This is a genomic window from Herbaspirillum sp. RV1423 (assembly GCF_000577615.1).
Classification (GTDB): Bacteria; Pseudomonadota; Gammaproteobacteria; order Burkholderiales; family Burkholderiaceae_D; genus Herbaspirillum.
On record NZ_CBXX010000002.1, the window covers coordinates 230,685 to 288,355 of the forward strand.

General features: G+C 61.9%; 46 protein-coding genes (2 of these 46 cut by a window edge). 38 read left to right on the forward strand and 8 right to left on the reverse strand.

Annotation, left to right across the window (positions count from 1 at the left end):
* From RV1423_RS02885 to RV1423_RS02905, 5 genes are all read left to right on the forward strand, one after another.
* Positions 1 to 5, forward strand: partial view of an ethanolamine ammonia-lyase subunit EutB gene (locus RV1423_RS02885; RefSeq protein ID WP_034292894.1) — the final stretch only. 1,393 nt of this gene lie to the left of the window's left edge; 5 of the gene's 1,398 nt are visible here — the last part of the coding sequence; its start codon lies off the left edge, out of view; the stop codon is at positions 3 to 5.
* Positions 6 to 21: 16 nt separating this feature from the next.
* Positions 22 to 846, forward strand: coding sequence for an ethanolamine ammonia-lyase subunit EutC (eutC, locus tag RV1423_RS02890; protein WP_034292896.1), 825 nt, complete (start codon positions 22 to 24; stop codon positions 844 to 846).
* A 97-nt stretch (positions 847 to 943) separates the two neighbouring features.
* A complete protein-coding gene (locus RV1423_RS02895; protein WP_034292898.1) occupies positions 944 to 1,645 on the forward strand; it encodes a hypothetical protein in 702 nt (233 codons plus the stop codon).
* 170 nt (positions 1,646 to 1,815) lie between these two features.
* Positions 1,816 to 3,105 carry a type II toxin-antitoxin system HipA family toxin gene (locus RV1423_RS02900; protein WP_034292900.1) on the forward strand — a complete coding sequence of 430 codons (1,290 nt, stop codon included), beginning with the start codon at positions 1,816 to 1,818 and terminating at the stop codon, positions 3,103 to 3,105.
* Positions 3,105 to 3,395 carry a helix-turn-helix transcriptional regulator gene (locus RV1423_RS02905; protein ID WP_034292902.1) on the forward strand — a complete coding sequence of 97 codons (291 nt, stop codon included), beginning with the start codon at positions 3,105 to 3,107 and terminating at the stop codon, positions 3,393 to 3,395. The genes RV1423_RS02900 and RV1423_RS02905 overlap by 1 nt, the downstream gene beginning before the upstream one ends.
* 17 nt (positions 3,396 to 3,412) lie before the next feature.
* Here the strand turns inward: RV1423_RS02905 and RV1423_RS28900 are convergent, their stop codons facing one another.
* On the reverse strand, positions 3,413 to 5,161 hold the full coding sequence (locus tag RV1423_RS28900) for a DUF4157 domain-containing protein (protein WP_081768657.1): 1,749 nt from the start codon (positions 5,159 to 5,161) through the stop codon (positions 3,413 to 3,415).
* Between the two features lie 384 nt (positions 5,162 to 5,545).
* Here RV1423_RS28900 and RV1423_RS02915 point away from each other — a divergent pair, with 384 nt between their 5' ends.
* From RV1423_RS02915 to RV1423_RS03015, 22 genes are all read left to right on the forward strand, one after another.
* Positions 5,546 to 6,121, forward strand: coding sequence for a DUF4255 domain-containing protein (locus RV1423_RS02915; protein WP_034292904.1), 576 nt, complete (start codon positions 5,546 to 5,548; stop codon positions 6,119 to 6,121).
* A gap of 41 nt (positions 6,122 to 6,162) precedes the next feature.
* Positions 6,163 to 7,044 (forward strand): hypothetical protein, encoded by an 882-nt coding sequence (locus RV1423_RS02920; RefSeq protein ID WP_034292906.1) that lies wholly within the window; start codon positions 6,163 to 6,165, stop codon positions 7,042 to 7,044.
* A 21-nt stretch (positions 7,045 to 7,065) separates the two neighbouring features.
* The gene (locus RV1423_RS02925) at positions 7,066 to 8,634 is read left to right on the forward strand and encodes a phage tail sheath C-terminal domain-containing protein (RefSeq protein WP_034292908.1); all 1,569 of its coding nucleotides are present in this window, start codon (positions 7,066 to 7,068) and stop codon (positions 8,632 to 8,634) included.
* A 57-nt stretch (positions 8,635 to 8,691) separates the two neighbouring features.
* The gene (locus RV1423_RS02930) at positions 8,692 to 9,150 is read left to right on the forward strand and encodes a phage tail protein (protein ID WP_034292910.1); all 459 of its coding nucleotides are present in this window, start codon (positions 8,692 to 8,694) and stop codon (positions 9,148 to 9,150) included.
* A 43-nt stretch (positions 9,151 to 9,193) separates the two neighbouring features.
* Positions 9,194 to 9,658: a phage tail protein gene (locus RV1423_RS02935; protein ID WP_034292911.1), complete on the forward strand. Its 465-nt coding sequence runs from the start codon at positions 9,194 to 9,196 to the stop codon at positions 9,656 to 9,658.
* A 5-nt stretch (positions 9,659 to 9,663) separates the two neighbouring features.
* Positions 9,664 to 9,885, forward strand: coding sequence for a DUF5908 family protein (locus RV1423_RS02940; RefSeq protein ID WP_034292913.1), 222 nt, complete (start codon positions 9,664 to 9,666; stop codon positions 9,883 to 9,885).
* Positions 9,886 to 10,575, forward strand: coding sequence for a hypothetical protein (locus tag RV1423_RS02945; RefSeq protein ID WP_034292915.1), 690 nt, complete (start codon positions 9,886 to 9,888; stop codon positions 10,573 to 10,575). It abuts the gene before it with no gap.
* A gap of 4 nt (positions 10,576 to 10,579) precedes the next feature.
* On the forward strand, positions 10,580 to 12,367 hold the full coding sequence (vgrG, locus tag RV1423_RS02950; RefSeq protein WP_034292917.1) for a type VI secretion system tip protein VgrG: 1,788 nt from the start codon (positions 10,580 to 10,582) through the stop codon (positions 12,365 to 12,367).
* 37 nt (positions 12,368 to 12,404) lie between these two features.
* Positions 12,405 to 12,707, forward strand: coding sequence for a PAAR domain-containing protein (locus RV1423_RS02955; RefSeq protein ID WP_034292919.1), 303 nt, complete (start codon positions 12,405 to 12,407; stop codon positions 12,705 to 12,707).
* A gap of 10 nt (positions 12,708 to 12,717) precedes the next feature.
* A complete protein-coding gene (locus tag RV1423_RS02960) occupies positions 12,718 to 13,143 on the forward strand; it encodes a GPW/gp25 family protein (RefSeq protein ID WP_034292921.1) in 426 nt (141 codons plus the stop codon).
* A gap of 54 nt (positions 13,144 to 13,197) precedes the next feature.
* Positions 13,198 to 16,983 (forward strand): baseplate J/gp47 family protein, encoded by a 3,786-nt coding sequence (locus RV1423_RS02965; RefSeq protein ID WP_051516437.1) that lies wholly within the window; start codon positions 13,198 to 13,200, stop codon positions 16,981 to 16,983.
* Entirely contained in the window at positions 16,955 to 17,752 is a 798-nt protein-coding gene (locus RV1423_RS02970; protein WP_155835006.1) for a hypothetical protein, read from the forward strand. The genes RV1423_RS02965 and RV1423_RS02970 overlap by 29 nt, the downstream gene beginning before the upstream one ends.
* On the forward strand, positions 17,749 to 18,111 hold the full coding sequence (locus RV1423_RS30320; protein ID WP_034292927.1) for a hypothetical protein: 363 nt from the start codon (positions 17,749 to 17,751) through the stop codon (positions 18,109 to 18,111). The genes RV1423_RS02970 and RV1423_RS30320 overlap by 4 nt, the downstream gene beginning before the upstream one ends.
* Positions 18,112 to 18,114: 3 nt before the next feature.
* Positions 18,115 to 20,682: a hypothetical protein gene (locus RV1423_RS02980; RefSeq protein WP_034292929.1), complete on the forward strand. Its 2,568-nt coding sequence runs from the start codon at positions 18,115 to 18,117 to the stop codon at positions 20,680 to 20,682.
* A gap of 4 nt (positions 20,683 to 20,686) precedes the next feature.
* Positions 20,687 to 25,930 carry a contractile injection system tape measure protein gene (locus tag RV1423_RS28430; protein ID WP_051516438.1) on the forward strand — a complete coding sequence of 1,748 codons (5,244 nt, stop codon included), beginning with the start codon at positions 20,687 to 20,689 and terminating at the stop codon, positions 25,928 to 25,930.
* Between the two features lie 32 nt (positions 25,931 to 25,962).
* Positions 25,963 to 27,309: an ATP-binding protein gene (locus RV1423_RS02990; protein WP_034293148.1), complete on the forward strand. Its 1,347-nt coding sequence runs from the start codon at positions 25,963 to 25,965 to the stop codon at positions 27,307 to 27,309.
* Position 27,310: 1 nt separating this feature from the next.
* Positions 27,311 to 30,571, forward strand: coding sequence for a hypothetical protein (locus tag RV1423_RS02995; RefSeq protein WP_034292932.1), 3,261 nt, complete (start codon positions 27,311 to 27,313; stop codon positions 30,569 to 30,571).
* Positions 30,568 to 32,196 carry a tetratricopeptide repeat protein gene (locus RV1423_RS03000; protein WP_034292934.1) on the forward strand — a complete coding sequence of 543 codons (1,629 nt, stop codon included), beginning with the start codon at positions 30,568 to 30,570 and terminating at the stop codon, positions 32,194 to 32,196. The genes RV1423_RS02995 and RV1423_RS03000 overlap by 4 nt, the downstream gene beginning before the upstream one ends.
* A gap of 54 nt (positions 32,197 to 32,250) precedes the next feature.
* Positions 32,251 to 33,873, forward strand: a complete 1,623-nt coding sequence (locus RV1423_RS03005) for a hypothetical protein (RefSeq protein ID WP_034292936.1) — start codon at positions 32,251 to 32,253, stop codon at positions 33,871 to 33,873.
* Between the two features lie 167 nt (positions 33,874 to 34,040).
* The gene (locus RV1423_RS29650; RefSeq protein WP_155835007.1) at positions 34,041 to 34,187 is read left to right on the forward strand and encodes a hypothetical protein; all 147 of its coding nucleotides are present in this window, start codon (positions 34,041 to 34,043) and stop codon (positions 34,185 to 34,187) included.
* A 185-nt stretch (positions 34,188 to 34,372) separates the two neighbouring features.
* Positions 34,373 to 35,557 carry an acetyl-CoA C-acetyltransferase gene (locus RV1423_RS03010; protein WP_034292942.1) on the forward strand — a complete coding sequence of 395 codons (1,185 nt, stop codon included), beginning with the start codon at positions 34,373 to 34,375 and terminating at the stop codon, positions 35,555 to 35,557.
* Positions 35,558 to 35,622: 65 nt separating this feature from the next.
* The gene (locus RV1423_RS03015) at positions 35,623 to 35,937 is read left to right on the forward strand and encodes a hypothetical protein (RefSeq protein WP_034293150.1); all 315 of its coding nucleotides are present in this window, start codon (positions 35,623 to 35,625) and stop codon (positions 35,935 to 35,937) included.
* Positions 35,938 to 36,068: 131 nt separating this feature from the next.
* On the opposite strand, the gene RV1423_RS03020 is transcribed toward RV1423_RS03015, so the two are convergent.
* The 6 genes from RV1423_RS03020 to RV1423_RS03045 all read right to left on the reverse strand — a co-directional run bounded on the left by RV1423_RS03020 (position 36,069) and on the right by RV1423_RS03045 (position 44,141).
* On the reverse strand, positions 36,069 to 36,473 hold the full coding sequence (locus tag RV1423_RS03020; RefSeq protein WP_034292943.1) for a hypothetical protein: 405 nt from the start codon (positions 36,471 to 36,473) through the stop codon (positions 36,069 to 36,071).
* A gap of 116 nt (positions 36,474 to 36,589) precedes the next feature.
* Complete coding sequence (locus RV1423_RS03025) at positions 36,590 to 37,375, reverse strand: peptidylprolyl isomerase (protein WP_081768658.1); 786 nt, start codon at positions 37,373 to 37,375, stop codon at positions 36,590 to 36,592.
* 26 nt (positions 37,376 to 37,401) lie between these two features.
* The gene (narI, locus tag RV1423_RS03030) at positions 37,402 to 38,088 is read right to left on the reverse strand and encodes a respiratory nitrate reductase subunit gamma (RefSeq protein WP_034292947.1); all 687 of its coding nucleotides are present in this window, start codon (positions 38,086 to 38,088) and stop codon (positions 37,402 to 37,404) included.
* Entirely contained in the window at positions 38,085 to 38,798 is a 714-nt protein-coding gene (narJ, locus tag RV1423_RS03035) for a nitrate reductase molybdenum cofactor assembly chaperone (protein WP_231502028.1), read from the reverse strand. The genes narI and narJ overlap by 4 nt, the downstream gene beginning before the upstream one ends.
* A complete protein-coding gene (gene narH, locus RV1423_RS03040) occupies positions 38,782 to 40,323 on the reverse strand; it encodes a nitrate reductase subunit beta (protein ID WP_034292950.1) in 1,542 nt (513 codons plus the stop codon). Before narH ends, narJ begins: the two co-directional genes overlap by 17 nt.
* On the reverse strand, positions 40,320 to 44,141 hold the full coding sequence (locus tag RV1423_RS03045; RefSeq protein ID WP_081768659.1) for a nitrate reductase subunit alpha: 3,822 nt from the start codon (positions 44,139 to 44,141) through the stop codon (positions 40,320 to 40,322). The genes narH and RV1423_RS03045 overlap by 4 nt, the downstream gene beginning before the upstream one ends.
* Positions 44,142 to 44,336: 195 nt before the next feature.
* On the opposite strand from RV1423_RS03045, the gene RV1423_RS03050 reads away from it, so the two are divergent.
* Positions 44,337 to 44,678, forward strand: a complete 342-nt coding sequence (locus tag RV1423_RS03050) for a hypothetical protein (protein WP_034292951.1) — start codon at positions 44,337 to 44,339, stop codon at positions 44,676 to 44,678.
* 36 nt (positions 44,679 to 44,714) lie between these two features.
* Here the strand turns inward: RV1423_RS03050 and RV1423_RS03055 are convergent, their stop codons facing one another.
* Positions 44,715 to 45,929: an NnrS family protein gene (locus tag RV1423_RS03055; RefSeq protein ID WP_081768660.1), complete on the reverse strand. Its 1,215-nt coding sequence runs from the start codon at positions 45,927 to 45,929 to the stop codon at positions 44,715 to 44,717.
* A 354-nt stretch (positions 45,930 to 46,283) separates the two neighbouring features.
* On the opposite strand from RV1423_RS03055, the gene RV1423_RS30545 reads away from it, so the two are divergent.
* From RV1423_RS30545 to RV1423_RS03110, 10 genes are all read left to right on the forward strand, one after another.
* The gene (locus RV1423_RS30545; protein ID WP_231502029.1) at positions 46,284 to 46,955 is read left to right on the forward strand and encodes a biopolymer transporter ExbD; all 672 of its coding nucleotides are present in this window, start codon (positions 46,284 to 46,286) and stop codon (positions 46,953 to 46,955) included.
* Between the two features lie 3 nt (positions 46,956 to 46,958).
* Positions 46,959 to 47,675, forward strand: coding sequence for a TonB family protein (locus RV1423_RS03070; RefSeq protein ID WP_034292956.1), 717 nt, complete (start codon positions 46,959 to 46,961; stop codon positions 47,673 to 47,675).
* 153 nt (positions 47,676 to 47,828) lie between these two features.
* Positions 47,829 to 50,318, forward strand: a complete 2,490-nt coding sequence (locus RV1423_RS03075; RefSeq protein WP_034292958.1) for a TonB-dependent receptor — start codon at positions 47,829 to 47,831, stop codon at positions 50,316 to 50,318.
* A gap of 74 nt (positions 50,319 to 50,392) precedes the next feature.
* A complete protein-coding gene (locus RV1423_RS03080) occupies positions 50,393 to 51,061 on the forward strand; it encodes a MotA/TolQ/ExbB proton channel family protein (protein ID WP_034292960.1) in 669 nt (222 codons plus the stop codon).
* A 137-nt stretch (positions 51,062 to 51,198) separates the two neighbouring features.
* Positions 51,199 to 51,948: a GntR family transcriptional regulator gene (locus tag RV1423_RS03085; protein ID WP_231502030.1), complete on the forward strand. Its 750-nt coding sequence runs from the start codon at positions 51,199 to 51,201 to the stop codon at positions 51,946 to 51,948.
* 60 nt (positions 51,949 to 52,008) lie between these two features.
* Positions 52,009 to 53,124, forward strand: a complete 1,116-nt coding sequence (locus RV1423_RS03090; RefSeq protein ID WP_034292961.1) for a BMP family protein — start codon at positions 52,009 to 52,011, stop codon at positions 53,122 to 53,124.
* Positions 53,121 to 54,743 (forward strand): ABC transporter ATP-binding protein, encoded by a 1,623-nt coding sequence (locus tag RV1423_RS03095; protein ID WP_034292962.1) that lies wholly within the window; start codon positions 53,121 to 53,123, stop codon positions 54,741 to 54,743. The genes RV1423_RS03090 and RV1423_RS03095 overlap by 4 nt, the downstream gene beginning before the upstream one ends.
* Entirely contained in the window at positions 54,740 to 55,963 is a 1,224-nt protein-coding gene (locus RV1423_RS03100; RefSeq protein ID WP_081768661.1) for an ABC transporter permease, read from the forward strand. Before RV1423_RS03095 ends, RV1423_RS03100 begins: the two co-directional genes overlap by 4 nt.
* On the forward strand, positions 55,953 to 56,924 hold the full coding sequence (locus tag RV1423_RS03105) for an ABC transporter permease (protein ID WP_034292964.1): 972 nt from the start codon (positions 55,953 to 55,955) through the stop codon (positions 56,922 to 56,924). Before RV1423_RS03100 ends, RV1423_RS03105 begins: the two co-directional genes overlap by 11 nt.
* Positions 56,921 to 57,671, forward strand: the 5' portion of a protein-coding gene (locus RV1423_RS03110) for an ADP-ribosylglycohydrolase family protein (protein WP_051516440.1). 344 nt of this gene lie beyond the right edge of the window; the window shows 751 of its 1,095 coding nt (coding positions 1–751); its start codon is at positions 56,921 to 56,923; its stop codon lies off the right edge, out of view. Before RV1423_RS03105 ends, RV1423_RS03110 begins: the two co-directional genes overlap by 4 nt.

The following is a 57,671-nucleotide window of genomic DNA, read 5'->3' on the forward strand; positions in this document are numbered from 1 at the left end:
CATAGAAGCATCGGGAACATCATGGCGAAACGCGACGCTCCGGTCATCGACAATCCCTGGCAGACGCTGCGCCGTTTCACCGCGGCCCGGATCGCCCTCGGCCGTGCCGGCGTCAGCCAGCCGACCGCGCCGCAACTGGCTTTCCAACTGGCGCATGCGCAGGCGCGCGACGCCGTGCATCTGGCGCTGGACGCCGAGCTGCTGCGGCGGCAACTGATCGACGCCGGCATTGCGGGCGCGGAAGACTGCCGCGTACTGGACAGCGCCGCGCCCGATCGGCTGATCTATCTGCAGCGGCCCGACCTCGGGCGCCGGTTGAGTGACCTTTCTCGCGCAGTCTTGACAGATTCGGCGCCTGCGGGCGAGCCGATTGCCGACCTGGCTTTCGTCATTGCCGACGGCCTGTCGTCGCTGGCCATCGCCAGACATGCCGCGCCTTTTCTCGCCGCCGTGCAACAGCGGATTGCGCAACGACGCTGGCGGCAGGCCGCACCGACCATTGTGCGGCAGGGGCGTGTGGCAATCGGCGATGAAGTCGGCAGCCTCCTGGGGGCGAGGATGGTCGTGGTATTGATCGGCGAGCGGCCGGGACTGAGTTCGCCGGACAGCATGGGGCTATACCTCAGTTGGATGCCGCGCGTCGGCATGACGGATGCGGAACGCAACTGCATTTCCAACGTCAGGCCGGAGGGCCTGCGCTACGACGAAGCCGCCGGCAAGCTGGACTATCTGCTGGGCGAGGCATTCAGGCGGCAACTGACCGGCGTGGCGCTGAAGGACGAGAGCGGCGCCGATGCGGCAGCGCTGACGCAGCCGGCAAGAAATTTTCTCCTCGGGGGTGGATGAACAGGAGTGCATCATTAGCTATACTGCGACCACCGCCGTAGCCCAGGCAAAACGGTACGCCCCATCGGCGACGGCACCACAAAAAACGGGAGGAAAGATGTTAAATGTAGCGAATGCGGAAACGTTGTCCACCTACGTCAACAGCATCGTCAAATCGCAACGCGCAGACGGCATGGGCATGCCGTTTCGCGAAGTGCTTGCCAACGCGCAGAGTGCGGCGCCGGATGCCCAGGATCCGGCCGCTGCCGCGAATGCCGCAGCCGTGGCGGCATTGGGTGCCGCCTTGTCGCAGTTCGGCATCTCGACGCCGCCAGCCATCCGCGTCACCTCCGGCCCGAACGGCTACGAACTGAGCGGAGACAGCCGCAACGATAAATTCCAGGCCATGCTGAAGGCCGATCCTGCCGTGCAAAACATGCTTGGCGGCTTGATCAATCAGCAAGTCGCTGCGCGTAAAAGCGCGCTGGACAAGGTGGTCTCCGACTTCCAGGGGAAGTCGGGCAACGGCGGCCTGCAATCCTTCCTCGACGACTTCATGCGTTCGGAGAAGACCGACACCTACAGCCTGAGTTTCAACGGCGCCAAGATCGAGGTCGATGAATTGGGCGACAAGGGCTGGCAGCCGGTGAAGGACGCCGCGGATTTCACCAGGGATCTGATCGCTGCCTACACGCAATATCAGATTACCCACGGCGTCACCGTCGAAAAGCAGAAGGACAAGGACGACAGCGACGAGAGTCTGCATTTCAGGGCGAAGCTGGCGGACGCCATGACCAGGGATGACGGCGTCGCGGGTTGATGCCTGCCGGCGGCCTCGCCATACTTCCGCGACATCGATGAACATCGGCTCCTGCCGCCTGCGGCAGGAGCGGCCGCTTGTGCGTCGAACTTCCGGTACTTCATTTTTACACATTTAACTATCATGTATATGCACTGGACATTTCATAATCATGATACTAAGATGTGTAAATGACAAAGACATGCACATTGCAGATATTCATCGACGGACGCTGGCAAGATGCGGCGACCGTGGAGCTGACAGGCGGCGAGCAGCCGGGTGTGGAGGCGTCCACTTACCTGGCCTACCTGTCTTCCTATGCGCTTGAGTATTGGGAGCGCGCCGACGCCGCGGCATTGTCCGTGAATGTGCCGGTGGATCTGGCGGCCGATGCGCAGCCTGCCTGGCCGCCATTCCTGGTCGATCTGCTCCCGCAAGGCTACGGCCGCGGTGAGTTGCTCAAGCAGCTCGATCGCAGCGAAAACGCCGGCAGCGGCGCGGACTGGGATCTGCTGTGCGCCGGCGCCGGCAATCCGATCGGCAACCTGAGGGTGAAAGAAGCCCATGCATGGGCGGCCGCGCGAACGCCGGAACCGCGGATCGGTTTCACCATGGAGCAGGTGGCGAGCCGGGCAGGGGACTTCAACGAATACCTGGCCCAGAACGGACTGTTCCTGGCCGGCTCTTCCGGCGTCCAGGGCGAGTGGCCGAAGATTCTGCTGACGCAGGCCGACGACGATCTCTTTTATCTCGACCATACCTTGCCCGATGCATTGGCCAAGGCGCATTTCATCGTCAAATTCGGTCGTGGAACCGACGAGTCGATGGCCAGCATCCTTCGCCTGGAAGCGCCGTACATGGCGCTGGCGAAGAGCCTCGGCCTCAAGGTCTTCGGCGAGCTTACGTTGCGCCGGCGCGCCCTGTTCATTCCGCGCTTCGATCGCGAGATCGCCGACGGCAAGGTAGTGCGCCACGGCCAGGAAAGCGTCGCCTCGCTGTGCGGCCTCGGCGGATTCGGCAAGGTGCCGTCTCACAATACGGTATGCCGCCGGCTCAAGGAAGTCGCCGCCGACCCGGTTGCGGACGTCATCGAATACATCCGGCGCGACATCGCCAACGTGGCGCTCGGCAACAAGGACAACCACGCGCGCAACACCGCCATCCAGCGCAGGAGCGACGGCACGGTGTCGCTCACGCCGCTGTTCGACTTTGCGCCGATGTGGCTGCACCCGGAGGGAATCGCGCGGCGCATACGGTGGGAAGCCGACGACGACGGTTCGCCGGATTGGGCCAGCGTCATCCGGCAGGCATGCGAGAGCGCGGCAATCGACGAGCAGATCGTCCGTACTGCCGTGAAGCAAATGGCGGCGCCGATGGCGGCGCTGATCGGCAACGCGGCCGATCTCGGCATCGCCGGCGAATTCCTGCAGCCGCTGGAAAGAACCGTCGGCAACATCCGACAACAATTGGAGGACCTGTAATGGACCGGCGATTCAACCCCTTGAATCCGGCCGAAGAATTGCAGGCGCGCCGCCGGTTGTCGGAAGAACTGGTCGCCGATCCGGCGTTGCCGGTTCCTGCCGTGATCAGGAAAATCCGCACCACGCTGCGGCTGACCATCGCGGAATACGCCAGGTTGTGCGGCGTGTCGGCGCGGACCTTGCAGGACATCGAACGCGAGGTGTCTTCGCCGACGCTGGTCACGGCCGACAAACTGCTGAAGCCGATGGGCTTGACGGTGGGGGCAGTCCAGCGAAAGAAGAAGGCCTGATCTCCGCGAGACGAATGTTATTCGGCGCCTCCCTGGTTTGCCGCCAGATATTGACCGAACAACTGCTGCAAATAAGGCAGGGAGGCATAAGCCACCACCGCGACCCCGACCGCCGGCAGGGCCCAGCGCAGGAACCCGCGCGTCAGGCGGGTACCCCAGGACGGGGCTGCGGCGGCCAGGGCGCCGCCGGACAAACTCATGACGGCGACGTTGCGATTGCCGGCGGTGGCGAATTTCTGCTTGAATTGATCGGCTGCCGAACGCCTGTTGTTCAGCCATGCCGGGTCGCCCATGAGCCATGCCGCATTGATCAATCCGACAGGATAGGAACCCAGTTCAGTGGCATAGAAGGTGCCGACCACGTGCGCCAGTTCCGCGTGTACCTGCGATTCGGTATATTTGATGTCGCGACCGTGAGGTCCCTGGGCCGGATTGTGATAAGCGGTTCCGGCCGCCAGCCCTTGCAGATGCGCTTCCAGCGGGGCCAGCGGGGCCGGGCCGCCCGGCCCGAGCGGATAATTTCCCGTGTTGGAATAGTGCCCGATCAAGGCTGTTTTGGCTTGCGCCTTGATGATGACTTTTGCCGCGGCTTTCACGTCGGCGCCGATCCCTCCGTTGGCAAGGAAGTGCTCGATGCGTCCGGTCAGGACGATCGCCGTCGCCTTGTCTGTCACCGGCGCGGCGAAATTGGCCGTGTAGCCGTTGCCATCGATGGCCGCATTGATGGCCAGATCAGCCGTCAGCGCTCCCCGGATTGCCTCCACGGCTTGCCAATAGCGGGCGTTGTCCGAGTTCAGCGTGGAGGTGCTGCCGTCGCCGGCATAGTTGCCCAGTACGTCGGCGGGCGCCACTTCGACGATATAACCGACCGGCGAATAGTACTGGTTTTGGCCGGGATTGTAGTGGGTGACGCTGTTGCCGGCGCCGCCTGCCAGCCATCGGTTCAGGTCGATCGGCCGGTTGTTCCAGGAGGCGGGGTCGTTGCCGCCGAAGGTATTCGTGTCCAGCGGCGACGCATGGGTCAGGCGCAGCACCTCATTGTCCATGTCGCCGGGATTCTGGATACTTTTCAAATAGCGGGCGAGTTGGACCGGCTGGCGTCCCGGCATGGATGTCGCGGCAAACCGTTGCGCATGGTTTGACGTTTTGCGCTGCGCGGCCGAGGCCGCTTTCGTCCCCATCAGATCCGCTTCCTCCTCCAGCGTCGCATCGTCATTGACTGCCGCACCTTTCATCTGCATCGTCGGCCTCACCCGTCCCTGGGCCTGCTGCACCACATGCCAGGCTTCATGCGGCAAATGCTGTTCCTGGCCAGGCGCCACATGGATGTCGCTGCCTTGCGCATACGCATGTGCATTGAGCTGGGCGGGTTCGGACGAGTTGTAGTGGACCTTGACGTGATCCATGCTCATGCCCGACAGGTTTTCGATGCCTGATTTGAGATGATCCGGCAGGCCGGTATGGTTGGCCTTGCTCTTCTCCTGTTGCGCGAGTTGCACTGGTGCGGTTGCGGCAAACCGTCCCTGGACGGGTTCTTCATCTTCCGCCGGTTGCTCTTTCGCTTGCAAGGGGGCGCCGTCTTCCGTCGCGCCATGCCGCATTGCTTGCGAACTGCCGCCCGCCGCTTCCTGCAACATGCGCTGGATTGCCGCCGCCGGCCGGTTATCGACGAAGGCGTTTTTGCCCGTCGCTTTCAAGGCGAATGCGGGAGAGCGCGCTGCGGCTCGCTGCGTGCGTTCCGTACCTGCTTGTAGCCGAGACTTCATGGTTTTTTCTCCCGCGCTGAGTTAGCCCTTCGCGTTACCCGCACTTGCGGCGTGCAAAGACAAAACAATTCCGGTTTTCGCCATTGATCAGGGACGCGCCTTGAATGGCCGAGTCAATGTAACACCATAATTTAAAACTAATGGGTATGTTGTTTTGTCGGGGGAGTGAATGAAATCTAGATTTTTGTGATGTAAAAATACTCAAAGGAACGAATGTCTTATGATAAAGTTCCGCTGCAAAATCAAAAAAATCATGAGTGAGGAAGGCGCGTCCGAAAATAGAAACTCAAAAAACGCGCAAAGAGAAATAACAAGAAACATCCGTAGTAGCCGCTGAATCGTCTCACAAAAAGAATAGTTTCATCGCGAAAGGTGTCGGGGAACATGATCAACGCCGCAGTAAGCCATCTATCCATCCAGCTCAACCAGTTCCTCAAGCAGACCTATGCGCTGACGGAAGACATCGTGACGATGTCCGGGCTGGTGGACGCCGAAGGACATGCCGCGCCCAACACCAACAACAAGCTGGTGGTGTTCCTGACCAACCTGGAAAAAGATACGGTGCCTTACCGCCAGCAAAACCCGGGCGAGGCCGGGGCCCTGCGCGCAGTCGTCAGCAGCGCGCCGCTCTATCTCAATCTCTATGTGATGATCGCCGCCAATTTCAACGGCGCCAATTATTCCGAAGCGTTGAAACTCATCTCGGGCGCGATCGCCTATTTCCAGCGCTTTCCGGTGTTCGACCATCAGGTCTCGCCGGGACTGGATCCGCGCATTGAAAAGCTGGTGCTGGATATCGAGAATCTGAAAATACATGAACTGAGCAATATCTGGACGCTGTTGGGCGGCAAATATCTGCCCTCGGTGTTGTACAAGGTGCGGATGGTGGCATTCGACACGGACGACATCGTGGCGCGTGTGCCGAACGTACGCTTGCCTGCATCGGCAGCCAATCACTGAAGCCTGATCAAGAGTTCCGCCTGTCGCCATCGGAGTGCGTCATGTCTGTCTATTCGCCGTTGTTCAGCATCGATGTCGAGCACGCCTTTTGGGGGCGGCAGCCGACGGCGTTTTCATGCGTGCCGACGCCGCAGACGGCTGACTGGATGCGCCGCCGCGACGTGCTGGTGAGGCCGCAGCGCAATGGCCTGGCGGTGTTTTGCGACGCTTCGCGGCGCAGCATGTTGCTTGACGATTGCACGCCGGGGGCGGTGCTGCTGGCGTTCAAGTGGTTCGCGCAGGACCCGCTGTTTTCGCAGTACACGTTGCCGCTTGTTCCGGATCCGGAGAGCCTGCTGTACTTGCGCAGCGGCGCCAGCGTCGCGGACGATGCCGGCCGACGTCGCCTGCATGCCGGCCAGGCGGTCGACGCCGGACTGATGCAGTCGATGACGGCGCCGTTGCTGGCGCGCCATCTCGATCGTCGCGATGTCTTGCGCAAGCCGGTGCTGGTGGCGGAAGTCGATCTTGCCGATCATGTCGCCGGACAGACCGCAACCGGCGGCAAGGCGGACGCGGATGCCGTGGGCAGTGTCGATTACTACGCGCGCTTTGCCGTGCGCAAGAGCGTCTGGAAGTATTACTTCATCAGCGGTACGGATGCCGACGCGCTCAAGCTGGCGGTCGTCGACCTCGATGAAGCAGTGCGCTTCGTCGCCGCGGAACCCGAGCTATTGCCGGGCAACCGGCGTGCGCTGGTGTTCATGAGCGATGGTGAAATCGAGATGCAGCAACAATATCCGCAGCGATTCCAGTTGCGGGAGCAGGGCGGAATGGGCGAGCGCGTATTGATCCGGCGCTTGCCCAATGCCGACGTGAGCAAGGTAACGCAGGAAATGGTAGGCAGCAGGGCAGCGTTGGTTTCAGAGATCTATATCAATTGAACAATAACTGAGGGTGAAATTATGGCGCAATACAAAACACCGGGTGTTTATGTCGTCGAGAAAAACGCCTTTCCGAACTCTGTCGTAGAAGTCGCGACGGCAGTGCCTGCCTTTATCGGCTATACGGAATTTTCCGACAACAAAGGAACTTCGCTGGCCGGCAAAGCCTGGCGCATCACCTCCATGGCGGAATTCAATTCCTACTATGGCGGCCCGCCGAAGAGCAAGTTCTCGATCAATCCGCTGGCGGCGCCGGAGGCGAACGCACCCGCCGTCGCAGGGGATTTCTCGATCACCGACAGCGCCACCAAACAACGCGTGGAGTATGAGCTCAAGATCGACGGCACGCCTTACATCCTTTACAACAGCATGCTGTTGTTCTTCCAGAATGGCGGCGGCCCGTGCTACATCGTTTCGGTCGGCCACTATGGCGACGATCTCGACGCCGACAAGATCTCCGCCGGCATCGATACGCTGCTCAAGGAGCAGGAACCTACCATGGTGCTGGTCCCCGATGCGGTGCATCTGTCGGCGCAGGATTGCACCACCGTGCAGACCAATGCGCTGATGCATTGCGGCTTCAAGATGCGCAATCGCGTCGCCTTGCTGGACGTCTACAACGGCTACAAGGATCGCCAGGATCCGGCGGGGGATTGCGTCGGCGCTTTCCGCGAGTCGATCGGCACCAACTTCCTCGATTTCGGCACGGCCTACTACCCTTGGGTCAATACCTCGATCGTCAAAGAGAAGGACATCGATTTCACCGCGATCACCAACCTCGACGTGCTGACCGACCTGCTGAAAAAAGAGCTGTCGCCCATCATCGACGCCAAGGATCCGACGCCGGCGGCCAAGGTCAAGATCGACCAGCTCAATGCATCGCTGACGGCCATTACCACGGACTGGAGCAAGTCCAAGGATCCGGCCACCGACATGCTGACGCTGAACAAAACGCTGCTGGCTGTCAGCGGCCTGTATCCGAAGATCATCCTGGCGATCCAGAAGAAGCTCAACCTGCTGCCGCCCGCCGCCGGCATGGCCGGTTTGTACACCATGGTGGACAACACGCGCGGCGTGTGGAAGGCCCCGGCCAACATCAGCATGAACGGCGTGGTGTCGCCGACCGTGGCGATTTCCAACGACGAGCAGGAAGATCTCAACGTCACCACCCAGGGCAAGTCGATCAACGCGATCCGCGCCTTCATCGGCGAAGGCGTGCTGGTGTGGGGCGCCCGCACGCTTGACGGCAACAGTCTCGACTGGCGTTACATCAGCGTGCGCCGCACCATGATCATGATCGAGGAATCGCTCAAGCAAGCCTGCAAGGCCTATGTGTTCGAACCCAATACGGCCAACACCTGGGTCACGATCAAGAGCATGGTGCGCAACTTCCTGACCAGCGTCTGGAAGCGCGGCGGACTGGCCGGCGCCAGTCCCGACGACGCCTTCAGCGTATTCGTCGGCCTCGGCGAAACCATGACTGCCGACGATATCCTGGAAGGCCTGCTGAAGGTGTCGGTGCTGGTCGCCGTCAGCCGTCCGGCCGAATTCATCGAAATCACGTTCCAGCAGCAAATGCAGAAGTCCTGATGCCGGCAGCATCGCCCGATGGCTTTTTTAACATTTCATTATTAGACGAGGTTTGTGATGGCAGATGACGGATCAAAACAATCAACCACGCTGTGGCCGCTCCCGAAATTCTATTTCCAGGTGAAGTGGGATTCGCAGGTCATGTCCTTCCAAGAAGTCAGCGGTCTCGACGTGCAATCGGAAGAAATCAAATACCGCCACGGCGACAGCCCGGAATTCTCGGTCATCAAGATGCCGGGCATGAAGAAGGTCGGCAACATCACCATGAAGAAGGGCATCTTCAAATCCGATAACAAGTTCTGGGACTGGTTCAACCAGATCAAGATGAACACCATCAAGCGCGTGCCGGTGACCATCAGCCTGCTCGACGAAGCCGGCAAGCCAACCATGGTATGGACGCTGGCCAATGCCTGGCCGACCAAGATCACCGGCACCGACCTCAAGGCGGAAGGCAACGAAGTCGCCATCGAGACTATCGAGATAGTCCACGAAGGGCTGACCATCGCCAACGGCTAAGGTCCGCTCCGGCGCGACTGCGGCATTTTCGTGAGTTAAGCGGATGGTTTCTTTGTTTTCGGATGTGTATCCGCCTTCGGCCTTTTATTTCAAGGTGGCGTTCGCCGCCACCCTGGGCCTGACCGACACCTCTTTCCAGGAGGTGTCGGGCATTTCGGCCGAAGTCGATACCGAAACCGTCGTCGAGGGCGGCGAGAATCGCTACGTCCATACCTTGCCCAAAGGCGTGAAACATCCTTTCCTCGAACTCAAGCGCGGCATTGCGCCGCTGACGTCGCCGTTGGTGATCTGGTGCCGCTCGGTATTCGAGATGGACTTCATCACGCCGGTGGTGGCGCAACCGATCGTCGTGCAATTGCTGGACGAATCGAAACTGCCGATCCGGGTGTGGTCGTTCGCCAATGCATTCCCGGTGAAGTGGGAAGTGGAAAATTTCAATTCGACCAAGAACGAAGTGGCAATCGAGAAGATTGTCTTGAGTTATACCTATTCGAACAGGTTGATATAGCAATCATGTCCATAGAAATCAGACAACTGAGCATCAAGTCCAATGTGATGCAACGGGCCGGCGGCGAGGGCGGCGACAGCGGCGGCGAGGGCAAGTCATCCGGCGGCAAGCCGCTCATCGGCAGCGCCTGCGCCGGGACGAAGCTCGACGAAGATACCCGCAACGAACTCCTGGCCGAATGCCGCGCCATGATGCTGGATATGCTGAGCCGGTCGCGGGAGCGCTAGATGGCCATCAGCACCGGACTCAAGAAAAAGCTCAGCATCGCCGCCTGCAATGTCGGCAGCGACGGCACCATCAGCGTCGACGGCAGCAAATCGGCGTTTGAAGTGATGATCAATCCGGCCAGTTACAAGCGCCAGCTCAGCATCGACTACAACAAGAAAAAGACGCTGGGCCAATCCAGTTCGGCCTCCAAGTTCAGCGCCATCTGTCCCGAGACCCTGAGCATGGACAATCTCGTGCTGGACGGCACCGGCGTGGTCGAACTGATCGGCATGACCAGCGTAACCACCAAGGTCAATGCCTTGCTGGCGGTGATCTACAACTACAACGGCCAGAAACACGAACCGAATTACGTGCGGCTGTTATGGGGCACCTTCATCTTTTTCGGCCGGGTGGAATCGATTTCCATCGATTACACCATGTTCAAGCCCAGCGGGGAGCCGCTGCGGGCCAAGGTGGCGCTCGGCTTCACCGGCTGGATGAGCAATGAGGAAGGCAGCCTGCGCGCCAACCAGAGCTCGCCCGACCTGAGCCATCTGGTGGAAGTGGCGATGGGAGATACCTTGCCGCTGCTGTGCAATCGCATCTATAACGATCCGTCCTATTACCGCGAAGTGGCCCGCATCAACAACCTCACCAATTTCCGCAATCTCGAACCGGGCCTGATACTGCGGTTCCCGCCTCTGGTCTGACGTCATGGCAGATTCTCCCCAACTCAACGCCAGCGGCGTGCTGAAGCTGAGCATCACCAGCGAAGGCACGCCCATTGCGAACACCATCGGCGTCATTTCGGTCGAGATCAGCAAGGCGGTCAACCGCATCCCGACCGCCAGGATCAGCATCCTCGACGGCGACATGCCCGACGACGACTTCCCGGTCAGCGACATGGACGTGTTCGCGCCGGGCAAGCAGATCGTCATCAACGCCGGTTACGGCAGCCAGACGAAGCCGATTTTCCAGGGCGTGGTGGTGCGGCACGGCATCAAGATCACCGGCAGCAACGAGGCGCGGCTGCAGATCGAATGCAAGCACAAGGCGGTATCGCTGACCATCGGCAGGAAGAACGCCAACTACGTCAACCTGAAGGACAGCGACATCATCAGCCAGTTGGTGTCGCCGTGCGGGGTCAGCGCCGATGTCACCGCCACCACCACGCAGCACAAGGAGATCGTGCAGTATTACAGCAGCGATTGGGATTTCATCGTGGCGCGCGCCGAAGCCAACGGCTTCCTGGTGGTGCCGGACGACAGCAGCATCATCGTCAAGGCGCCGCAGACCAGCGTCGCCGCGGTGCTGAAAGTGACTTACGGCACCGACCTGATGTCGTTCCAGGCCGATATCGATGCCCGCACGCAATTGCAGAGCGTGATGGGCGCCGCCTGGGATCCGGCTACGCAGGCGGTGGTGCAGCAGACCGCCAGTCCGGCGGCGCTCTACACCCAGGGCAACCTCGAAGCGGCAGCCCTGGCCAAGGTCGCCGGGCCGGCGTCGTTCCGTCTGCAGACCACGGTGCCGCTCGAAACCGACGATATCAAGGCCTGGGCGTCGGCGCGCCAGATGAAAGCCGCGCTGGCCAAGATTCGCGGCAAGATGAAATTCCAGGGTAGCGCGCTGGCCAAGCCCGGCGCCATGATCGAGCTGGCCGGAGTGGGCAAGCGCTTCAGCGGCAGCGTCTTTGTCAGCGCCGTCAATCACGAGATCACCAACGGCAACTGGATCACCGAAGTCGAGTTCGGCATGGCGCCGGAGTGGTTCACCGAGGAGCATGGCGGCGGCGACGCGCCGGCATCGGGCCTGCTGCCCGGCGTCGCCGGCTTGCAGATCGGCGTGGTCAAAAAGCTCGATGCCGATCCCGAAGGGCAATACAAGATCCAGGTCGCGATTTCGGTGTTGCAGGCCGCAACCGAAGGGGTGTGGGCGCGCCTGGCGAGTTTCTACGGCTCGTCCGGCGTCGGCGCGTTTTTCATTCCGGAGATCGGCGACGAGGTGGTGATCGGCTATTTCAACAACGATCCGTCGCATCCGGTCGTGCTGGGCAGCCTGTACAGCAGCCAGCGCAAAATGCCGTACGAGCTGACCGCCGATAATTACACCAAGGCCTTGTGGACCAAGGGCTTGCTCAAGGTGGTGTTCGACGACGACAAGAAAGTCATCACCATCGTCACGCCGCAGAACAACACCATCGTGCTCAGCGACGACGCCAAGTCGATCTGCCTGACCGACCAGAACAGCAACAAGATTGAAATGAACACCAGCGGCATCCTGCTCGACAGCCCCAAGGACATCGTCATCAACGCCAAGGGCAAGGTCGCCATCTCGGCGGTGGCCAACATCGAGAGCACGGCCAAGGCCGACATCAAGAACCAGGCGCTCAATATCAACAACACCGCCAACGTCGGCTTCGTGGCCAAGGGCTCCGCCACCGCCGAGCTGTCCGCCAGCGGCCAGACCACGGTCAAGGGCGCGATGGTGATGATCAATTGACGCGCTTTTCGATAGTCATCGTTTTCAGGAGTATTCCATGCCGTTAGCAGCCAGAATTACCGACATGCACGTCTGCCCGATGCAGACGCCGGCATTTCCGGCGCCGATCCCGCACGTCGGCGGGCCGATCATCGGGCCCGGCGTGCCGACCGTCCTCGTCGGCAAGTTGCCGGCCTCCGTGGTGACCGACAATTGCGTCTGCGTCGGCCCGCCCGATTCGATCGTGATGGGGTCGACCACCGTCATGATCGGCGGCAAGCCGGCCGCCAGGATGGGCGATCCCTGCGCCCACGGCGGCAAGATCGCGATCGGTTGTCCGACCGTCATGATCGGCGGATAAGGAGCCCGCCGTGAGCCTCAAGAAATCCTTCCTCGGCACCGGCTGGAGTTTCCCGCCGCACTTCGGCAACAGCGCCGCGCGCGGCAGCGTGGCCATGGTCGATGAAGAACGGGACATCCACGAGAGCCTGTTCATCATCCTCTCGACCACGCCGGGCGAACGCATCATGCAGCCCAGCTTCGGCTGCGGGCTCAAGGCCCACGTCTTCAACGAGGTCAACGAAAGCGTGGTGACCGAGATCCGCGACGCCATCGAGCGCGCGATCCTTTTTTTCGAGCCGCGCATTTCGGTCGACGCCATCGTGATGGACGAGTCCGGCATCGTCGAAGGGCGGCTGGACATACGCATCGACTACACCGTGCGCGGCACCAATACGCGCAGCAACATGGTGTATCCGTTTTACTTCCTGGAGGGCACCAATGTGCCCGGCAAGTAAACGCGGCGCCGGCGCGCCGTATTTGCTGCACTTACCGCGACTGACGATGCGCCGATGAACAATCTCATCATCAGGGATGGAACCAGCCAGGCGATGCGCGCTTTGCCCGCATTGCAGGACGGCTATTTCGATCTCGACGAGATGTCGTTCCAGGATTTGCTGGCGATGGTCACGGAGTTTGCCGCGCTGGTGCGCTTTTACAATGCGCGGAACGAGCCCGACGGCGACTGGACGCCGTTCTTCCATGCCGACGAAACCGTGGTGATGAGCCGCATCCTGGCGCTCGACCTGGCCGGCGCGACGGCACGCTTCGACGATTGGTGGCGCAGCACGCCGGAACAGGTCGGCATTGGCGCCGGCAGCCGCGGCCAGGCGCGCGGATGGGATTTGCACGCCTTGCCGGTGGCGGCGCTGGCGCGCACCATCAACGACTGGTATGTGGCGCTGCTGGACGCGCAGAGCGAGAGCGCGCTGTCGTTGCGGCTGCTGATCGAAAGCGTGATTGCGCAGTTGCGCGCCGACAAGTCGGGATTGCTGGCGCTGTTGCAACAGCAGGGCGGCCATTTGCTGCTTGATCCGGTATGGACGGCAGAGACGGCTGCGGGGGCTGCGGCGTCAGCGCAGACCCCGCAGCCGCAGCTCAGCAAGGCCGTGGTGCGCACCGATTTCCACGCCTTCATCAAGGCCATCGAAATGATCCGCAAGGAAGCGACGGCGCGCCTGCCGGCATCGCTGCTCAGCCAGCAACACGATCCCGCGACCGGCATGCTGATCGCTTTCGTGCAGCAGTTCCAGAAGCTCAAGGGCAAGCTGAACCGTTTCACCCGCAACTATCTCGATTTCTACTACGACAAGATGCTGGGCAGCGTGCCGTTGCCGGCAGTGGCCGACCGCACCTGGCTGGTGTTCCGCAAGAATCCCGCCACGCGCGACGTTCTGGTGCCGGCGCAGACCGAATTCCTGGCCGGGCTGGATGCCGACAGCCGCGACATCGTCTACGTGTCAGACAACGACCTGGTCGTCAGCGATGCCCGCGTCGGCGCATTGCAGACGCTCTATTTCGACCATAACCGTTACAGCGCCCCGGAAAACCTGCTCGGCGCCGATGGAACGCCGCTGTCGGCGCCGCCGGCCGGCGCGCGCACCTGGCCTACCGGCGCCTGGTTCAATCCGCTGCCGCTCAATGCAGACGGCAGCGCCGGCACGCGCGCCTATCCCATCCTCGGCGCTCCCAAGAACAGCCGCCAGGCGATCACCTGGAGCGACGCCCGCATCGGCTTTGCATTGGCCAGCAAGGTCTTGCTGCTCAAGGAAGGTTTGCGCAAGATCAGCGTCACGGTATTGTTCGACGACGACTTGCTGGAGCGCCGGCTCGACCGGCTGGCGGTGGCGATGCAGGATGCGGAGCCGGGCGACGCCGAGTCGGATGCACTGGAGGCGATCCGCCGCCAGGATATTTTCCTGAAGGTGTTCCGCCGCCTGTTCCACATCGGCATCACCGGCGAACACGGCTGGCTGGCGGTGCCGGACTACCTGCCGGCCTACGACGGCCATGCGCTTACCCTGAGTTTCGAGCTGCCGCCGCAGGCGCCGTCGGTGGTGGCCTACAACGCCGCGCTGCATGAGGGGCAATTCGCCGTGACGACGCCCATGATCCGGTTTGAAATCAATCCCGGCGCCTACCTGTATCCCTACGGCTTGCTGCGCGATCTTCGGATCACCGGCGCGCACATCGAAGTCGACGTCAGCGGTTGCCGCGACCTGGTATTGCACAACAACATCGGCCAGCTCAGCGCGGCGGCGCCGTTCGCGCCGTTCGGGCCGCTGCCCAAGCTGGGCAGTTACCTGGTGGTCGGCAGCACCGAGATGGCCGGCAAGCGCATTTCGGCGTTCAGCGTGGAGGTGGAATGGGCCGACCTGCCCAAGGTCAATGGCGGCTTCGCCACCTATTACCAGGGCTATGACGTCAACATCGCCAACGATGATTTCCTGGCGACCGCTGCGGTACTGGGAAAGGGCGCATGGATGCCGGCCGGCGAACAGGAGCGGCCGACGGTGCAGTTGTTCCGCACCGAGCTGCGGCCGGGACGCGGCGAACGCATCAACAGCCGCATCGTCTGGAACTGCAACAGCATCACTCACTTGTTCGAGCCCGACGACGGCGTCTCGCTGAGCAAGCCGTTGACCTACGGCCCCGGGGCCAAGAACGGTTTCTTCAAATTTACGCTGGCGGCGCCGGTGTTTGCGTTCGGCCACGAGCAATATCCGCATGTGTTGTCGTCGACGCTGGTGAACAATGCCCGCATGAAGCGCCTGCGCCGCCAGCGGCCGGTGCCGAATGCGCCCTACACGCCGCAGGTCAATGCGATCTCGGTCGGTTACCGCGCCGCCAGCACGGTACGCATCGATCGCATCGACAGCAGCGTCGGTGAAAGCGCCGACCAGTTCATCCACCTGTATCCAAGCGGCTGGGAAACGCTGGGCGTGGCCAGTTATCCGACGGCGGCGCTGTTGCCGCGTTTCGACTTCGCCGGCAACCTCTACATCGGCATCGATGCGCTTGCGCTGGGCGGCATGCTGACCCTGTTTTTCCAGTTGCGCGAAGATTCCCTGCCGCTGCCGGCGATCGACGAGGCATCGCGCCAGTCCGGCGGCGTCGACGCCGGGCTGCACTGGTTTTATCTGGCCGGCAATGAATGGAAGGCGCTGGCCGGAAGCCGCGTCATCTCCGACGGCACGCAGAACTTCATGACCTCCGGCATCGTCACGCTGTCGCTGCCGTCCGATATCAGCAATGCCAACAGCGTCATGCCGGGCGGCAGTTACTGGCTGCGCGTGAGCGCCGACCGCGACCTGGAAAAATATTGCAGCCTCTACGACGTCCACGCCCAGGCGGTGCAAGTGCAGCGCGGCCGCGATGTCTCGCCGCAGGTGCCGGTGGTGCTGCCGGCGGCCAGCATCAGCAGAAGCAAAAAACCTTTGCCCGGCATTACCGGGATCGTGCAGCCGATTGCGTCCGGCGGCGGCCGTGCGGCGGAGACCCGCGCGCAATTGCGCACGCGCGTCAGCGAACGCCTGCGGCACAAGAACCGGGCGATTTCGGCGGCCGATTATGAAGCCTTGATCCTGCAATATTTCCCGGAAGTCTACAAAGTCAAATGCTTCGCCAACCTGGCCACCGATCGCGGACCGGACGATTGCATCCGCCCCGGCCATGCGCTGGTGGTGCCGCTGCCGTACTGGCCGGCAGTCAGGCATCAGGACCAGATGCCGATGCTCAACGGCAACCTGATGCAGGAAATCCGCCAGTTCCTGCAAGAGCTGGCGTCGCCGTGGAGCCGCATTTCCGTGGAAAACCCGGTCTATGAGCAAATCCAGGTGCGCTGCACGGTGCGGTTCTCGGGCGGCCTCGGCAACGGTTATTACATCAACCTGCTCAACCGGGCGATTTCGGATTTCCTGACGCCGTGGCAGAGCGGGCGCGGCTACCGCACCCATTTCGGCTGGCGCATCCGCCAGCACGACATCGAAGCCTTCATCGGCGAGTTGCCGTATGTGGAAAGCATTTCGGGCTTCTCGATGCTGCGCATCGCGTCTCCCGATGCGCTCACTTTCGCACTGTTCGATACGGCCGCCGGGGCCGGCGGCCAGGGCAACGCCGACATCACGCCGCTGTGCCCCTGGAGCATCGCCATCCCGGCTTCGCGGCATGCCATCGATGCGGTCGACGACATGCTGCCGCGCAATCCGACCCGCACGGCGCTCAGCCGCCTTGAAATCGGTTCAACCTTCATTATTTCGGAAGAAAAAAATGACCAGCAAATCAATGGCGCGGCGTAATCGCGACACCCTCAAGCGCAAGTTCAACGATGGCGAAATGCCGTCGGCGTCGGCCTTCGCCGAGCTGATCGATTCGATGCTCAATATCGTCGATGAAGGCTTCGACAAGACCGCCGCGGACGGCCTCAAGGTATCGCAACTGAACCAGGGCAAGCTGCTGAGCTTTTACCAGAACATCGATATCAAGAGTCCGATCTGGTCGATCCAGTTGGACGGTCCGGAAGGCGGACTGGCGTTCGGCAATGCCGTCAACGCCAGCGCGCTGACCTTGCGCCAGTTGCAGGTCGAGCATGACGGCGAGGTGCGCGCAGGCGATTTCGAACTCGACATGGCCGGCCGCATCGTCGCCGACGGCCGGCGCGGGCGCGCCGGGCGCCTGAGCGTGCCGGCCGACGGCAAATGGCACGACATCACCGATACGCTCAAGGGCTGCAACGCGTTTGAAATCACCGCCGGCGTCGGCAAGCCCGGCACCGGCAAGTATGCGCTGATGCACGCGTTCGCCATGATGGCCTTCAACGGCAGGAGCGAGATCGATTACCGGCAGGCGCATTTCGGCAGCAAATGCAATCGCCTGCAACTGCAATGGGCGCCCGATCCCGAGGGCGCGCGCCATGCCTACATCCTGCAGATGCGGGTCGGCTGTTCCTACGACACCGGCCGTAATGCCAAGGACCGCACCTGGGTCTCCTATTACCTGACCAACCTGTGGTTCGACCCCTTGATGGAAGAATGCGCGCTCGATCCCGAACCGAAGGTGAAGTCATGAGCCGGATAGCCGGGCGCGAGCGCGATGCGCAGCATGCCGACACGCTGCAACTGGTCCTGACGGCGGAGCAGGGGAACCTGGTGATTACCGCGCTGGCGGAATGCGCGTTCAAGCTCGTCTATGAACTGATCGGCAAGCTCAATCGCCAGGCCAACGCCGCCATGCAGGCAGGCGATACCTACGCCTGCCTGGTCGGGGCGGCCGAACTGAAGCTGATCCTCGAGGCCCTGGGCAAGCTGCCTTACCAGCAGGTCCACGCGCTGGTGCATGAATTGCAGCGCCAACTGCAGCAACAGTTGGATGGCGCCGCCCGCATGGGCAAAACCGGAAAAACAGGCCGCAAGGCGGGGAAGCGATAAACGATGAAGACGCCCGAACACATCGAAAAGACCGTCCCGGACCGGGACGGCCTCGATTTCGATGCCTTGAGAAAGGCGGGCATTGCCATGCTGCAGGAACTGTGCGGCGAAAAATGGACCGACTACAACCTGCATGACCCGGGCGTGACCATCCTGGAGCAACTCTGCTACGGGATCACCGATCTGGCCTACCGTTCCGAGTTTGCACCCGAGGATTACCTGGCCGGACCGTTCGGCAAGATCGATTTCACGCGCCATGCCTTGCACCAGGCCGACGATATCCTGCCGAGCCAGGTACTGACGGCGGATGACTACCGCAAGATCATCTACGACCGCATCCCGGAAATCGAAGACGTCTGGCTCACCCGCGACGATGCCGCGGCCTGCGCGGGGCTGTACCGGATCGCGCTGAAGATCCGCGAAAGCATCCAGGATGAACTCAGGCCGGACGAACAGGCGCAGCTCGAGTGGCGCGTGACGCAACAGGTGATCGAGGTCTGCAATGCGCATCGCAACCTCGGCGAAGACCTCGCCGAAGTCGCGATCATCGGTTCCCAGCCGGTGTTCCTGTGCGGCGATGTCCAGATCCACAGTCTGCGCGATCCGGCATCGATCTTTGCCGATATCTTCTTCCGTTGTTCGCAACAGATCATCTCGGGTTTCCGGGTCGAACGCTATCTCGATGCGCGCGACGACGGCGCCACGCTGGAGCAGATGTTCAGCGGCCCGTTCACGGTGCACGGCCGCATCGCCGCCACCGGCGCCGACCGTCCCGGCGCGGCGACTCCCATCGCCCGGCTGATTGCGCTGGTGCAGGCGGTCGAGGGCGTCACCCATGTGCAGCGGCTGGCGCTGTGCGACGAAAACGGCCAGCCGGTGCAGGGCGAGAGCGCCGACGGCAAGGTGTTGCGGCTGCGCTTCCCGGACAAGCCGCAAAGCACTTTCCTGCGCCTGCATTTCGCCAGCGGCGCCGTCGGCCATTACGACAGGCCGCCGGCAGGGCAAAGCGCCGCCGACGCCGCCGACGTTCATTTGCAGGAAGACAAGGCGCAGGTGGTGCTGGACGATGCGCGCGTGGCCTTGCGCAAGACGCGCTTCGAGTTCGACACCGTGCGCAATACCGTGCAGTCGCTGGAGCAGATCGTGCCGGCGCCGGAGGGCGTGCAGCGGCCGCTGCGCGACTACTATTCGATCCAGCATCAGTTTCCGGCGATCTACGGCATCAACCGTTTCGGGGTGCCGTTGTCGGCGCCGCTGAGGAACAAGGTCAGCGCCAGCCAGCTCAAGGCGTACCTGTTCCTGGCCGAGCAGTTGATGGCCAATTACCTGGAAAACCTGCAGGAGATCCCGCAGGTGTTTTCGCTCGACGACGTGCACCAGACCTATTTTTCGCAAGTGCTGGACGACCAGGCGCTGCCGCATATCGAGAGCCTGTATGTGGATGCGCCGCCGCGGATCGCTTCCATGCTGGCGCACATCGTCGCCCGCCGGGACAAATCGGAAGACCGTCGCAGCCGGCTCATCGACGTATTGCTGGCGATGTACGGCGAAGAGTTTTCGCAAAAGTCGCTGCGCCGTTTCAACTATTACGAAGACCGCCATTCGGCGCGCTGGCTGGTCGACAACAAACTGGCCTTCCTGCGGCATATCGCCAGCCTGAGCCGCGACCGTGCGACGGCGTTCGATTACACCAAAGGCAGCCGCCGCGACGACGGCAGCGCCAACCTGGCCGGCATCCACGCCAAGATTGCGATCCTGCTCGACTTGCGGGCGCCGCCGGGCGGCCCGGCGCTCAGCCAGGAACTGCTGACATACCGGTTGCGCCTGAGCGCCGCCGCCGAACTGTCGGCGGACGACTATGCCGGCGCGGCGCGCCATCTCGGCAAGCTGGCGGCGGAAGCAGAGGAGGCCGGCACAAAAGATGCGGAAGCTGCCGAAGGCGACGAAACGCACGTGCGCCATGCGCCGGGCGGCGCCATCCTGCCGGCGTCCTTGCTGACCCAGGGCGTGCGCCTGGAAAACTATATCCTTGAGCAGCACGGCGAGACGATCCACGTGCATTTCCAGACCCACGACGCACGTCTGGGCATCGTCAGGCTGGGCAACTATCCCGAGCTGGCCGAAGCCGACCGCCATGTGCAACAACTGCGCGGCTTTATCTGCCGCTTGAATATCGCTTCGGAAGGGTTTTATCTGGTCGAGCATGTGCTGTTGCGACCGCGCGAGGTGGAGGAGGACGCCGCTGCGGCCGGGTCGAGCAACGGCGAATTCTATTCCAACCGCATCAGCGTGGTGTTTCCCGGCTGGTCGGCGCGTTTCAGCGATCCCGATTTCAGGAACCTGGCGCAAGAGACCGTCTGCCGCAACCTGCCGGCACATCTGTATCCGGAATTCCACTGGCTCGATTTCGTCTCCATGCGCGACTTCGAGCAGCGCCAGCGCCTGTGGCTGGACAAATTGCGCCATCACGCCGAGGCTGCCGATGCCGAGCGCCTCAACGAGGCTGCCGCCAGCGTGGTGCGATTCCTGCAACGCCAGCGCGGCGCGGCCAACCGCACTTACTGGGTGTGACGAGATGACGACCGCACATCGCATCGACGAACTGTCGTTCGATCTCGGATTCGAATCTCCGACGATGGCGATCGCACGCGCCGATGCCTTGCGCAACCTGGTGGTGGATAAATTGCTGCCGCTGATGGATCGCGTATTCGACCAGTTCGGCGATGACGATACGGTCTGGCGGATCGACGAACTGGTGGTCGACATCGGCAATGTCACCGAGGCGGAATTGCCGGCGGCGCTGGTCGCCGGGCTGCGTACTGCATTGGAAGCGGCGCTGCACGAAGGAGGCAAGGCGGCGGAAATCGACCGGCTGCCGCCGCCGCAGGCGGGCAAGGATGCGCCGGCCCGCCGTATTGCGCGGCGCCGCGCCGACAGCGAGATATTGCTGGCGTTCCTGGCCGACGGCACCCTGCCGTGGCAAGTGGATACGACAGCAACGGCGTCGCACGAAGCCTTGCTGTCGGGGATACTGGAGCAGGGCGCCGAGATCTTCCTGTCGGCGCTGTTGGCGTCGCCGCGTCGCGCCGTGATGCTCGCGCGGCTGGCGCGCCAGTTCGCACCGGCGCAGTTGCAGACGTTGTTGCGCCGGATGGATCCCGGCCGCGCCGACGCCATGCTGTCGCACCTGGCGGCCTTGCAGGCGTTGCTGCAAGACGCCGTCCTGGCGCGCACGGTATCGAACGGCGCCGTGCATGCCGCCTGGGAAGAAGCGCTTGCCGCCGGCCTGGAACGCAGGGACGCCGTGCCGCAGGCGCTGGCCGGGCGCGCGTTGGCATGGCTGGCTGTGCAACAACGGCAGGATGTCGGGGCGACGGCAGCGCAATTGCTGCAGGAGTTTGCCATCCGTCACGGCGACGGCGAGTCGGACAATGACATCATCCGCGCCATACGCGAGGTCGCCGATGCGGCAGTTGCAACTGCTGCTGGCGTTGCAGCGAGCGCATCGTCCGTTGCCGCAGCGTCCGCCATCACTGCCGCGCCTGCTGAAACAGCGATCACAGAGGCAATCGACGAAGCAACGGCGCAAGTCGTCCCGGTATCGGACGTGACAGCCGGCAATCGGCCGACCGAGGACTTGCCTGAAGAATGGCGCGCACTGGCGCAGCATGCCACCGACCGCGCGTTGCTGGCGCGACTGGTGCGGCGATCATCGCCGGCATTGAAGCAGGCGATGTTGCGTCGCTTCAATCCCGATCATGCCGCGCCCTTGCTGGCGCAGCTCGATGCCTTGCAGCGTTTGCTGGAGTGCTCGCCGTTTTCATCAGCGGCGGTGCAGGCGGCATTGTCGGCGGCCTGGGAGTATGTCTTCAGCGTCAGCTTTGCGCCACCGTCGCAGTTGCCCGCAACGATGACGGCGCCGATGCTGGCCCAGGCGGTTGCGGTGCTGGCCGACCTGTCGACGGCGGCGACGACAATCTCGACGACGACTGCCGAAGTGCCGCCGCGCGCACGCGTGCTGGCGCAATTGCGTGCGTCCGGAGCGGTGCCGGGAGATTCCGGCGGATTGCTGGCGGCGCTGTCGGTTGTCGAGAAAATGCCGGACGAGTTTTCATCAGCACCGAGACACGAAACTGCGCCCGCAACTGCGCCCGCAACTGCGCCCGCAACTGCGCCCGCAACTGCGCCCGCAACTGACCCCGCAACTGACCCCGCAACTGACCCCGCAACTGACCCCGCAGCCGTGCCGCCATCCGATCGGGAAAACACTTCCGAAGCAACGGGCAAGTTGCATGAACCGCCGTCGACGATCGTGCCGATCCGCAATCGCGTCACCTCGGCGCTGATGGGCGGCAATGCCGGCGACATCTACGACGACTGGCATGCGTTCAGGGAGGGGCAGCCGGATCTGCTGCGTTCGGCGATCCTGCATTACGTCGGTTATGGCGAAATTCGCGAAAAGATCGCGTCGACTTTTCCGCTGTCGCTGCTGCTCGACATGCAGGCATTGCTGGCGCCCGAAGCTGCGGCATTGAGCGCGCTGGTATGGAACGATGTTCAACTGCGCACGCGCCTGGGCGCCGACAGCGCGGCACAGTGGATTCACTGGCGGCGCAACTGGTGGCGCGGCGCCGTCGCCTATCTTTTGCAAGCGGCGAAGGCGCAAGAAGGGGCGACCGGTGCCGTCGCTTCCGCAACCTTCGACATGACGGACTATCTTGCCGCAGCGTTGGAAGGCGCCGGCGCCGTTGCCGCCGATGAGGACTTGTCCGCTCATGTGACGGCGCTCGCGCATGCCGTTGCGGCGGATGAGACGGCGAAGCAAGAACTATCGCAAGAGTTGGGACCGGAAGCGGAAAGCGCGGCGTTGCAGGCGCCGCCCCCAACGGGCGGCGACTCGCTGGCATCATTGGCATCATTGTTCGAGGCAATCCGCGACGGCGCGCAGCCATTCCGGAAGCAGGCATTCAGCGTTGAGCAACTGGAGCAACTGGTGCGCGAAGCCGTGCGCGAACCGTCGTTCCATCAGGCAATCGTCTCTCATGCGGCGGTTGCACGGGACCGTCGCATTTACTATGTCCGGGTGCTGGATGCACTGGCGCGGAACCGTATCGTCGACCTTGATGAGTTTGCCGTCGGCGAGGCGGCAGCCCCGATGCATGAAGCGCTGATGCAGGACACGCAGGATAGGGCGCTATTGCCCATCCATCCCGCCGATTCAACAGCGTCAACAGCGTCAACCGATTCAACCGATTCAACCGGATCAACCGATGCGACAGCGACGCCGATCCCGGCAGGCAACACCGACCTCTTCGACGAGCGCGACAAGGCGCATCTGGTCGGACGTCTGGCCAAGGCATTGATGAAAGGCGATCCGGCGCTGCTCTACAACGACTGGGACATCCTGCTGCACAAGCACGCGCCCTTGCTGGGCGAAGCATTGCGCCACTATGGCATCCGCGACGACATCCTGGAACGGATTGCAGCATCCTTCCCGGAGAGCATGTTGTACGACATGGCAGTCTTGCTGGCCCCGGCGGCGACGCCGGCATGGCTGCAATTGCGCGATCAGGCGGCATGGACCATGCCAGTTGCCGTCACGCCGGCACAAGGGCAGACGGCATTGCCGCCGGACGACGGCATGACGGCAGCGGAGGACGACGACCAGACACCTCCGACGCCGGAGATGTTTGCCGTGTGGAAGCGGCGACTCTGGCAAGCGGCTTTGCGGCACTTTTTGCATGGCGCACCGTACGACGGGGACAGCCTTGACGGCATGAATGACATGGATGGCGGCAACGCATTGCCGTCAGAGCAAACGCCGGATTCCACCGTCGGATCGGTGCATGTGCTGGCGACGTCTCTGGCAGAGGATGCCGACCTGGCCGGATTGCCCTGGCAACGCCGTTTCCTGAGGCGTTGGGGGGATGTGTCGGTACGCACGGGACAAGCGCAGCAAGACCGGGCGCAAGCGCCGGTCGCAGTTGTCCCGGCGAGCGCGGCCGACCAGGCCGGTATCGAGTATGACCAGGATGGCGAGGACGATGGGAATGACGACGTTCGCGCGATCCTGCGTCATCACCATCGCCTGACAGCGCATGGCGACAATGCGGCAATATCTGCTGCCGCGTCCGTCGCCGCATCGACGACGCCGACATCCATATCGACGGAGGCGACATTGCCCGCCAGCCTGCCGGATGCAGTGCGGGCCGATGTGCGGCAACGCTTCGCGCGTATCAAAGACGATCCGGCACGGATCGATGCGCCGCGGTCGGCCGCCGACCTGGAACGCCTGGTCGGCGCATACATCGCTGCGCACGGCACGGACGACGTCCCGCAGCAGCAGCGCATGACCTTCCTGCAGGCCATTGCCGCGCAAGCGCCGCCGGCGCCTGCATCAAGCCGGGAACATTATTTCAGGACGGTGCTGCAGGCGCTGTTGCAAGGACAGACGCTGGATCTGGAAGAAATCGCCGAGGCGAGTGCCGCAGTGAATACCAATGCCAATGTCGGCGCCGAGGCGTCATCGACACGCGAAGCGGTCATGGCGCCCGTGTCGGCGGGCAACGGCGCTGCCGTGATCGGGACCGATGTCCGTGAGGAAAGTGAAACCGCAGGAAGCGCAGGCGTTCCCGGTACGTCCGACGCTCCGAATCGGCAGGGGGCGGGAAATCAGCGTCATATCGATTTCCTGCTGACACAGGGTTTTGGCGCCGGTGCCGCGCCGCCGGACGGGCTGGCGGAGTGGCTGCGCGCAGCGATCCATGCCGCCGCTCCGGAAATGGCGACGATACTGAGACAGTTGTCGCGCAGTCCGGAGGCGGTGGCGCGCCTGCTGGCGTTGTTGCCGATGTCGTCCTGGCCGCAACTGGCTGCGCTGGCGCCGCATTCCCCGTTGCAGGTGCAGCGCATGCGCCGTTACGCGAGCGATGTCGCCGACATGTTTGCGGAACCGAACCGGCAACTGCCCGCCACGGAGCTGGCGCGTTTCGAGTGGCACTTCCTGTTGCCGTATCTGTTTGCGCCGGACCGGATTTTCGACCCGGCGCGCTTCACCGGCGAACTGGTGCACTTCCTGGTGCGCGAAGGCGGGCTGTCGGCGCCGACGGGCCTGACGGCGCGCCTGCGCAGTCAGATGGGGATTGCCGTCGCGCCGCCGCGTGTCGCCCTGCGCGCAGTCTCCCAAGCCGATGCGCCCGGCGCCGCGCCGCCGGGTGATGCCGGCGGCAATGCCGTACTCGCCAAGGCGGCAAACAACGTTGATGCCAACGACCGCGCCGTCGCCCAGGCCGATGACGACGTGGCGTTGCAGGCGCCCGGCGGCATCCATGTCGCCAACGCCGGCATGGTGTTGACCTGGCCGTTTCTGTCGCGCGCCTGGGAGGTGCTGGAATTGACGCGCGAGGGCAGGTTCGTCGACGAGGCGTCCGCCCAGCGTGCGGCCTGGTTGTTGCAGTTCGCCGTGGATGAACAGACCGCCGTGCCGGAGTACCAGTTGACGCTCAACAAGCTGCTGTGCGGCATTCCCTTGCAAGCGCCGATCGTGCCCGAGATCGACGTCACGGACAAGGAACGCGAACTGGTCGAGCAACTGCTGACGGTCATGATTTCGCATTGGAAGGCGGTCGGCAATACCTCGATCCGCGGCCTGCGCGAGACCTTCCTGCAACGCGAAGGGTATTTGTCGCGCAAGGACGACGACTGGCATTTACACATTCCCAGGCGGACCTTCGACATGTTGCTGGAAAAACTGCCGTGGAGCATTGCCACCATCCGGCTTCCCTGGATGGAAAAAATATTGTGGGTTGAATGGACGTGAGCGCAGCAACGGAAACCGGAAAAGGGAACGACATGGATGCCCTGAAAGCCAACGCGGCAAGCCTGGAGCGCGAAATCGCCTGGTTCGGCGAAGTGCTGACCACGCGCTTCCACGGCTATTTCATGCACGAGGGCGGACCGCATGACATTCACAAGCACACGCCGCCCGATGTCGGCAATGATCCTTCGCCGTTCGCCACCGCGATCCGCGAGTACGACATGGGTTTCGACGAACGCCTGGTGCTGATCCTGACGCTGCTGCCGCATGTGCGGCCGCAAGCGCTCGACTTGCTGTTTACCGCCAACAAGAACATCGAACGCAGCTATACCGAATTCGGCGGCTGGAAGGGCAAGAACCACGCCGGCCTGATGCCGACCTGCGAGACCGCGGCGTTCATCCTGGCCGGCGACGATCTGGCGCGCCGTTTCGAGGTATTGCGGCTGTTCGACGCCGAGCATTTCTTTCTCCGCCACACGATCCTGCGGCTGGAACAGAAAGCCGATGGCGAGCCGGCGTTGAGCGCAGCCCTGAATGTGGAAAACGATTTCCTCGACCGCTGCACCTCCGGCCAGCAGCACAAGCCGGATTACAGCGTCGGCTTCCCGGCCAAGCGCATCACCACGCAACTGGACTGGTCGGACCTGGTGCTGGCGCCCGAGGTGCTGGAAGAAATCGACAACATCAGGATCTGGCTCAAGGGCGGCGCGGAGGTGATGCAGCGCTGGCACCTCGACAAAAGCGTCAAGCCGGGGTATCGCACACTGTTCTACGGACCGCCGGGAACCGGCAAGACCCTGACCGCGACCTTGCTGGGCAAGGCTGCCGATGTGGACGTGTATCGCATCGATCTGTCCAAGATCGTTTCCAAGTACATCGGCGAGACCGAAAAGAACATGGCCAACGTATTCGACCAGGCGCAGAACAAGAACTGGATCCTGTTTTTCGACGAAGCCGACGCCTTGTTCGGCAAGCGCACCGAAGGCAATAGTTCCAACGACCGCCATGCCAACCAGGAAATCGCCTACCTGTTGCAACGGATCGAAGATTTTCCCGGCGTGGTGATCCTGGCCAGCAATCTCAAGAGCAATATCGACGAGGCATTCGCGCGGCGCTTCCAGACCGCGATCTACTTCCCGATTCCGGACGGACTGCAACGCCTGCGCCTGTGGCAAAACCTGTTCCCGCAGCGGCGCCACCTGGCCGACGACGTCAACCTGGAAGATCTGGCCGAAGACAACAGCCTGTCGGGCGGCGCCCTGATCAACGTGGTGCGTTACGCCGCCATGCGCGCCGAACGGCAAGGGCGGCCGACGATCGGCAAGGACGACCTGCTGCGCGGCATCAAGAAGGAATTCATCAAAGAAGGGCGAACGATCTGACATGACAACATCTTCGACAGGATCGGCCGCGTTGGCGGCCATTGCGCGGGTGGCCCTGGCAAGCGCTTGCCTGCTGCTGCCGGCGTGGTCCGGTATTGCCGCGCAGACGACGGAAGATGCGCCCGCGGAGACAAAGGCAGCGGCGCCTGCGCAGACCAAGGCAGTGGCGCCTGCGCCACAACCGGAGGCCGAGGTCAAACCTGCGCCGGTTGTGACGCCGGCGCCGGAAGCCGTCCCGTCCCCCGCGCCGGTCAAGGTTCCGGCAAAGGCGCCCGTCAAAGCGACGGTGGAAGATACGCCCGCAGCGGCATCTGCGCCAGCGTCGATCGCGGCGCCGCCGGTTGCGCCCGCGCCGGCAGTGAAATCCGCGTCGACGGCAATCCCCGTGCCGGAAACGATTGCTGCGCCCGTGCCGGCCAAAGCGATTGCCAAGCCGCCCGCCAAAGCCGCCGCAACGCCTGAAGACAAGGCGCAACCGGCCTGGGCCGGCGACAAGCTCATGACGCCGCAGGCGGCGCAGGTCATCGTCAGCAAGGTCGTGATCCGGCCCGACGAGCAGGACGGCCCGGCTGCGCAATTACTGTCGCAGAATGTCCTGAAGCAGTTCACCCCGGCCCTGCGCAAGCAGATCCAGCAGGCCTTGCTGGAGATCTACTCGGAAGATCCCGCCTACATGCAGGCCTACCGCGAGAGCACGATGCCGCTGTCGGACAACATCGTCGGCCCGATCACCTTGTCATGGCTGAACCGGTTCTGGTTCGAATTCAAGATGGAACCGTCCGGCAATCTGACCAACGCGTCGGTGTCGGCGTTGCTGCATTTCGCCGCGACGGTCAAGGCCCATCCGGAATGGAAAGCCGACCTGATCAGCGCCGACCTCGGACGCTGGATCGACGGTTTCGACGACGAAGACAAGGCGCGTTACTACCAGATCCGCCTGGCCGGGACCGACGAACAGATCCTCGCGATGTTGCGGCTCTATCACTACGAGACCGACAATAACCGGCGCCCCGGTCCCGATTCGGACCGGGCCTTGCTGACCATCTACAGCTACAGCCTGAACGCCGCCGACCTCAAGCTGCTGGCGTCCAAATCGCAGGTGATCGCCAAATTGTCGGCGCTGCAAGACGTGGTGTACCTGAACCAGCCGCTGTTCGACGCCGCCGTGCTCGATGCGCTCAAGGACCTCGGGCCGCAAGCCGAGTCCTACCTGCCGGCCGCGAGGGAAGCCGCGCTGGAGCAGAGCTACCGGCTTACCCTGGCGTCGCTGCAACTGTTGAGGGACGGCAAGACGGTGCCGGACGCGATCATCAACGAACTGGAAAAGCTGTCCGGCACCTATCCCAACCAGGCATTCTTCAGCGAAGCGATCCTCGACGCCACGGCCAAGGTCAGCGAGCCGATCGACCAGTACATGCCGGAGATCATCAACGCCGCCGAGACCAGCACCTCGTATATCCTGACCGCGCGCGCGTTGGCCGAACTGAGCGCCAACCGCAAGAACGAACCGGTGCCGCCGGTGATCCTGGACATGCTCAAGGGCTTGCAAGACCTCGAGTATCCGCAACTGTGGCTGTTCGATAAAGCGGTCATGGCGCGCTTGCGCAATGGCATCGGCGCTTGCCCGAGCGGCACGCCGGGCAACGCCTCGGACCGTCGCAAGATCTCCGCCGAACAGATGAAGCAACTGGAAGCGGCCATCAAGGACCAGAGCCTGTACGACCAGCTCGACAAGCTCTGGAAGGAGAAGTCGTGCAGCATGATCGATGCGCTGGCGATGCCGCAGCAGATCGAAGCCCTGTACATCAAATATCGCGCTTCCATCCGCGCCACCGCGCGCAAGCGGCCGCCTTACGATCCGAACAAGCATGTGCTGTGGGACGGCAACGGCTGCGGTTGCGTGCTTGACGAGCTGGTGGGCGAGGTCTACGGCTTTTATCCGTTCTGGCTGGCCGGCAAGACGCAAAAGGTCGATTTCAGCACCTTGTCGCGCATTGCCTATTACGGTCCGACTTTCGACGACACCGGCGTGCTGCGGCAAGCCAACGACGGCCGCGATTTCGTGGCGGCGGCCGAAAACGGCGACCTGACGCAGAACGATTTCGTCAATATCGCGCAACGCCACCAGACCGCGGTCGACTGGGTCATCCAGCGCAACGACTGGCGCTCGTGGAGCAAGATGGACAAGGGCCGCAAGGAACAAGTGTTCGAACGCCTGACGGCTAGCATCGTCAAACTGATGTCGATCAAGCTACATAACTGGACCTCGACCATTTCCAACCACCTGCCGTTCGGCGAACGCTTCGTGCCGACCAACGGCGAGGGCGTCACCTTGTTTTTCGACGGCTATCCGGACGATGACGTGTCGGTCGGCGTGTTCAACAAGTTTGTCGATACTTTGCGCGGCAGACTGCGCCGTGCCCATGCCGGCGACGCCATCAATGTCATGATGCGCCACACCGCGCTGGGCGACGGCATCTACGATTACGCCAATTTATACGGGCTGATCGCCACGGCGGAAGCCAGTCGCAGCAACAATCTGCTGGACAAAGTGGAACGCGACCAGAATGCGCGTCCGCGCATGCTGGTGTTGCTGGAAGAGGAAACCACCGATTCCAAGAAACAACTGCGCCTGCGCATCGAGGGGGCATTGCATGGCGAACAGCGCGCCAAGCTGCTGCGCCAGATGGTGCCGGTGATTACCTTCGACAACGACAACTGGCAGCAACTGCAGGACGACATCATCTATTTCAAGGACAATTTCGGCGGCGTCGGTTTCTGGCCGATGTCCATGACCGCGCCGCCGCCGGCCGCGGCCGGCAAGGAAAAGCCAATCGATGAAATATTGCCGAGCACGGCCGGAGTGCAACAGTGCGACGTCAGCCGCAATGTCAGCCAGTGCATCGCCGATTTTTACCAGACCAATCCGGGCGCCGAGGCATCTCCGGTCTGCAAGACCGTGTGCGAAAACCTCTACGCGTTCCGCCTGGCGACCAAGCTGGCGTTCATGCTGCTGATCGGCTGCGCGGCGCTGTATTACTGCTCGTGCCTGTGGCGCGAGACCATGGCGCGCTATCACCATGCGCCTGGAGTGATCGTTGCCGCCGTATGGATTCTGCTAGCGATGGCCTTGCTGTTCTGCGATCCGTTCCTGCGATGGCTGGCGCGCGGTTACATGCTTCCGATTTTCCTGGTGTTGTTCATCATCGGCTTGATCGCCTGGTATCAGTATTTGTTGAAAGAACGCGATGAGCAGCCATGAGAACCGGCGATGACAATCACGACGCGATGAGCGCGCACTCCGCAGCCAAGGGTATGCACATCCTAGAACAGCCGCAGCCGTTCCGCGACTCCATGCTATGGGAACTGCAGCGCCGCTACTTCAGCGAGCGCGGCGCGCGCGCCTGGCGCGACGAGGAAGTGCCGCATTACATCACCAGCAATCCCACGATTGCATCGGCCTACGCCGAGACCGTTTTTGTGTTTTTGCAGGAGCGGCAACGGCGGGCGCCGTTTGCCGGGGGGCTCGATGAACCTTTGACCATCTGCGAACTGGGCGCCGGGTCGGGGCGTTTCGCCTTCCATTTCCTGCGCCGTCTCGTGGAACTGTGTTCCGCATCCGGCGTTGCGCCGACTGCTTTCCGCTATGTCCTTACCGATTTCACGCAGAGCAACCTGGATGCCTGGCGTGCCCATTCGCGCTTCCAGGCGTGGTTTGCCGACGGCTTGCTGGAGACGGCGTTGTTCGATGTGAACCGGTCCGACGAACTGTTCTTGCAGGTCGGCGGGGCACGGCTGGGGCGCGGCGCGTTGCAGCAACCGCTGGTGGTGCTGGCCAACTACGTGTTCGACGGCGTACCGCAGGATCTCTACTATTTCGAGGATCACGTGGCCCATGACTGCCTGGTGGCATTGATGGCCGATGGCGAGGCGCATGACGTGTCGCCCGAGGCAGACGCCGCCGGATTGCTCGAACATCTCCGTCTTGAATACAGCTTCAGGCAACTGACGGCAGCGCCTTACGACGATCCCGTGTTGCAGCAACTGTTTGCGCACTATGGCAAAACGGTGGAACACGGACATCTGCTGTTTCCGGCAAGCAGCCTGCAGGCACTGGAACGTTTGCGGGCCTTGTCGCGCAGCGGCTTGTTCCTGCTCTCGGCGGACAAGGGACACTACTTGCCGGAAGAGATGGTGCAGGCTGCGCCGCCGGCCTTGTCGCGCCACGGATCGTTTTCGCTGAGCGTGAATTACCATGCCTTGCTGCAATGGGGAAAGCACCACGGCGGCGTCGCGCTGCAGCCGCAATATCGCCATCGCAGCCTGGCGATCATCGGCGTGCTGCTGGCCGATGATGCGCATCTGTACGAAGCGACGGGCCGGGCTTATGCGCATCTGCTGGCCGGATTCGGCCCCGACGATTTTTACACGCTGGTCAGCTTCATGCGTCGCCATCTGGCGAAGATGGAAATCAACGACATCCTGGCCTATCTGCGCTTCGGCCAGGATGACGCCCATCAGTTGTTCCGCGTCATTCCCCGGCTCAAGGAACTGGCGCCAACGCTTGACGACAGGCACGTCGAAGAGGTGCGCGCGCTGGTCGATCGCAGTTGGGACAGTTATTTCCCGCTGGGAGAAGAAAACGATCTGGCGTTTGAGATCGGTTGCTTGCTCTATGAACTGGATGATTTCGACGGCGCATTAAGTTATTTCGAGCGCACCGAGCAACTCTACGGCGCCAACCCCGGCGTCTGGTACAACATGGCGGCATGCCTCCAGCAACTGGGGCAAGACCGTCCGGCGCAAACGTTGCTGGAAAACGTATTGCGGGTCATGCCCGACAACGAAGGCGCGCGCGCTTTGCTGGATCGGTTGCACGCGCGTTGATGCGAACCGGCGTCAGGTTTCATGGATGAATGCCCGCTTGGAGCGTGATTTGCAATGAAAGCGCCGCTGCAGAATCATACCGTCGCCAAGAGTGCCGTTTCCGGCGTGTCGGCAGACCGCCGCTCCGGCGAGTCCACCGGCTTTGTCGATAACCGGGAGAGCGCCGCCGTCCAGCGACAATTGGCCGATCTTGCCAAGGATGGAATCCGGACGCAGCCGCATCGGTCCCTCGCTGACATGATGAACGACAACCCGCGCACGATACAGCAACGGCAAGCTTCGGAAACGATCGGCGGCGGCGCTGCTTCAGCCGGCAATGTGGCGTCGCAGGATCGGGCGGGGGTAAAGCCGGCCTTGCAGGCCAAGAGCGGCGTGGCGCAGCTTGAGACGGTCATCACCCACAGGGCGGGCTCGATTAATTTTGGCGGAAAGAATTGGGCGGTCGGCAAGAAGATGGAAGCCAAACTGGATCCGTTCGACCCCGTCAAGGGAACGGCGACCGGCGACAACTGGACATGGATGCAGAGCCTGAGCCGTACATTGAAAGACAAGATGATCCGGGGACATCTCTTGAATCATGACCTCGGCGGTTTCGCCGTGCCTGAGAATCTGTATCCGATCACGCATCGCGCCAACATGGATCACAAGCACAAGGTCGAATACCCGTTAAAGCGCGCCCTGCAAAAATTGCATGAAAAATATGAGGACGATGAAGAGGGGGCCGCAAAAGACAGGTTGCTCTATGACGTGACCGTGATCGGAGAAGTCGAGAATGCGAAATTTCATATAGATGCCAAAACGGAGGAGGGCAATAAGCCGGTGCCAGGGGTAGACGGCTATGACGTCGTGTCCACCCCGAAAAAGAAGACGCCGATCAGCAAACACACCGATCCCGGCGCAAAAGTGCCGCCCGACTGGTACCACGGAGACAGGAGGCATGGAATAGCGGGTGTCGGGGAACGGAAGGAAATGGAGGATGAGGAGAAGAACGGGCACCTGGTCTTCGATTACAAGGAGAACAAGGATGTCGATATATCCCCCAACGTGGCAGTCAAATATACCAAGCCTGAGAAGCTGTCCGAGGAGGATTCGGAGGTCATTGCGGAAGTCATCGACGCTTTCGCCGAGTATTTGGGCGAGGAGGAATTTCTCGCTGACGCCGTGAGAGAGCAAGCCGACTTTTTTTCGGCGCACCTGGAAAATTACTGGGTGAAGAATCTGACGGCGCACTCCGATGAGGAGGTCATTGAAGCGCTCCAGGTCGAGATTGAAAAGGCATGGAACGCCAAACGGCGGCTCAGAGGTTACCAAAGAGGCGCCGGCCGGGGCGGCAGCAAGGGCGGCAGGTTAGGCAGGGTGGGTGGCAAGGCAGATCGGGCGGATACGGATGCAGATGACGGGGAAAGAAAGGACAGCGCAGGCAAGGGGCGCGGAGGCAGAGGAGGTAGCAGGCGAGGCAGGGCAGGCAAGGTCGGCAAAGTGGACAAGGTCGATGTCGATGCTGATGCCGATGAGGCGGATAAGATAGACAAGGCTGTGAAGTCGGTCAGGGGCCGGGGAGGCAGGGGCGGCAGGGCAGATGACAAGGCGGACAAGGCTGATAAGGGGCGGGGAGGCGCCAGAGGAGCCCGAGGAGGTCGGCGAGGCAGCGGGAGCCGGCGCGCCAGGCGCCATTGATCGCTTCCACCATCCTGTTCAGCGGCGCTTCGGCATCTTCGGTCCCGGGGGCGCGTCCATCGGGACTTCTCGATCAACTCGCTGAACGCATATCAGCCTGTCCAGGGAATCCAGAGGATTTGTCGACAATTTTCCAATCTCGCCCTCTTTGACATGGATCAAAGTTGATGGCTGGCGCTACCGCCAGAATGAGCTTTCACGCTGCATCCCGCCACGTGGATGTACATGGCGGCCTGTCGCGAAATGCCGTCGAGGCGCCGAATCTGCACGCTGCGTTGTCGGTCGAGAGCGGCGACATCGTCACAGCGAGGTGAGCCATACGCGCGGCGCAGTGCTCTTCTCCGCGTGGCGACGGATCATTGCTCCTTCAACGGGACATCTATGCCGCAGGTCCGTCGATGATGCTGCGCGAGCTGTTGCAGGCGTTGCGCTTGAGCATTGATCCCACCCGCATGCATACCGATTCGGTTGGTGCTTAAACAATTCAAGGAGAACTGACATGAGCCAAAAAGAAGTAGTCATTTGCAATCCCGTCCGCACAGCCATCGGCACCTTCGGCGGAAGTTTGAAAGACGTGGCTGCACCGGATTTGGGGGCAACCGTCATCCGCGAAAGCCTCAAGCGCTCCGGCTTGCCCGCCGACAAGGTGCAGACGCTGGTCATGGGTAACGTGATCCAGGCCGGCGTCAAGATGAACGCGGCGCGTCAGGCGGGGATCGGTGCAGGCTTGCCGGTCGACGTCCCCGCGCTAACCGTCAATCGCGTCTGCGGTTCGGGGGCGCAGGGCGTGGTGAGCGCAGCGTTGGAAATCTGGAGCGGCATGATCGACTGCGCGATTGCCGGCGGCATGGAAAACATGGATCGTGCGCCGTACTTGTTGCCGCAGGGGCGCTGGGGCGCGCGCATGGGCGATGTGACCATGTTCGACAGTATGTTGCGCGACGGATTGAACGATGCGTTTTCCGGTCAGCATTCCGGCTGGCACACCGAAGATCTGGTCACGCAAAAGAATATCTCGCGCGACGATCAGGATCGCTGGGCGTTGCGTTCGCAACAACGTTTTTCCGCCGCGCAGGCTGCCGGCAAGTTCGACGCTGAAATCGCCGCCGTCGAAGTGCCTGGCCGTAAAGGGCCGACCGTGTTCAGCAAAGATGAACATAACCGCCCGGAAACCACAGCCGAGTCGCTGGCCAAGCTCAAGCCGGCATTCCGCAAGGACGGGACGATCACGGCAGGCAGCGCGCCGGGGCTGAACACCGGTGCGGCCGCGATGATTGTCGCCGAACGGCAATGGGCTGCGCAGAATGGGCTCAAGCCGATGGCGCGCCTGGTGTCGTATGGCGTGGGGGCGGTCGAGCCCGGCATGTTCGGCTTGGGACCGGTGCCGGCGGTTCATCAGGTGCTCGCACGTGCAGGGTGGAGCGTGGCGGATGTGGATCGTATTGAAATCAACGAAGCATTTGCCGCCATTACGCTCGCCTGTTTGCGCGAACTGGGCTTTGCCGAAGACAAGGTCAATGTCGAAGGCGGCGCCATTGCCCATGGACATCCGATCGGCGCCACCGGCGCAGTGCTCACGACGCGTCTGCTGCATTCGATGCAGCGCGACGGACTCAAACGCGGCGTGGTCACGCTTTGCATCGGCGGCGGGCAAGGCATCGCACTGGCGTTGGAGATGTTGTAGCCACCTGCATCAAGCGGTGGCAATTCTCCGCTAGCGCATTTTTTCACTTCTTGAAAGGAATGATCATGACACTCCCTGGCATCGCGACGACGGCTCTTCTGGTTGCCATGATGGCGGCTCCGGCCTTTGCCAGAGACGGCAACCCTGATGGGTTCAACTGGAACAGGGACAATATCCGGGGCTGGTCCTTGATGACGGAGCAAGAACGCACTCAACATCAAGCCAGGATGTACGCTGCCAAGAGCTATGAAGAGTGCAAGGCGCTTCAGGAGGAGCAAGACAAGGCCATGGAAGCGCGCGCAAAGGAAAAAGGCGTGCCCCTGCCTGTGCCTCAACACGATGGCTGTGATGTCATGAGGTCCAGGGGCGTCATCAAATAGACCGATTCGATGCCGGTGCGAGCGCTAAAGGCGGCATCCATGAGGGGCGTTCATCGGTGCGCCGTCGTGGCGGATGGCGCATTCATCGCCGGCAACGACCTCCTGACGGATGGCGGCGTCACCGCAACCCGCTAGCCCAACAGAATGGGGTGTCCGTGCGTATCGAACGGAATGAACATGCCGGTCGAACCGGTCTTGATCGATTCCACCATCCTGTTCAACGGGGCTTCGGCGTCTTCGGTCCCGGGGGCGCGTCCATTCCGGCCGGAGAGGGCAGCAACGAAGACAACACTCCAATTCAAAAGAACCTGCCGCGACTCCTCAATCAACTCGCTGAACGTGCTGAGTTCTTCCGGCGCCTTGTCCAGGCACATCATCGGCGTCAACGTGCCGCCGATGCCCGCCTCAAAATTCATGCGCTGTTCTGCGGAGCAGTCCTCCGGTAATTCCGCTTTGGTGAACACGAAAAGCAGACGCTGCGGTTCAGGTTGTTGCCGTGCGGCGTTCAGCAAGTCTTCGAAGCTTGAAATACCCATGTTTTTCTATCCTATAAATATAGAACGCATCTCACGCCTATTTGTGAAATGAGTTCCAGATTGGCGCCAGGCCGGTAAAAGAGGCCTCCGGCGGGGATGCAGACGGCTCATCATCGCTACTGCAGCAGGAACCCGGGGCGTACATCCAGCGTAATGCCGGTCAGTTCCGCGCCGGATGCCAGCAGCGTCAGGTATTGCTGGATCGATTTGTGCCGCACGTGCTCCGATAGATAACGTTCGATGGCGGATCGCACTGTTTCGTAGGGAAGCGCGGCGCCTGGGATCCGGCGTTCTATCGATACGATATGGAAGCCGTAACGTGAGTTGACGAGCCCCGGCAAGAGACCGATGCGGGTATTCCCGAAGATGGCTGTCTCGAATTCCGGGACGCTTTCACCGCGGGTCAATTGCCCCAGATTGCCGCCGACCTGGCCGGAGGGGCAGTTCGACAAAGTCTGGGCCAGCGCCTCGAAGCGGTCGGGATGCCGGATCAGCTCGCGATGGGTTTCTTCCGCACGGGCGCGGACTTTGGTCATGGCGGCTTTTTCCGTCAGCGCAAACAGGATGTGGCGCGCAAAAACCAGTTCGGGACTGTTGAATTTCTGCATATTCGCTGCATAGTAGCGTCGGCACTCCTCATCGGACGGCGCCGGGGTGGCGCATTCCAATTCCAGCAGGCGATCGATGGTGTCGTCGTCCAGTTCCGCGCCTGCGGCCAACAGACTTGTTTCCACGGCCTTTTGCGTCAGCAGCTCGCGCACCACCAGCGCCAGACGTGCCGCATGGTCGACATCGGCCTCGTTCGGATGGGATGCGGATTCGGCCAGGATCGCATCGGCGTCGATTTCGACGCCGTTGACACTGAGCGGGATTGAATCGGATGGCGCGGGAGCGCTGCTCATATCTGGATGCATGGGATTGTCTCGCTTCAGCGCTTGCGCACGATCTGGTGAGGCCTGAACAGGTAGCTGACCGTCGCCACTCCGCTCCAGATATGGACCAGGCGGGTGAATGGCGAGACCAGGAAGATGGTGAAGCCGACGGCGATATGGACTTTATAGACCAGCGGCACCTGGGCAATCAGGGCGGCGACGCCGGGTTCAAACGTGACGATGCCTTTCACATAGTCGCTTAATATCTCGAACATCACGCCGTCCATATGCCCGATCGACAGCGGCACCGTGGCCAATCCGAGAGCAAGTTGCAGCCACAGTATCGCCAGAACCAATATATCGGCGCGCGTGCTGTTGATGCGAATGCGCGGATCCGACAGCCGGCGATAGAGCAGGATCGATAAGCCGATAATGGCGACGATGCCGGCGCTGCCGCCTCCGGCCATCGCCACGAATTGATGTTGGGATGCGTTGAGGAACGGCGACACCATCCAGTGCGGCGCGAGAAATCCGGCGAAATGGCCGGCAATCACGATCAATACGCCGACATGGAACAGATTGCTGCCCAGGCGCAACTGACGGCGTCTCAGCAGTTGCGACGAATCGCTCTTCCAGGTGTATTGTTCGCGATCGAAACGGATCAGACTGCCGATCAGCCAGATCGCAAGGCAGATGTAGGGATAGATGCCAAACAAAAACGTATGAATGAATTGCTGGTTCATGATGGCCTCTTGTCGTAAAACCGGATAGGCTGGGGCGTCTCCAGAAGGGGGGCTTGCGCGCCAAGGAAACTCACCGGTTCGTCTTGCCACTCCTGGTCCAGCGCCTGGCCATCGACTTCACGGCTTGGCGGTATATTGGCAACCGACGCGGCGACTGGCGCCGGGATGGCCAGCGGCGCTTCGCCCGCCAGCGGGAGCAGGGCGGCGACGGCGGCGAAGTAGGGCGTATTGCGTGCGGCAAGCTGCGTTGCGATCGCCCGCACGATGTTGGCGACTTCACCCAGCAATCCGGATGCTTTCGCGGGTGTTTCCTGCGCCAGGAATTCCAGAAAGACCGGCAGATAATCCGGCAACTCGCCGTCGGTGAGAAACAATTCCTTCGCTTCGTACATGGCAAGCAAGTCCACCATGGCCTGCCCGCGTTCACGCGACTCGCCGTGGACATGTTCGAACAGATAGAGAGAGGTAGTCCGACCGCGATCGAAGGTTTCGACGTACTCCTCTTGCAGATCCATGAGCGATGCGGTCGACAGTCGATCGACCAAGTCGTTCAGGGCCGAACGCGTGGCCGGCGGAAACGCGCGATGCCGGGCCAGCGCGATGCGGATTTCGGCCAGCCCGTCCAGCAGCGATTGATCGGGATAGTCGAGCAGCGCGCTCAGCATGCTGAAAATCGGTCGGTTGTCTTCCATGTTATTTGTCCACCACATGTATGGGAATCATTTTGAGCTCCTTGAAGGCGCCTTTGCTGCCGCCGAACAGGCTGGTTTCGGAGGCGCCGTCCGAGCATCCGTTGCCGAACGAGAAACCGCATGATGCGCGCAGGTCGAAAGCGTCCTCCGCATATTCGCGATGCGCGGTCGGAATCACGAAACGATCCTCATAGTTGGCGATTGCCAGATAGCGATACATTTCGTCGACTTGTGCGACGCTGAGGCCGACCTCGGCCAGCACTTCCGGGCTTTCTTTGCGTTCGACATGGCGCTCGCGCATGAAGGCGCGCATTGCCAGCATCCGTTTGAGCGCCAGGCGCACGGGGACTTCGTCGCCGGCCGTGAGCAGATTGGCGAGGTAGCGCAGCGGAATACGCAGGGAATCGACGTCCGGCAGCAATCCCTTCATCTCAAGCCGGCCGTCGTTGGCGGCCGAATTGATCGGAGACAGCGGCGGCACGTACCAGACCATCGGCAAGGTCCGGTATTCGGGATGCAGCGGAAAAGCGATTTTCCATTCGACCGCCATTTTGTATACCGGGGAACGGCGCGCCGCTTCGAGCCAGTTATCCGGCACGCCGTCGCGCGCGGCCTGTGCGCGCACGGCCGGATCGTTGGGGTCGAGAAAGATGGCAAGCTGGGCTTCGTACAGATCTTTCGGGTCGGCTACCGATGCGGCGGCCTCGATCTGGTCCGCGTCATACAGCAAGACGCCGAGATAACGGATCCGCCCGACGCAGGTTTCCGAACATACGGTCGGTTGGCCTGCTTCAATGCGCGGATAGCAGAAAATGCATTTCTCGGATTTTCCGCTTTTCCAGTTGTAATAGATTTTCTTGTAAGGGCATCCCGATACGCACATGCGCCAGCCTCGGCACTTGTCCTGATCGATCAGGACGATGCCGTCTTCCTCGCGCTTGTAAATCGCGCCGGAAGGACAGGAAGCAACGCAAGCGGGATTGAGGCAATGTTCGCACAGCCGCGGCAGATACATCATGAAGGTGTTTTCAAATTCACCGTAGATGTCGGTCTGCACCTGGTCGAAGTTGTAGTCCAGCTTGCGCTTTTCGAATTCGCCGCCGAGGAGTTCTTCCCAGTTCGGCCCCCATTCGATTTTCTCCATTCTCTCGCCGGTGATCAGGGAACGGGGACGGGCGACCGGCGTGGTCTTGACGTCCGGCGCATTGTGCAAGTTGGCGTAGTCGAAGGTGAACGGTTCGTAGTAGTCGTCGATCTCCGGCAGGTTCGGATTGCCGAATATCTGTGACAGCACGCGCCATTTGCTGCCGGCGCGAAGCTCGATCTTGCCGTTCGCGCGGCGCTTCCATCCGCCGTTCCAGCGATCCTGATTTTCCCAATCCTTGGGATAACCGATGCCGGGCTTGGTTTCGACGTTGTTGAACCATGCATATTCCATCCCCTCGCGGGAGGTCCAGACATTCTTGCAGGTGACGGAGCAGGTATGGCAGCCGATGCACTTGTCGAGATTCATCACCATGCCGATCTGTGCGCGGATTTTCATCGTTTTCCTTCCAATTGGTCATCCATCGCAGAAAACGCGGGAACGTTCCCGGCGAAGGTTTGCTGGCGGAGGGTGCCGGACCCGGAGGAGGCCGCGGCCGGCGTCGACTCATCCTTCCAGTCGACCGTACTCATCTTGCGCACAATCACAAATTCGTCGCGATTCGAGCCGACCGTACCGTAGTAATTGAAGCCGTAGGAAAGTTGCGCATAACCGCCGATCATGTGCGTCGGTTTCGGTATGATGCGCGTCACCGAATTGTGGATGCCGCGCACGCCGGTGATTTCGGAGCCAGGGGTGTTGATGATCTTTTCCTGCGCGTGATACATGAATACCGCGCCCGCCGGAATGCGCTGGCTGACAACCGCGCGTGCGGTCAGGGCGCCGTTCAGGTTGAAGGCTTCGATCCAGTCGTTGTCGACCACGCCGATCTTTCTGGCATCGATTTCGGACAGCCAGACAATCGGCCCGCCGCGCGACAATGTCAGCATCAGCAGATTATCGGTATAGGTGCTATGGATCCCCCATTTTTGATGGGGCGTCAGGAAGTTCAGCGATATCTCGGGCTGGCTGTTCGAGCGGCTGCCCGTCATGCCCACGGTGCTGCGCGTGTCGATCGGCGGTTTGTAGACGCATAGCGACTCGCCGAAATCGCGCATCCATGCGTGATCCTGATAAAGCTGTTGACGTCCGGACAGCGTGCGCCATGGAATCAGCTCGTGCACATTGGTATAGCCCGCGCTATAGGAGACATGTTCCGATTCGATCCCGCTCCAGGTCGGGGAGGAGATGATCTTGCGCGGCTGGGCCTGGATATCCCGAAAGCGGATTTTCTCGTCCTCCCGCGCACGTGCGAGATGGGTGTGATCGATGCCGGTAAGCGCGGACAATGCTTGCCAGGCCTTGACCGCGACGGCGCCGTTGGTTTCCGGCGCGAGCGACAGAATCACCTCGGTCGCATCAATTGCCGACAGGATTTGCGGCCGTCCGTGCGAGACGCCTTCGTCCGCGACCGGATAATTCAAGGCCCGAAGCTGTTCGATCTCGTCACCGGTTTTCCAGGCGATGCCTTTGCCGCCATTGCCCAGCGAGTCGAGCAGCGGCCCGACCGATGTGAATTTGCGATAAGTATTCGGATAATCCCGCTCGACGACGGTGACGTTGCCCATCGTCTTGCCCGGGATCGGATCGCATTCATGGCGGCCCCAGTCGGCAATGCCGTCGGTCTGGGCGATTTCTCCGGGACTGTCATGCTGCAGCGGCGTCAGCACGACATCGTGTTCCACGCCCAGATGACCTGCGGTCAGTTCGGAAAACTTTTTGGCGATGCCCTTGTAGATTTCCCAGTCGCTCTTGGACTGCCATGCCGGATCGACCGCCGCCGAGAGCGGATGGATGAACGGGTGCATGTCGGACGTATTCATATCGTCCTTCTCGTACCAGGTTGCCGTCGGCAGGACGATGTCGGAATACAGGCAAGTGGTCGACATCCTGAAGTCCAGCGTGACGACCAGGTCGAGCTTGCCTTGCGGAGCCTCATCGTGCCATTTCACTTCCCTGGGCAACTCTCCTGCGGTTGCGCCGAGGTCTTTTCCCTGCACGCCATGTTCGGTGCCGAGCAAATGTTTCAGGAAATACTCGTGCCCTTTGCCTGACGATCCGAGCAGGTTCGAGCGCCAGATAAACAGGTTTCGCGGAAAGTTCTCCGGCGCATCGGGGTCGACGCAAGACATTTCAAGCGAGCCGTCCTTGAGTCCCGTTGCAACATGCGCGGCGACATCCGCACCGGCTGCCGCGCGGCCGATCTCAAGCGGATTGGTCTTGAATTGCGGAGCAGAGGGCAGCCACCCCATGCGCTCCGCCTGGACGTTATAGTCTATCGGGCTGTTGGCGAATCCCTTGCCATCCGTCAGCGGCGACAACAGCTCGGTGATTTTCACAGTCTCATAGCGCCATTGGTCGGCATGCGCATAGAAGAACGAGGTTCCGTTCATGAAGCGCGGCGGGCGGTGCCAATCGGTGGCGAACGCAAGCGGCAGCCAGCCGGTTTGCGGCCGCAGCTTTTCCTGGCCGACATAATGCGCCCAACCGCCGCCCGATTTGCCGACGCAACCGCACATGACAAGCAGATTGATGATGGAACGATAGCTCATGTCCATGTTGAACCAATGGTTCAGGCCGGCTCCCAGGATCACCATCGATTTGCCCTCGGTCTTGTGGGCGTTGTCGGCGAACTCGCGGGCGACGGCGATGACATCCTGCCGCTTGACGCCGGTGATTTTTTCCTGCCAGGCGGGGGTGTAGGGCACGTCGTCATCGAAACTGGCCGCGACATTGTCGCCGCCGAGTCCCTGATCCACGCCGTAGTTGGCGATGAACAGGTCATACACCGTCGCGACCAGCACATCGCCGTTGCGAGTCGCGATGCTGCGCACGCCGATCCGGCGCGGCAACACGCCGGCATGACCGGTGTGGGTGAAATGGGTATGTTCGACATTGCCGAAATAGGGGAAGGCGACGTCGACCACCTCATCGTGGTTCGCCACAAAGGACATGACCGGCCGGATCGGCCTGCCCTGGATATCTTCTTCTTTCAGATTCCACTTGCCGGCATCGATACCTTCCTTTTGCCCCCAGCGAAAGCCGATCGATCCGACCGGCGTCACCAGTTTTCCGCTCAATTCGTCGAGCGCGACCGTTTTCCAGGCGGCATTGTTGCCCTGGCCGAGCGCATCGTCGAACTCGTCCGAGCGGAGCAGGCGCTCCGGCACGTAACGGCCGTCCTGTTTGACGATGCGGACAAGCAGCGGCATGTCGGTATAACGCCGGCAATAGTCGGCGAAGTAAGCGCTTTTGCCGGCGACGTGAAATTCCTTGAGCACGACATGGCCCATGGCCAGACCGAGCGCCGCATCGGTTCCCTGTTTGGGGTGAAGCCAGATATCGCCGAATTTGGCGCCCTCGGCATAATCCGGAAAAATCGAAACGACCTTGGCGCCGCGATATCGCACCTCGGTCATGAAGTGCGCATCGGGAGTACGCGTTTGCGGCACGTTGGATCCCCACATCATGATGAAGGTGGAGTTGTACCAATCGGCCGATTCGGGAACGTCGGTTTGCTCGCCCCAGGTTTGCGGCGAGGCGGGCGGCAAATCGCAGTACCAATCATAAAAACTGAGATTGACGCCGCCGATCAGCGACAGGTAACGGCTGCCTGCGGCATAGGAAACCATCGACATCGCGGGTATCGGCGAGAAGCCGGCCACGCGGTCCGGGCCGTGCCGCTTGATGGTGTGGATGTTCGCGGCGGCGATGATTTCGTTGACTTCATCCCAGTTCGAACGGATAAAGCCGCCCAGGCCGCGGCGCTTTGTATAGGATGCACGGGCCTGCGGGTCGTCGACGATCGCGCTCCATGCTTCGACAGGGGGGAGCGTCAGACGCTGCTCGCGCCACTGCTTGAGCAGGGCGCTGCGAATTAATGGATACTTGAGGCGGTTGGCGCTGTACAGGTACCACGAATATGATGCACCGCGCGAACAGCCGCGGGGTTCGTGATTGGGCATGTCGGGACGGGTGCGCGGATAATCGGTTTGCTGGGTTTCCCAGGTGACGATGCCGCTCTTGACATAGATTTTCCAGGAACAGGAGCCGGTGCAGTTGACCCCGTGGGTGGAGCGGACAATTTTGTCATGCTGCCATCTTTTCCGGTAGGCATCTTCCCATCCGCGGTCTTCTTGGGTGGTGGCCCCATGACCGGCTGCGAACGTGGGGCGCTTTGTCGAAAAATATTTCAGGCGATCTACAAAGTGGCTCATCGGGGCTGGCTCCTGTCATTTGAGGTCCCGACTCTACGCGCTTTAAAAACCGACTCTCCGTAAGTTCCTGAGGTTCTCTTGATCTATCTCAAAGATGCGAGCAATTTCATTTCAGGGGTATATTCTGAAGAAGTGAGCCGAGCCATACCGGTTCGACGTATCTGTTGACCCAATCCATCAATGAAGGAGACACAAATGGCAATGCCGCATCTTTCATCCGGCGAGATCGCAAGTGTGCTGCCGCTTGGCGACGCGCTTCACGGCACGCCGATCAAAGCAATATTCAAGGACCAGCATCTTGAAGTGATCCGCATCGTTCTTGCCGCCGGCAAGCGTATGCCGACGCACGCGGTGGCAGGTCCGATCACGGTGCAATGCATTGAAGGGGAAGTGGATCTCGAAGTCGATGGAGCGCACAAGAAGAAAGTCCGTGCCGGCGATCTTCTTTATCTGGCGGGCGGCGTCGGGCATGATTTGACCGCGATTATGGATTCTTCCCTGCTGGTGACCATTGCACTTCTGGCGCCGCAACGCTGAGTGCATGCCGCCGTTGCCTGCGACACGCAGTAGAACTCAACCTTCCCGGCCATCCAGGCGAGGCCGAAGCAGGTACCTGCCGTAGACGGCAATAAACAATAAGAAAGCGACAGACCAGCATAGGGCGGCAGAGGCGAGCATGCCGGCTCTTACGTCGTCCCGCATGCCGATTGGCGGTCCCAGAGCAGCAGCGACACGGAGAACGGCGCCGGCTTGTATCGATAGATACATGACCAGCTCGGACCAGCCGGACGTCAGCATTCGCCCGGTGTGCCCCAATGAAGTACGCGTCATCATGCCGATAATCAATCCAGCCATGGAGCCGACCGTCAGCGCATGGAAGGCCGCACTGGCGGGAACGAGCTGGAATGCGGACAACGCGATCAGGATAAAGCCCAGCGGAATCCAGGCATATGACACGTGGAGAATCCACAGCAATGGATATGCTGCGGTGCGGTGCGACTGCCATCCGTAAAGTCGCCACAGTTGCGCGGCCGATGCAGCCAGCGCCAGCGACGAAACCAATACTGCCGGCAAACCCGATAGGTATGAAATGCTGGCGGCGACGATCAGCGCGAGGCAGATCTTGTCGAGACGTGGACGTACGACAGGAGTGACACCGGGGGCTCCGTTCTTTGTAAACATGGGAATGACGCGTGCGGCGATGACGGACTCGATAATCACGATAATCAGGATTGCCGCATAGACGGCCGTGACTGGAGAGAATAGGGGCCAGCCATTGACGGCTGCGTGGAACATCACATTGGTCAGCGTCAGCAGACCCAGCAAGCCGACCAGGAAATAATTCCGCTTATTTCCCGAACTTCGTAAAATCCGATAGATCGGCCACGCGGCAAACGGCAGGAACGCCAGATCGATGACTGCGGCCCACAGCGGCGGTGCAAACAGCATCGCGCCGCGCCCCGCCAGCCATAACAGCAGCAGCGCCGCAAGATGGCCGCTCCTTGGCGTCCACAAGCCGGTCCAGTTGCGTGCCGCCGTATATAAGAAACCGATCACGATGGCAACGGCAAATCCGAATACCATCTCATGCATATGCCACAAGAGATTGACATTCTCCAGCCCGGGCGCCCATCCAAGATACTGCGCGATCCACAGCGGAATGCTGACGGCGGCGAATGTCGCGCCAAACAGGTAGAACGGTCGAAACCCGAGGCGCCACAACGCATGCTCTTCGGGCAATAGCGCACGCAGGGGGGAAATGGCGGGGCGGTCATTTTTCGGATGCATTGCCGGACTATAGACAATTGCCTCGCAGCGGACTTGATTTGAATCAAATGGCTTCACCTCATCTTGCTTTGAAGGGGAAAAGGATGGGATTGACGCATTTTGAGTACGGCGGGGTAACGGATTTTCCGCGGAAATGCAGGCGAGAGGCGTTTGGATGGTTCGGAACGACTCTCTGTTATCCCTGCGTCTTCAACATATGCGTCAATGAAGTCATCAATCAGTTGCCGCATGCCTCCGCCAGTGCGAAAGATGACATGCTGGACGGTTTGGCCAGCTTCCCCGCTCGTCCCGTCGCCTTCCGCACGGCATGCCGCCCCTCGGCGGCGGCGCCGGTTGATGCGGAGACGACCTCGTTTGCACATCGCCGGTAACACGAGCTTGTTACAGGCGTATGAAATATCCGATAAAAAAGACAAAAATTGGTACGTACCTGTCGTTGACAACTGGTACGCACCAATTCATAATCGCTGCACAGTTCTAGCGGCGGCTACTGCGTACGCCGGCCTTGTCGGCCGGTTATCGCGCCGTCGTTCGCACTTGTCCCCGGCGGTTTTTTTTTGTGACGCGGCAGGGGAATTTTCTTTTGGCCTTGATAACGAAAGAGCATTCGTCATGCGTAAATGGGAAGAGTCGGAAAGCAGAAAGGCGCGCATCGAAATCATTCCCATGATCGATGTGATGATGTTCTTGCTGGTCTTTTTCGTATTGCTCAGCCTTAACGTCATCCCGGCATTGGGCATCAAGACGGCGCTGCCGTCGTCTTCATCGGCCAGGGACCTGCAGACGCAAAATCTGGCGCGCATCACTCTGGCGGCTTCGGGTGAAATGCAATTGGAAGGACGTGCAATACAGCCTGATGCCCTGGTTGCAGGTCTCAGGCAGATCGAAGCGAAGGAGCCGGGCAAGAAGCTGGTGCTTATCGTCAATGCGGATCAGAAGATTGAATTCCAGCATGTGATCGATCTCATGGATACGCTCAAAGGCAACGGCTTTGAAGCGATTTCCTTTGTCACCAAGCGAAAGTGAGCGATGGCGACGGTCTATCAGAACAGGAACCTGATCGCGGCATTGCCGTCGCTGGGGCTGGTGATGTTCCTGTTGATTGGCGGCGTGCGGGAAGTGCGTTCGCTCAAGCCGAAATACGACGAACCCGTCAAGCTGGAAATCATTGATATGAGCGAGGTGCCGTCCCCGCCCGAGCCGGTCAAACCGCCGCCGGTCAAGTCCGAACCGCCGCCGCGTCCCCAGCCGCCCGCCGCACCGGTACGGCCCGCGATGCAACCGCCGACGCCGGCGCCATCGATACCGCAGATGCAGCAGCCAAGTCCGTCGCCGACAGCAACGCCGTCGCCGGTCGTCGAGGCGGCGCCGGCGCCGGCCAAGACAACCGAAGCGCCGATGTCCGCGCCTGCACCGGCTACCCCGACGGCGCCAAAGACCAATGTCGAGGCTGAGTTCGTCGCTCGCGTCAAGGCCTACCTGAACTCCGTGAAGCGTTATCCGACCGGCCGCGAGGCGAGCCTGGCGCGTCCGGAGGGCAGCGTCAAGATCTGGTTCATCCTGCGCCGCGATGGCTCGCTGGTGGAGATGGGGATTGAAGCATCTTCCAATTCCACCCTGCTCGATGAAGCGGCGCGCAAGAGTGTCAGCCGCGGCACGTTCCCGGTCTTTCCGGAGCAGTTCAGGCCGGGCGAGCAGCAACATAAATTCGTGGTCGATCTGCAGTTCAAGCCCGCCGGCAACTGAGCCGCGGGGTCTGCATGCGAGCACGAGGATTCATAAAACAGACATCGGATCGACGATGCGTAGAGGAGCACATTGCGATACGGGCACCGATTGCGATGAAGCTGTCAAGTGCCCGAATGCCATTGATCTTAAATCCTATAGGGGAGTAACACGATGAACTTGAAAATCAAGAAGCTGACACTGCTTGTGTCAAGCCTCTTTGTGACCGATTGGTCGCTGGCGCAGACGGCCGACACCACCGACCTGGGCCAGGTGACGGTGCATGGCCAGGCCGGCGTTGCCGATACCGGCCTGATCCAGCAGGAGGAGTCGCCCAAGGCGCGCAGTTCCGTCACGCGCGCGGCGATCGAAAAGCAGGGCGCCAGCGTCACTGCGTTCCAGATGATCCAGAACCTTCCCGGCGTGTCGACTTTCGACCAGGACGGCACCGGCCTGTTCGGCGGCACCTTGCGCGTGCGCGGCTACAACAGCAACCAGATGGGCCTGACGCTCGACGGCGCGCCGTTGAACGATTCGCTCAACTACAGCATCAACATCCAGGAATTCGCCGATCCGGAAAACACCTGTGAAGTGTTCCTGACCCAGGGCAGCACCGACATCGACGCGCCGCACGTCGGCGCCAGCGGCGGCAACATCGGCATCAATACCTGCGATCCCAAGGATGCCTTGGGCGGCAAGTTCCTGTTCGCCGTCGGCTCCAACAGCTATCGCAAGGAATTCCTGCGTTTCGATTCCGGCAAATTCGCCAATGACCGCGCCAAGTTCTTCATTTCGGTATCGCAGGCCGGCGCCGACAAGTTCAAGGGCGACGGCAGCGCGGACCGCAAGCACATCGATGCCAAGGCGGTGTTCGATTTCGGCGGCGGCAGCTATTCCAAACTGGCGTTCCTGTACAACAAAATGGATAACGCCAACTACCGCACGCTGAGCAAGAACGATATCGCCACCGGCGGCTACAACCTCGACTTCGGTACGGTCGCGCCGACGCACCTGCCCGGCGTCAACGGCACCGTCCAGGATGAAACCGGCGGCGCCAATGCCGCCATCATCGCCAACGGCTACTACGGCTTCAACAACAATCCGTTTGAAAATTACCAGATATCCATGGTCAACCACTGGCAGCTCTCGCCCAAGGCCAGCCTCGACGTCAATCCCTACTACATCTACGGCTACGGCACCGGCGGCAACCAGTTGATCGCCGTGAGCGAATCGGCCACCGGAATTCACGGCGGCGTGGCGGACATCAACCATGACGGCGACACCCGCGACAAGATCCTGGGCTATGGCAGCAACATCAGCCAGACCAGCCGTTGGGGTCTGACCACCAAGCTCAACTACCAGTACGACATCCACAATCTCAGCGGCGGATTGTGGTTCGACAGCGGCCTCTCGCGCCAGTACAGTCCGGTGGTGCCGATCGACAACTCCGGCGCTACCGGCGACTATTGGCTGCGCGACACCAATGCTTACTTCAAGTATGCGGACGGCACGCCGTATAACGCCAGCCGCAACTGGAAGACCAACGTCAATGCCCATACGCTGTTCCTGCAAGACAATTTCAACCTGATCAACGACAGACTGAATGTGCTGCTCGGCCTCAAGCGCCAGGTGGTGCAGCGTGAGTTCAACAACTATGCCAGCGGCAGCACCGCCAACGGCAACGGCGTCGATTACACCGTCAACCAGAGCTATGCCAATTATCTGGGCAACCTCGGGCTGCGCTTTCAGTTCACCGATCGCCAGTCGGTATTTTTCAATGCCGGCCAGAATGCCCGGGCGCCGGAGAACAATGCCAATACCGGCCTGGCGCAAACCACCGCCAGCCCAGGCTATACCACCAGCATCGTCAACGGCGTACTGGTTGCCAAGGACGGCTCGGGCAACCTCATCCCGGTGCGCATCGCCACGCCGAACATCAAGCCGGAGAAGTCCAACAACTTCGATCTCGGCTACCGCTATGCAGGCGACAAACTGACCTTGTCGAGTTCGATGTTCTACGTCGATTTCCAGGATCGCCTTGCCAGCCAGTACGATCCGACGTCCAACCTGACCACGCAATTCAACGTCGGCCGTTCCCGTACTGTCGGCCTCGAACTGGAAGCCGGTTACAAAGTGAACCAGACCTGGAGTCTCTACGGTTCGCTGACGCGTACGGACTCCACCATGCTGGACGACAAAGTGGCGGTCAGGACCACCGGCGGCGCGGCGACGTATCTGCCGACCTCGGGCAAGCAGATGCCGGACACGCCCGACTGGCTTGGGTCGCTGGCGCTGCAATATGCGCAAGGACCGTTCTATGCCACCGCGCAGGGGCGTTACGTCGGCTCGCGTTACACCACGCTGGTCAATGACGACAAGGTCGGCGGCTACACTTTGTTCGACATCGGCGCCGGTTACCGTTTCGCCCAGGCGTTGTTCATGAAGACGCCGACCATCCGTTTCACGCTGAGCAACCTGTTCAACAAGCAATACCTGAGCATGACCGGCCCCAGCGGTTCTTCATTCGCCGCCAACGTCAGGCCGGTGGTGACCAGCAACGGCACCGTGGCCGGCAACCTCGGCGCCAGCGGTGCGCCGACCACGCCGTCGTTCTATGTCGGTGCGCCGCGTACTTTCCAGGTGTCGTTCAGCAGCGATTTCTGACGCGTGCATCTTTTATGAACCGAGGCGCCGCAGGCTGAATGGTCCGGCGGCGCCGTTTTTTGCAGGGTCTTGACATGAACCTTATCCAGTTCTTCCATGACGCTACGTTTTATGCGATGTATGTCGCCGCTGGCGTGGCGATTTTCCTCATCATTGAGCGCCAGTTGTTCTTTTTCTTCAGTGCGCGCGACGCCAGGAAGCTGCTTGCGACGATGACGGCCGACGACGACTTCGTTCCGCGCATCGACACCGCCATGCTGGACCGCAAGACCGTGCCGGTGGCATTGGTACGGGAAACCTTGCAGACCCGTCGACTGACTTCCGATCGGGTAAAGCTGGAAGATCTGTCGGAGGCGATTTATATTGCCAGCAAGACACGCGTCAATGCGCGCCTGTGGGTGCTCGATACGATCGTGACCGCGGCACCCTTGCTGGGTCTGGTGGGAACCATCCTCGGTATCATCGATACGTTCGCGGTATTGGCCTCGTCGGGCATTTCCGATCCTTCGGGCGTCTCCAAGGGCATCGGTACGGCGCTCTACGCCACCGCGCTGGGGATCTCGATCGCCTTGATCGGTTTGCTGTTTTACAACTATTTGCGCGCTTGCGCCGATCACTTGAACGACCAGCTCAAGGAGTTGCTGTTGCGCGCCGAAGGACTGTCGCACGAAGACCAGGCACAGCCGGAAAATGCGATGCGGCCGGAGCATGCCGGGCGCGAGCCGATGCAGGCCGTTGGCTGAGCCCGGGCGGAGCAGGGGAGAGAGGAAATCTTATGCCGGCGCTTCAAAGCGATGTGTTGCCGATGCCCATAAAATACATGGGCCTGAGATTTACAGATGGTACGTACCACTGTAATATGCCTGTCATCATGAAAAATATGAACACTTCAACCACTGCTCCTGCCCAGCCGCGCTACAAATGGCTGGCCGATATCATCCGCGACACGATCGACCAGGGCGTGCTGACCGACAATCAGGCGCTGCCGTCCGAACGCGAACTGGCCGAACGTTACGACGTCAGCCGCGATACCGTGCGCAAGGCGGTGCGCTACATGGAAGAGCGCGGCATCATTTACAGCGGACATGGCCGCGGCACCTTCGTGGCGCCGGCGATTGTGCGCGGGACCACGCGTTTCATCGACAGTTTTTCGCAGGACACGGATAGTCGCGGCGGGGTGCCGGGGCAGCGCATCCTCAGCGTGGAGACCGTGGACGCCAACATGGCCATCGCCGGCCTGCTCAATCTGGAACCGGGTGCGCCGTTGGTGCGCGTGCGCCGTATCCGCCTCATCGACAACGTTCCGGTAGGCTTGCACGACGCCTATTTCGTCTTGCCGCGCGGCGCCAGGCTGAGTCGCTCGCAGATCGAAAAGACCGGGTCGCTTTATAAACTGCTGACGGAAAAGTTCGGTTTCTCCCCGGCCGAGGCGGTGGAGAATCTCTGTTCCGGCGCCGCCGCAGCCGAAGATGCGGAATTGCTGGGCATAGGCGTCGGCGATCCCTTGCTCATCTGCGAGCGCATCACGCTATCCGAGCGCCGCGAGCCGATCGAATACTGCCTGATGAAGTATGTCTCCAGTTACCGCTATCGCACGCGCATCGCCAAGCACAGCGGAGGCATGAGCTGATCCGGCTGCATCGGGGGCCGCCATGGCGTCGCTGACAGCGCAGATCACCTGCATACACCGATGAAACAGACCGTCAAACTCGTGTTGGTCCGCACGGCCTGGATGATCGGCATCTTCGTCGCGCTATCGGCGCTGGCGTCGTTCAGCGGTCGCCTGGAAGCACGGAAAGAAGGCGCTTATCGCTTGCGTGCGGCGCTGTTCATCAATGGCACACTAGGCGACAAATCGTTTTTCGATTCGGCTGCGCACGGCATGCAAGAGGTGCGCCGGACCTTGCCGGTGGCGGTCAGGGTGATCGAAGGCGGCACCGATCCGACCCGTTGGGAATCGTCGCTGGCCGATCTGGCCGATAGCGGCGACTATGACGTCATCGTCGTCGGCACCTTCACCATGGTGCCCTATGTGCAAAAGCTGGCGGGCCAGTTCCCGCACGCGCGTTTCATTGTGTTCGACGCCGCCGTCGATTATCGGCATTGCAATTGCCGCAACGTCCATTCGATCCTGTTCCGCCAGAACGAAGGCGCTTACCTGGCCGGTTATCTGGCCGCCATGCTGGTGCGCGACGGCTTGCCGGGAATCTCGCGCGACAGCAGCCTGGGCGTGGTCGGCGGGATGCAGTTCCCGGTCATCGAGGATTACCTGATCGGGTTCGGCGCCGGCGCACAAGCGGCCGCACCCGGCATCCGCGTGGCCAGCCAGTACGCCAACGGCTTTTCCGACCCCGCTGCCGGCAAGGAGATTGCCCGCGCCCAGATGGCGCAAGGCGCGGCAGTCGTGTTCCATGCCGCCGGCGCCAGCGGGCAGGGCGTCAACGAAGCCGCCAGCGAAGCCCATCGTTACGCGATCGGGGTCGACCTCGACCAATATGCTTTATATCAACGGAGCAACCCGACCAAGGCCGCCGCCATCATCACCTCGGTACTCAAGAACGTCGACGTGGCGATCGTGCACGCCATTGGCTTGCACCTGCAAGGCAAACTGGCCTACGGCAGCACCGAATCGCTGGGACTGGCCGAAAACGGCGTGAGCCTGGCGCGCCATTCCGCTGTCCTGGAAAGTCAGCCGGCGACGCGCATGGAGCAGATCGACAAGGTGCGGCAGGAGATCGTCGCCGGCCGCATCCGCGTGCCCAGCGCCTTCGCACGCAGCCCCGACCCTGCAGCGGCGACGACATGAGCGCGTCGCCGCCTCCGGTGCTGGCGCTGCAAGGCGTCTCCAAACTGTATGCCAACGGTACGCTGGCCAATGACAACGTCAGCCTTGCGATCATGGCCGGCGAGATCCACGCCATCATTGGCGAAAACGGCGCCGGCAAATCGACCCTGATGAAGCTCTTGTACGGACTGGAACAGCCCAGTAGCGGCCGCATCCTGCTGGACGGCAACCCGCTGTCGTTGCGCCATCCCGGCGACGCCATTGCTGCCGGCATCGGTCTGGTGCCGCAACACCTGCAACTGCTGCCGTCGTTTACCGTGGCGCAAAACATTGTGCTCGGCTGCGAGCCGACCCGCGGCTGGGGACAATTGCTCGATCGCCGGCGCGCCGAGGAGCAGGTCGGCGCCGCCGCGCAACGCTTCGGTTTCGCGCTCGATCCGCAGGCCCTGGCTGGCGAATTGTCGGTCGGCGAGCAACAGCGTGTCGAGATCCTCAAGGCCTTGCATCGCGGCGCGCGCATCATCATGCTGGACGAGCCGTCCGCGGTATTGACGCCGCAGGAAGCGGATTCCCTGTTCGCATCCCTGCGCAAGATGGCGGCGCAAGGCCTGACCGTGATCCTCATCACGCACAAGATCAATGAAATCCGTGCGGTATGCGATCGTTTCACCGTGTTGCGCGGCGGTCGCGTCAGCGGCGCCGGCAACGCCCACGATCTTGGCGATGAAGCCATCAGCACAATGATCGTCGGCTACGCATTGCCGCCGGCGTCGGCTGTCCGGCGCCGGCGCGGCGACAGTGATCGCGGAATCCCTTTGGTCCGCGCGCGCGGATTGAGCGTGCGCCGGGCGGACGGGCGCATCGCGTTGGGCAACGTATCTTTCGACATCGCGGCAGGAGAAATCCTCGGCGTGGCCGGCGTCGAAGGCAATGGCCAGGACATACTGGCGCAAGTGCTGGCCGGCTTGCGGGCGCCGTCGCAGGGGCGCGCAGAGATCGATGGCGATGAATTTACCGGACGCGGCGTGCGCAATGCCCGCACCCGCGGCGTGGCGGCAATCCCCGAAGATCGCTTGCACGACGGCGCGGCGCCTGCCATGAGCATTGTCGACAATGTCATCGCCGTCGATTACCACAAGCCGCCCTTGTCGCAGCACGGCTGGCTCGACATGACGGCAGCGCGGTCGCTGGCGCGCGGCATCATGGAACGTTGCCGGGTGACGGCATCGGCTGCCGATGCCGCCATCGGCACGCTGTCCGGCGGCAACATGCAAAAGATCGTCCTGGGACGCGAGATCGCCACCGCGCCGCGTTTCCTGATCGCCAGCCAGCCCACGCGCGGCGTCGACATCGGCGCCGCGCAGGCGCTGCGGCAGCAAATGTGCGACTTGCGCGACAACGGCGCCGCCATCTTGCTGGTGTCGGCGGATCTGGACGAGTTGCTGGCGCTGTCGGATCGCATCATGGTCATGGCGCAAGGGGAGATCGTCGCCCATTTTGCAGCGAACGAAACCGGTCCGGCCGAGCTTGGCCGTTACATGACCGGTTCGTTGCGCGCCGGCGGCGCGGACGCGCTGCTGACGTCGTCCTGTACGCCGTCGATCGCTGGACGGCAACTGCAGGACAGGGCGCCGGCATGAGCGGGCAAAGCGCGGCAAAATCCGGCGCCGCCTCGGAGACGGCGCATGAGCTGATCGCAAGACAACAGCGGCGGCAAGACCTGCAGCAGCGGCTGCGGCTGCCATTGGCGATTCTGGGCTCGCTGCTGGCCGGTTTCATCATCACGGCCATGGTCAGCAAGGAACCGGTGCAGGCTTTCCTGACCTTGATTACCGGCGCCTTGCCGCGCTGGCAGTGGAGCCAGGCCGACGGCTGGCGGCTCATGCGGATGGTGCGCTTCGGCGCCGTGATCGAAGACGCCGTGACGCTGACCTTCCTCGGGCTGGCGGTTGCCTTGCCGTTCCGCGCGCGCCAGTTCTCGCTCGGCGCGGACGGCCAGATGTTCCTGGCGGCGCTGGCGGCCACCGCCGTCAGCCTGTACGTGCCGGGACCCGGTTATCTGGTGCTGCCGCTGGTGTTCGCGGCGGCCTGTGCAACCGGATTCGCCTGGGGCGCGTTGCCGGGCATGCTCAAGACGCGTTATCAGGCCAATGAAATCGTCACGACGCTGATGCTCAACCTGATCGCGATCCAGTTCTACCGATTGGCGGTGTCGGGCTGGCTGCGCGATCCCGATGCCGGTTTCCTGGTGACGCCTCTGTTGCGGGACCAGCTTGTCTTGCCGCTGCTGATGGACAAGACCAATGTCACCGTCATGCTGCTGATTGCGCCGCTGGCGGTGCTGCTGGCCTGGCTGCTGCTCATGCGCACGACCTGGGGTTACGAGATCCGCCTGGTCGGCCAGGCGCCCGCGTTTGCACGTCAGGCCGGGGTGCCGGTCGGGCGCGCAGTATGGCTGTCGATGGCGTTCGGCGGTTTCTTTGCCGCATTTGCGGGCGTGCATATCAGCAATGCCTTGCTCAAGCGCCTGCCGGTCGACCTGACGCCGGGACTGGGTTATGAAGGACTGGTGGTGGCGCTGCTGGCGCGCAACGAACCACGCGCCATTCCCCTGGCCGCTTTCCTTTACGCGTATTTACGGACCGGCGCGCAAGCCATGGAACGCACCACCGATGTGTCGCGCGAAGTGGTGCTGGTGATTCAGGCGTTGATGATCTTGTTCGTGGTGTCGGAGCGGCTGCTGCCGGGTATGGTCGAAGCCTGGCAACAATGCTGGCTGCGCTGTCGGCAATTGCTGTCGAAGCAAGCGGTGCCGTCGGTGCCGACGGCGGCGGTAAGCGAGGCGCGCGATGAATCCTGAGCCGCTGGGTTGGAGTCTGCTGCTGGCCGGATTGCTGGCCGCGCTGCTGCGCGCTGCGACGCCGATCCTGCTGGCGGCGTTGGGCGGCCTGATTTCGGACCTGGTCGGCAGCATCAACGTGGCGCTGGAAGGACTGATGCTGGCGGCGGCGTTTTTCGCCGTGATGGCGTCCGTCTATGCAGGCCAATGGTTTCCCTGGCTGTCGCCGGTTTGGCATCCGTGGATCGGCTGCCTGGCGGGCGTGCTGGCGGCGTTGTCGCTGAGCGCGATGCTGGCGGTATTCCATCTGGAGTGGGGCGCCGACCTGATCGTCGCCGGCATTGCCGTCAATATCCTGGCCGCCGGCCTGACGGTGTTGCTGCTGGCGACGCTGGTCGGCGACAAAGGCTCCACCGCCGCGCTCAACAGTCCGGTGCTGCCTTCGCTGCACTTGCCGTCGGTCGCAGGCTGGCCCTGGCTGGATGTGCTGCTCAACGGCGCCGATGGCCGCGGCCATCACGTGCTGGTGTACGCGGCGTTGCTGACCGCGCCGCTGCTGGCGTTCTTTTTGAAACGCACGCGCTACGGCGCCTGGTTGCGCGCGGTCGGCGAGAACCGCGAGGCGGCGCTCAATGCAGGTATTCCGGTCAGGCGGGTGCAGTACGCGGCGCTGCTGCTCAGCGGCCTGCTGGCCGGGCTGGGCGGGATTTACCTGAGCATGGGCTATCTCAGCCTGTTCCAGGCCGACATGACCGCCGGGCGCGGCTTCCTGGCGTTGGCGGCGATTTTTCTCGGCGCTCGCAGCGTGGCGGGAACCTTCGGTGCGGCCATGTTGTTCGGCGCGTCGACGGTGCTGGCCACGCAACTGGGGGCGCGGCAGATTCCGACGCAACTGGTCTACATGGTGCCGCCGCTGGTCACTCTGCTGGCGCTGGTGGCCGCTGGTGCGCGCCGGCGCAGGCAAGCGTCGCGGACATCATGAAAAACAATTTTATTGAACAGGAGATCCGAGTGGTCGACAACAACATCCGGGATCGCATCCTCGCTTCCTTGTCGCTGGCAGGAATGGGAGATGCACTGGGGGCGCAAACCGAACAATGGAGCATTGAAGAAATCGCGCACCGGCACGGTGGGCTGGTGACCGCCTTCGGCACGCCGCCGGCCGATACCTTCGCCGGCGCCAATGCCGGCAAACGCGCCGAAGTCACCGATGATGCCAGCCAGATGTACTATCTGGCGCGCGCGCTGATTGCCGCGCAAGGCAAGCTCAATTACGACAGTTGGGTGGCGTGCCTGCTGGATTGGGCGGAACACAGCCCCAAAGCCGGTTTCATGGGGCCGAGCACGGCGCTGATGGTGAAGGCGCTGCAAGAGGGCAGCGATACCGACGAGGTCGGCATCATCGGCAGTTCGCGCCGCAAGATGACGACGATCGGCATCACCAACGGCGCTGCCATGCGGGTGGCGCCGGTGGGCCTGATTTTCCCCGGGCGCCTGGAGGAGGCTTGCCAGCAGGCCCTGGTAACCTGCCTGCCGTCGCACGATACCGATGTCGCGATCTCGGCCGCTTGCTCGGTGGCGGCGGCGACCGCGCAGGCGCTGGTTGCCGGCGATCTGCACGAAGTGCTCGCCGCCGCCGTGCGCGGCGGCCATATCGGCGAGCGTCTGGCGCGCCAGCATGCGCGCAGCGTGGCCGGGCCGAATTATCTGGCGCGGCTGGATCTGGCGT

Coding starts and splice junctions, on each gene's coding strand:
- RV1423_RS02905 (WP_034292902.1), top strand. CDS start 3,105: ATGGACCGGCGATTCAACCCCTTGAATCCGGCCGAAGAATTGCAGGCG.
- RV1423_RS02995 (WP_034292932.1), top strand. CDS start 27,311: ATGACAACATCTTCGACAGGATCGGCCGCGTTGGCGGCCATTGCGCGG.
- RV1423_RS03080 (WP_034292960.1), top strand. CDS start 50,393: ATGAACCTTATCCAGTTCTTCCATGACGCTACGTTTTATGCGATGTAT.
- RV1423_RS03045 (WP_081768659.1), bottom strand. CDS start 44,141: ATGAGCCACTTTGTAGATCGCCTGAAATATTTTTCGACAAAGCGCCCC.
- RV1423_RS02970 (WP_155835006.1), top strand. CDS start 16,955: ATGACCAGCAAATCAATGGCGCGGCGTAATCGCGACACCCTCAAGCGC.
- RV1423_RS28900 (WP_081768657.1), bottom strand. CDS start 5,161: ATGAAGTCTCGGCTACAAGCAGGTACGGAACGCACGCAGCGAGCCGCA.
- RV1423_RS29650 (WP_155835007.1), top strand. CDS start 34,041: ATGGCTGGCGCTACCGCCAGAATGAGCTTTCACGCTGCATCCCGCCAC.
- vgrG (WP_034292917.1), top strand. CDS start 10,580: ATGGCAGATTCTCCCCAACTCAACGCCAGCGGCGTGCTGAAGCTGAGC.
- RV1423_RS03020 (WP_034292943.1), bottom strand. CDS start 36,473: ATGGGTATTTCAAGCTTCGAAGACTTGCTGAACGCCGCACGGCAACAA.
- RV1423_RS02945 (WP_034292915.1), top strand. CDS start 9,886: ATGGCCATCAGCACCGGACTCAAGAAAAAGCTCAGCATCGCCGCCTGC.
- RV1423_RS03005 (WP_034292936.1), top strand. CDS start 32,251: ATGAAAGCGCCGCTGCAGAATCATACCGTCGCCAAGAGTGCCGTTTCC.
- RV1423_RS03100 (WP_081768661.1), top strand. CDS start 54,740: ATGAGCGGGCAAAGCGCGGCAAAATCCGGCGCCGCCTCGGAGACGGCG.
- eutC (WP_034292896.1), top strand. CDS start 22: ATGGCGAAACGCGACGCTCCGGTCATCGACAATCCCTGGCAGACGCTG.
- RV1423_RS02935 (WP_034292911.1), top strand. CDS start 9,194: ATGGTTTCTTTGTTTTCGGATGTGTATCCGCCTTCGGCCTTTTATTTC.
- RV1423_RS03105 (WP_034292964.1), top strand. CDS start 55,953: ATGAATCCTGAGCCGCTGGGTTGGAGTCTGCTGCTGGCCGGATTGCTG.
- RV1423_RS02955 (WP_034292919.1), top strand. CDS start 12,405: ATGCCGTTAGCAGCCAGAATTACCGACATGCACGTCTGCCCGATGCAG.
- RV1423_RS03050 (WP_034292951.1), top strand. CDS start 44,337: ATGGCAATGCCGCATCTTTCATCCGGCGAGATCGCAAGTGTGCTGCCG.
- RV1423_RS03055 (WP_081768660.1), bottom strand. CDS start 45,929: ATGCATCCGAAAAATGACCGCCCCGCCATTTCCCCCCTGCGTGCGCTA.
- narH (WP_034292950.1), bottom strand. CDS start 40,323: ATGAAAATCCGCGCACAGATCGGCATGGTGATGAATCTCGACAAGTGC.
- RV1423_RS03025 (WP_081768658.1), bottom strand. CDS start 37,375: ATGAGCAGCGCTCCCGCGCCATCCGATTCAATCCCGCTCAGTGTCAAC.
- RV1423_RS03015 (WP_034293150.1), top strand. CDS start 35,623: ATGACACTCCCTGGCATCGCGACGACGGCTCTTCTGGTTGCCATGATG.
- narJ (WP_231502028.1), bottom strand. CDS start 38,798: ATGTGGTGGACAAATAACATGGAAGACAACCGACCGATTTTCAGCATG.
- RV1423_RS02990 (WP_034293148.1), top strand. CDS start 25,963: ATGGATGCCCTGAAAGCCAACGCGGCAAGCCTGGAGCGCGAAATCGCC.
- RV1423_RS02980 (WP_034292929.1), top strand. CDS start 18,115: ATGAAGACGCCCGAACACATCGAAAAGACCGTCCCGGACCGGGACGGC.
- RV1423_RS30320 (WP_034292927.1), top strand. CDS start 17,749: ATGAGCCGGATAGCCGGGCGCGAGCGCGATGCGCAGCATGCCGACACG.
- RV1423_RS02915 (WP_034292904.1), top strand. CDS start 5,546: ATGATCAACGCCGCAGTAAGCCATCTATCCATCCAGCTCAACCAGTTC.
- RV1423_RS03090 (WP_034292961.1), top strand. CDS start 52,009: ATGAAACAGACCGTCAAACTCGTGTTGGTCCGCACGGCCTGGATGATC.
- RV1423_RS02900 (WP_034292900.1), top strand. CDS start 1,816: ATGACAAAGACATGCACATTGCAGATATTCATCGACGGACGCTGGCAA.
- RV1423_RS28430 (WP_051516438.1), top strand. CDS start 20,687: ATGACGACCGCACATCGCATCGACGAACTGTCGTTCGATCTCGGATTC.
- RV1423_RS03085 (WP_231502030.1), top strand. CDS start 51,199: ATGAACACTTCAACCACTGCTCCTGCCCAGCCGCGCTACAAATGGCTG.
- RV1423_RS03010 (WP_034292942.1), top strand. CDS start 34,373: ATGAGCCAAAAAGAAGTAGTCATTTGCAATCCCGTCCGCACAGCCATC.
- RV1423_RS02920 (WP_034292906.1), top strand. CDS start 6,163: ATGTCTGTCTATTCGCCGTTGTTCAGCATCGATGTCGAGCACGCCTTT.
- RV1423_RS03095 (WP_034292962.1), top strand. CDS start 53,121: ATGAGCGCGTCGCCGCCTCCGGTGCTGGCGCTGCAAGGCGTCTCCAAA.
- RV1423_RS02895 (WP_034292898.1), top strand. CDS start 944: ATGTTAAATGTAGCGAATGCGGAAACGTTGTCCACCTACGTCAACAGC.
- narI (WP_034292947.1), bottom strand. CDS start 38,088: ATGAACCAGCAATTCATTCATACGTTTTTGTTTGGCATCTATCCCTAC.
- RV1423_RS03000 (WP_034292934.1), top strand. CDS start 30,568: ATGAGAACCGGCGATGACAATCACGACGCGATGAGCGCGCACTCCGCA.
- RV1423_RS02930 (WP_034292910.1), top strand. CDS start 8,692: ATGGCAGATGACGGATCAAAACAATCAACCACGCTGTGGCCGCTCCCG.
- RV1423_RS02925 (WP_034292908.1), top strand. CDS start 7,066: ATGGCGCAATACAAAACACCGGGTGTTTATGTCGTCGAGAAAAACGCC.
- RV1423_RS02940 (WP_034292913.1), top strand. CDS start 9,664: ATGTCCATAGAAATCAGACAACTGAGCATCAAGTCCAATGTGATGCAA.
- RV1423_RS02965 (WP_051516437.1), top strand. CDS start 13,198: ATGAACAATCTCATCATCAGGGATGGAACCAGCCAGGCGATGCGCGCT.
- RV1423_RS03070 (WP_034292956.1), top strand. CDS start 46,959: ATGGCGACGGTCTATCAGAACAGGAACCTGATCGCGGCATTGCCGTCG.
- RV1423_RS03075 (WP_034292958.1), top strand. CDS start 47,829: ATGAACTTGAAAATCAAGAAGCTGACACTGCTTGTGTCAAGCCTCTTT.